The sequence below is a fragment of the Hydrogenophaga defluvii genome (assembly GCF_042665235.1).
GTDB lineage: Bacteria > Pseudomonadota > Gammaproteobacteria > Burkholderiales > Burkholderiaceae_C > Hydrogenophaga > Hydrogenophaga defluvii_A.
The window spans coordinates 1-54,028 of sequence record NZ_JBHTBZ010000003.1 but is presented as its reverse complement, the minus strand read 5'-3'; the positions used below and the strand labels follow the sequence as shown (position 1 = coordinate 54,028).

The following is a 54,028-nucleotide window of genomic DNA, read 5'->3' as shown; positions in this document are numbered from 1 at the left end:
AGTGCAGCAGCACGGCAACTCGGCTATAACGGGCAATCGGTTGAATGTCTGACATGGGCAACTCCCTCCAATCGTTGCTGCGGCGCAGCACAGTGGGGCGAGTCTAGAGATTCCATCGTCAAAGCTTTTCAATTGCCTTGTCGTTTTCATTCAAATTTTTTGAGGAACTTTGTCCCTCGAACATGACCACCTTGATCGCGACCTACCCCGCTCTGACTGCGCTGGCCGACACCTTGCGCGGCCTGCCACTGCACGAGGTGCCGGCCGGCACCACCCTGTTCCGTGAACACGAGGCCTGTGCCGGTTTTCCCTTGCTGCTGCAAGGCGAGGTGCGCGTGTCGCGCAACACCTCGCAGGGCCGGACCCTGGAGCTGTACCGCGTCGTGCCCGGTGAGTTGTGCTTGGTGTCCTCCTCGGCCTTGTTCGCACAAACGGCGCTGTCGGCGCAGGGCGTCACCACACGTGACACCCAACTGGCCCTGCTGCCCCCCGCAGCCTTCCGCCACGCCCTGGCCGACACGGCGTTCCGCGACTTCGTACTCGGCCTGTTTGCCGAACGCATGGCCGACCTCACCGCCTTGATCGAGGCAGTCGCTTTTCAGCGGCTGGACCAACGCCTGGCCGCCGCCCTGCTCGGCCACGGCAGCCCCATCAAAACCACCCACCAAGCCCTGGCCGACGAACTGGGCACCGTGCGTGAAATCGTCACCCGCTTGCTGCACCGCTTTGAGCGCGAAGGCTGGCTGGCGCTGTCGCGCGAGAGCATCGACGTACGCGACCCCACCGCCCTGCGGGCCTTGGCCAACGGCACCGCCAGCACTGCGTGACCTCGGTCACAGACAGACCGCAACGCCACGCGCACACTCGCCCCATTGTTCAACCACGGAGCGACTCACATGACCAAAAACGTTGGCGGCATCGACCGCACCCTGCGCATCGTCATCGGCCTGGCCCTCATCGCCGCCGCCGCCACCGGCACGGTGGGCCTGTGGGGCTACATCGGCCTGGTGCCGCTGGCCACCGGCCTCATGGGCTGGTGCCCGCCCTATGCGATGTTTGGCTTCAACACATGTTCTGTGAAGAAGGCCGACTGAACGCCTGCGCTGTCCTGGCAGCGACAGCGCGCGTGTAACTGGCTGGCGCACCATCGGCGTTTTTGACAACGCCCGGTGGTCGCCATGCACATCCCCTCATTGAAAGAACAGGTCAGCGCTGAAGAATGGGCGCTGCGTTGCGATCTGGCGGCCTGCTACCGCCTGGTGGCCGCCTACGGCTGGAGCGACCTGGTCTTCACCCACATCAGCGCCAAGCTGCCCGACAGCGTCACCGGCGGCGAGCACCAGTTCCTCATCAACCCCTACGGGCTGATGTTCGACGAGATCACAGCCAGCAGCCTGGTCAAGGTGGACATGGCCTGCAACAAGCTGCACGACTCCCCTTTCCCGGTCAACCCGGCCGGCTTCGTGATCCACAGCGCGGTGCACGAGGCCCGGCCTGAAGCGGTCTGTGTGCTGCACACCCACACCCGCGCTGGCGTGGGCGTGAGCGCGCAGAAGCACGGCATCCTGCCGCTGAGCCAGCAGTCCACCTTTGTGCTGGCCTCGCTGGCCTACCACGACTACGAAGGCGTGGCCTTCCGCCCCGACGAGAAACCGCGGCTGCAGGCCGACCTGGGGCAAGCCAACCACCTCGTCTTGCGCAACCATGGACTGCTGACCGTGGGCCGCAGCATCGCCGACGCCTTTTTGTCCATGTACATCCTGGAGAACACCTGCCGCATCCAGATCGATGCGCTGGCCGGTGGCAGCGAACTGGTGCACGTCGATCCCCGCATCATCAGCGACATGGGCGCGGTCATGAAAACCGCCACCGCCGGCCAGGGCGCGAACCTGGCCTGGCCGGCGCTGCTGCGCAAGCTGGAGCGGCTGGACCCGGGCTACAAGACGTGAGCCTGGATTCAGACCACAATTTTGGTCATAATTGCCGCATGGAACACCTTCTGGCCAGCGCCTCCGTCAGCATCAGCGAACTGAAAAAGAACCCCAGCGCCGTGATCGAAGCGGCCATGGGACAACCGGTGGCCGTGCTCAACCACAACAAGCCGGCCGCCTACCTGGTGCCGGTGGCGTCCTTTGAAGCCATGATGGAACACATCGACGATCAGGCCCTGGCCGAAATCGTCAAGTCGCGCCAAGACGAAGCCAGCGTGGCCGTGCGTCTGGACGATTTGTGACTGCTGTGTACGCGCTGGCCTTCAAGACCAGCGCGCTCAAGGAATGGCAGCGGCTGGACAAAGCCGTGCAGACCCAGTTCAAGAAGACGCTGGCCGAGCGCCTGCAGCAACCCCATGTGCCATCGGCCAAGCTGGCGGGTCTGCCCAACGCTTACAAAATCAAGCTGCGCGCCACGGGCTTTCGCCTCGTCTACGAGGTGAACGACCACACCGTCACGGTCACCGTGGTCGCCGTGGGCAAGCGGGAAGACAACGCCGTCTACCGCACCGCCCACACACGCCTGCGCTGAGACGCCCAGACTACAGCGGCGCCACCACCTCGTATCGGCTCTGTACAAACCCAAAAGGGTAGGCCTTTGTCGCCACGTGGGTCAGAGCCACATCGCGACCGGCATCCCCAAACAGGGGGCGGCCACGCCCCAACAACGTGGGTATGACGGTGATGGTCAGATCGCTCACACAACCCGCCGCCAGAAAGGCCTGAAACGTGAGGCCGCCGTCCACATACAGCCGCGTCCAGCCCAGAGCAGTTGCCTGGTCACACACCTCGGCCGGCGTGGCGCTGAGCAGCCTCACCGAAGGTGGCAGGCCCGTTGGCAAGGTCTGCAGCGTTCTGCTGAGCGCCCACACCGGTTTGTCGGCATAGGGCCACTCGGGAAAACCCAACACCTTCGCAAAGGTGTGTCGGCCCATCACCAGCGCATCCACCGACGCCATGAACGCGCCGTAGCCACAATCCTCGCCCGGTGGCACCCCAGCGTTGGCCTGGTCCAACCAATCCAGGCCCCCATCCTCGCGGGCAATAAAACCGTCGAGGCTGGTGGCAATGAATACAGAACAGTGAACCGCCACGCGTGGCTCAGCTCAGCACCACGCTGCTCAGGCGCCGGCGGTAGGTGGCCACGGTGGGGTCTTCGGGCGGGATCTGGCCTTCGGCCACCTTGGGCTTGGGCACGTCGATGATTTCCAGGATCGCCACGTAGGTCTTGCGCGCCAGGTCGCTGTTCCAGGCCTTGTCGCGCATCAGGATTTCGAGCAACTCGTCCATCGCGGCCGTCCAGCGCTGGGCGGCCATGTGGTGCTGGGCCAATTCATAACGGGCGTCAAAATCGCGTTTGTTGGCGGCGATGCGCGCGGCCAGCGCGGCGTCGGCCGGCTCGTAGGCGTTCTCCACCACGTCCAACGCGTTCATCCAGTGTTGCAGGGCTTCCAGCTTGCGCACCGCCATGGCCTTGGCGATCACGGGCGCGAAGGCCACCTTGGCGTCGTCGGTGCGGCCGGCCAGCAGCAGGGCCTTGATGAAATCGAAGCGCGCGTTGTCGTCGTCGGGCTTGTCGGCCACGGCCTGGGCCAGCGCGGCGATGGCGTCGTCGCTGCCGGGCGCGGCCACGGGCTCGGGCGCTGCGGCTTCTTCCACAACTTCGGGCGGCAGCTCGTCAGCGGGCGGCAAATGCTTGTCCAGGAAGGCCTTGACCTGGCTTTCGGGGAGCGCGCCCATGAAACCGTCCACAGGCTGGCCGCCCATCAACAACACACAGGTGGGGATGCTGCGGATGCCGAAAGCGCCCGCCAGTTGCTGCTCGTCATCGGAGTTGATCTTGACCAGCTTGAAGCGGCCGGCGTAGGCGGCTTCCACCTTTTCAAGGATGGGGCCGAGCGATTTGCAGGGCCCGCACCAGGGCGCCCAGAAATCGACCAGCACCGGCGTGGTCATGGAGGCCTCGATGACCTCGGCTTCAAAGTTTTGGATGGTGACGTCGATCATGGGCTATGGGCCTGCAAGCGGTGGGAATGCGGCCCATGTGGGGCCGAACCGTAAAATCCCAACTTTAACGGAGCAAGCATGGCGGACGTTCAAGTCGGGGTGGTGATGGGTTCCAGCAGCGACTGGGACACCATGCAACACGCGGTTCAGATTCTGGAGCAGTTTGGTGTGGCCTTTGAGGCCCGTGTGGTCTCGGCCCACCGCATGCCCGACGACATGTTCGCCTACGCCGAGGCCGCCACCGCGCGCGGGCTCACAGCCATCATCGCCGGTGCCGGCGGCGCCGCCCACCTGCCCGGCATGCTGGCGGCCAAAACCCCGGTGCCCGTGCTGGGCGTGCCCGTGGCCAGCAAACACCTGCAAGGCGTGGATTCGCTGCACAGCATCGTGCAAATGCCCAAGGGCGTGCCGGTGGCCACGTTTGCCATTGGTGCGGCCGGCGCGGCCAACGCCGCCCTGTTTGCGGTGGCCATGCTGGCCAACGGCAACCCCGCCCTGCGCGAGCAACTCATCGCCTTCCGCGCGGCACAAACCGAAGCCGCACGCGGCATGACACTCCCCCCGGCCGCCTGAACACCATGACCCTCAAGACCCTGCTCCCCGGCACCACGGGCGCCACTGGCCAGCAACTGACGCTGGGCGTGATGGGCGGCGGCCAGCTGGGCCGCATGTTCGTGCACGCCGCCCAGGCCATGGGCTACTTCACGGCGGTGCTCGACCCCGATCCCGCCAGTCCGGCTGGGCGCGTGGCGCACTGGCACATCCAGACCGGCTACAAGGACGAACAAGGCCTGGCGCAGTTGATGCAACGCTGCGACGCCATCACCACCGAATTCGAAAACGTGCCCGCGCCCGCGCTCATCACCCTGGGCGCCCACCGCCCGGTGGCCCCCGGCGCCCACGCCGTGGCCGTGGCGCAAGACCGCATCCAGGAAAAGGCCCACTTCGTGGCCAGCTTGCCCACCAGCGGCATCGGCCCGGCGCCTTACGCCGCCATCGAATCCGAGGCCTTGCTGGCCGCCGTGCCGGCCGACCTGCTGCCCGGCATCCTCAAGACCGCACGCCTAGGTTACGACGGCAAAGGCCAGATCCGCGTGAAAGACCGCGCCGAGCTGGCCACCGCCTGGGACCAGCTCAAACGCGTGCCCTGCGTGCTGGAAAAAATGCTGCCGCTCAAGGTCGAGTGTTCGGTGATCGTCGCGCGCGGTGCCAACGGCCAGGCGGTGAGCTACCCGGTGCAGCGCAACACCCACATCGACGGCATCCTGGCCGTGACCGAGGTGTATGAAGGCGCCCTGCCCGCCGCCCTCTGCGAGAAGGCCCGCGCCGCCACCATCGCCATCGCCCACCAGCTTCAGTACGTGGGCGTGTTGTGTGTGGAGTACTTCGTCATCGACGACGGCAGCGCCGACGGCGCCCTGGTGGTCAACGAAATGGCCCCGCGCCCGCACAACAGCGGCCACTACACACAAAACGCCTGCGACGTGTCGCAGTTCGAGCAACAGGTGCGCGCCATGGCCGGCCTGCCGCTGCGCGAGGTGCGCCAGCACAGCCCGGCCATCATGCTCAACATCCTGGGCGACCTGTGGTTCCCCGAGGGCGCCGACAAGACCGCGCGCTCGCCCGCCTGGGACCGCGTGCTGGCCTTGCCCGGCACCCACCTGCACCTCTACGGCAAGCTCGACGCCCGCCCTGGCCGCAAGATGGGCCACCTCAACATCACTGGCGCCACCGTGGCCGAGGTGAAAGCCACCGCCACTCAAGCAGCGGCGATGTTGGGCCTGCCCGCCCTGCCATGAGCACCCCGCTGGACGGCAGACAAGCCAGCGCCATCGCGCAGGCGGCGCAGGCCCTGGCCGATGGCCGCCTGCTCGGCCTGCCCACCGAAACCGTGTATGGCCTCGGCGCCGACGCCGACAACGCCAGCGCGGTGGCGCGCATCTTCAGCGCCAAAGGCCGCCCCAGCAACCACCCGCTGATCGTGCACGTGGCCGGTGCCACCGAGGCCGAATGGTGGCCAGCGGTGCAACACTACGCCACCGACGTGCCCGACTTCGCGCTGCGCCTCATGCGCGCCTTCTGGCCCGGCCCGCTCACCCTCATCCTGCCGCGACGTGAGGTGGTGGGGGCCGTGGCCGCCGGCGGGCAAAACTCCATCGGCCTGCGTTGCCCCTCGCACCCCGTGGCCCAGGCCGTGCTGCACGCCGCGCGGCCCCTCGGCGTGTGGGGCGTGGCCGCGCCCAGCGCCAACCGCTTCGGCCGGGTCAGCCCCACCACGGCGGCACACGTGGTGTCCGAGTTCGAGGGCGTGCTGAGCGACGCCGAACTGTGTGTGCTCGACGGCGGCCCCTGCGACGTGGGCATCGAATCCACCATCGTGGATGCCAGCCGGGGCCACCCCGTGCTGCTGCGCCCTGGCATGCTCACAGCCGCACACATCGAAGCCGTGTGTGGCCAGCCCCTGCGGGCCCGCGACGAACAAGCGCCCCGCGCTTCAGGCACCCTGGAATCCCACTACGCACCCCAGGCCAAGGTGCGGTTGATGGACGCCCAGCAGATCCAGAGCGCGTTGGACGTGCTCGGTGCCGACGCCCGCCACATCGCCGTCTACACCCGCAGTCGGGTGAACAGTGCCAGCAAACACCTGGTGCAACGCGCCATGCCCGACGACGCCGCTGCCTGCGCGCAGGAGCTGTTCGCCGTGCTGCGCGCTTTCGACGACGCCGGCGTCAAACTGATCTGGATCGAAACGCCCCCACCCGCGCCCGAATGGGACGGCGTGCGCGACCGCCTGCAACGCGCGGCAGCCTGATCAGGCGCCCGAGCGCTTGCCCCCAAAACGCAACCGCATCACCAGAATCGCCAAGGCCAGCGACAAGGTGACCGAGTTGGCTGCGATCAAAGGCCAGGCGCCCAGGGCAAAACCGTACACCAGCCACAAGGCCACGCCCAGGGTGAAGGCGCTGTACATGCCGAGCGAAATGCCGCCGACATCGCGCGTTTTGAACGTGAGCCAGGCCTGGGGCACAAAACTCAGGGTGGTGAGCGCGGCGGCGAGAAAACCGACCCATTCAATGAAGGCTGAGGACATCGCGGTGGATGGCGTTGCGGCGGTCAAATGTGGAGCGCCACTATACAAAACCGCCGCGCGCGACCAACACACACGACCGTCATGCGGGTGCGGTGGCGGCGCCCAGCGCCAAGGCCTCGAACGCGGGAGCGGCGCAGGCTTTGCCATACAAATAGCCCTGGTAGCGGTGGCAACCCAACGAGGCCAACATGCTGCTTTGAGCCTCGGTTTCCACGCCTTCGGCGATCACCTCCAGCTCCAGGCTGTGGCCCAGCGAGATGACCATGCGCGCAATCGCCTTGTCGCTGGGGTCGATCAGGATGTCGCGCACAAAGCTGCTGTCGATCTTGAGCTGGTCCAGCGGCAAACGCTTGAGGTAGCTCAGCGATGAGAAGCCGGTGCCAAAGTCGTCCAGCGCAAAACGGATGCCATCGAGCTGCAGCGCCACCATCTTGTCGGCAATGCCCTGGATGTCGGAGATCAGCACACTTTCGGTCAGCTCCAGTTTCAGGCGCCGGGGCTCGATGCCGTGCCGCCGCACCACGGTGCGCACCTGCTGCACAAAGTCCTCTTGCTGGATCTGCCGCGCGCTGATGTTGACCGCCACCGTGATGCGCTGCAGTTGGGGGTTTGCGGCCCAGGTGGCCAGTTGCCGGCACGCCTCGTCCAGCACCCAGGCGCCCAGCGGCAGGATCAGCCCGGACTCTTCGGCGATGGGAATGAACTCGGCTGGCGAGACGCGCCCACGCGCGGGATGTGACCAACGCACCAGCGCCTCGGCGCCCACGGTGTCGCCACGCCCGTTCACCTGCGCCTGGTAGTGCAGCTCCAGTTGGTGGTGTTCGATGGCGCTGCGCAGGTCGTGCTCCAACGCAGCGCGGCGCGCCACCTCGGCGTCCATGGCCGGGTCAAAAAAGCGCAGGCCGTTGCGCCCGTTGCCTTTGGCCTGGTACATGGCCAGGTCGGCCTGGCGCAGCACCTCCTCCGCCGTGTGGTGGTGGTCCATGAAGAGGGTGATGCCTATGCTGGGCGAACTGCGGCACTCCAGGCCTTTGATGTGGTAGGGCTCGCCAATGGTGGCCAGCAGTTTTTCGCCCACCAGGCGGGCGTGGTCGGCGGAGGTGTCGGCGCGGTCGGTGAGCGCGTCCAGCATCACCACAAACTCGTCGCCACCCAGGCGTGCCACCGTGTCGTTCTCGCGCACCTGGGCGGTGATGCGCTGGGCGACTTGCTGCAGCAGCAGGTCGCCGTAGTCGTGGCCCAGGGTGTCGTTGACGTTCTTGAAGCGGTCCAGATCGATGAACAACAGCGCGCCATACTGCCCCGACCGGTTGCTGCTGGCCAGCGCGTGGCCCAGGCGGTCCATCAGCATGCGGCGGTTGGCCAGGCCGGTGAGCGCATCAAAATAGGCCAACACCTTGATCTTGTCCTCGGCCTCCTTGCGGAAGGTGATGTCGGAGAGTGTGGACACGTAGTTGTCCAGGTGGCCGTCGGCATCGCGCACGGCGGTGATGGTCAGCCACTGCGGGTAGATCTGCCCGTTTTTGCGCCGGTTCCACACCTCGCCCTGCCACGCGTTGGTTTCGGTCAGGCTCTGGTACATGGCGGTGTAGAAGTCCTGCGTGTGGTGCCCCGAACTCAGCAGGCGCGGCGTCTGGCCCACGGCCTCGTCGGCGCTGTAGCCGGTGATGCGGGTGAAGGCTTTGTTGACCCGCAGAATCACATGCTGCGCGTCGGTGACCATCATGCCTTCCTGCGCTTCAAAGGCCGCCGCCGCCACCCGCATGTACTGCTCGGCCCGGCGTTGTTCGGTGGTGTCGTGCACCGTGGCCACCAGGCCCGCCACCTCGTCGTCGGGGCCTCGGTACAGGCGGGCGCTGAACAAGGTGTGCTTGACCTCGCCGGCCGCCAGCCGCATGTCCAAGGGCTGGCGGTGCACACTGCCGTGGTGAAACACCGCCGCCACCGTGAGCCGGGCGGCTTCTGGCAACACACACCAAGCCGCATACGCCTGCCCGATCAAGGCCTCCTTGGGCTGGCCCACAAAGCTCTCGAAGGCCTGGTTGCCATCGGTGATCAGCCCCTCACGGTCCAACACCACCAGCGGGTCCAGGCTGCCTTCGATCAGACCGCGCGCATAGCGCAAGGCCTGGGTCGCCTGCGCCTCGGCACGGCGGCGCTCATCCACCTCGCGCTGCAAGGCGGCATTGATGTCCTTGCGGGCGCTGATGTCGGCCCGGAGCCGGCGCTCGTTGCGCACGTTGACCCACACCACCACCGCTGCCAGACCCAACGCACACGCCGCCAGCGCAAACAACACCGACCCATACCGCAACAGGTGGCGGGTGTCGTTGAGTGTGGCGGTGCCCACAATCACGTAAAACGGCAGGCCGCTCACGCGCCGGTAGGCGTTGCTGCGCTCGATGCCGTCCAGCGCCGTGGCGGCGATGTATTCGCCCGCCTGCGGGTGGGCCCCGATGGCAGCCGCCAGTTCCCTGGACACGTTGCGGCTGCCGACCGCACCCTGGGTGTCCGGAAAACGGTGCACCAACGCCAGATCGGTGGTGCGCACCGTGGCCGCGCCCTGCGGGCCGAGCACCGGCGCCGACAGGATGCGCTCGAAAAAGGCGGTGCGGAAGTTGGCGTACACCACGCCGGCAAAACGCCCCTCCTTGTCCAGCAGCGGGCGGGCCAGCACCACAATCCACTGCGTGTGCTGGCGCCCCAGCAAAGGCCCATCCACCACGCGGCCCTGGCCGGGGTTGTCGCGCAGCCGGGTGAAAAAGCCACGGTCGGCGTAGCTCATGCGCTGGGCCGGCAACTCGTCGCTGCCGTAGCGCAGCACCCCGTTGCGGTCCAGGATGCGGATGGCAAACACCTCAGGCACATGCGCCGCCAGCAGCCGCAGCTGTGCGTTCACGTCGGACGGGGGCAGCGCCGTGGGCACACCCCCCGGACCGCGCCGCAGGTACAGCTGTTCGGTGCTCAGCAACACGCTGTCCACCTTGTCAAAGGCCGAGGCGATGGATTGGTCCAGCAGGGCCGCGATGTTTTGGGTGCTGGTGCTGGCACGCTCGCGCAACCGCTGCTGGTCGCGGTAGAGCGTGAAGCCGGCCAGGCCCAACACCACGGCGGCAACGGTCAACAAAAAGGCAGCTCGGTGAAGCCAATGGCTTCGGTGCGGCTGCCGCGCAGGCGGCTGGTCGCTCATGGGTAGGTTCGTGGGGATGCGGGATTGTCCCCGTGCCCCCACCGCACCCCTTGACCTAGGTCAAGCAATGTCAAGAAGGCGACGCATCACCCAACAAAGCCCGGTGCACAGCGGCCCAGCTGGCGCGGTCCGGCGCACACAGCAGGCCGCCGGTGGTGTGGGTGGGCCGGTACGGCGAACCATCAAAATGGGCGCTGTAGCCACCCGCCTCCTGGTGCAGCAGCCAACCGGCCGCGTGGTCCCACGGCATCAGCTTGTTGTAGAACAGCACGTCCACGTGGCCGGCGGCGGCCAGCCGGTATTCGTGGGCGGCACAGCGGAACCAGTTGGTGGTGGCCAGGCTGGACAGGCGTGCGTTGACCTGGGTGCGCAAGGGCTCCGGCACAAAGTTGGTGCTGACGATGCCGTGCATCTGCTTCACGGCTTGGGGGGCCGCCACGCGCAAGGGCGTGCGCTGCCCGTCGGGCGCCAGCAACCACGCGCCCTGGCCACGCAAGGCACAGGCGGTGGTCTGGCCCACCGGGTCGTGGATCACGCCAGCCACCACCTCGCCGCGCTGCACCACCGCCACCATCACGCCGAACAGCGGCAGGCCCGAGGCAAAGTTTTTGGTGCCGTCCAGTGGGTCCACCACGAACACCAGCGCGCTGCTGCCCAGCAGGTCCAGCAAGGCGGGGTCGCGCCCGGTGGCCTCCTCGCCCACCACGTCGGCCCCCGGGAAGGCCGCGCGCAAGCCGGCGGCAATCGCGCGTTCGGCCGCCTCGTCCGCCTCGGTCACCACGTCGAAGGCCGACGTCTTTTCGTGGATCTGGTCGCGCTGGAGGCGACCGAAGCGGCGCATTATCTCGGTCGCAGCCACCTCACGCAGCAAAGTGGCCACGGTAGCGAGTTGGGAAGCGTCAAAAAGGGGCGTCATGGCGAGGCAGCGAAGCGGCACACCATGATGCCGCAAGTTCACGGCGCGGAGGTCGCGAGATCAGTGTTCGAACACGATGCGCCCGCGTTGCACCTGGCCGTTCTCGAGGGCGGCATGGGCGGCAGCCGCTTCCGACAAGGGCACGCTGTGCGACACCAAAGGCCGGTAGAAACCCTCGCGCGCCGCGTGGGCCACGCCCCGGAGCGCCTCGGGCGCGTCGCTGACCACCGCTCGCACCACTTTCACGCCATGGGCTGCACCCCGGTCCTCAAAGGGCGCCGCGACCAGGTACACGATGGACCCCCCCGGGCGAAGCAGCGGGTAGGAACGGGCGTGGGTGTGGCCGCCCACGAAGTCGAACACCACATCGAGGCCACGCAGGTGGCCAAAGTCCTCGCGGTCGTAGGCGATCACCGCGTCGGCACCCTGGGCCAGGGTGTGGTCGAGGTGGTCGTGGCGACAGGTGGCCACGGTGTGCACCCCCAGGGCTCGCGCATGCTGCAGCACCAAGGCGCCCACAGCACCAGAGCCACCATGCACCAGCACCCGCATGCCCGGCTGCAGCGCGGCCGTGGTCACGGCGGCCCAGGCGCTCACGCCTGGCTGCAGCAAGGCCGCGCTTTGCGCCAGGGTCAGCGCTTCGGGGCGAGGCACCACGCGGGCCGCATCGCAGACGATGTGGCTGGCCGAGGTGCCGTCGTCCAACGGCGCCGCCAGCACACATACCGCGTCGCCCACCCGCCAGCCGAACACACCAGCGCCAATGGCCTCGACCACGCCCACCCCATCGCGACCCGGGATCTTGGGCAAGCTGAGCGCAAAGTGGCCGCGCAATGCGCCCGCGCGCAGCTTGACGTCGATTTGCGCCAGCGCCGACGCCAGCAAGCGCACGCGCAACTGGCCGGCAGCGGGTTCGGGTGTGTCGCGCTCGCCCACGCGCAACACGCTGGGCGGGCCGTAATCCTCGTACCAGACGGCCCGCATGGCGCTCACGCCGTGGCAGGCAACTGCAGCGCGCTCCAACGCTGGCTCAGCGCCTTGCCTTCGGCGTCGCGCAGGGCCGCTTCGCGCAACGAGGCCAGGGCGGCCGCAGCGCCTTCGCGGCCACGCAGCAGCTGTGCGGCTTGCATCAAGCGATCAAAACGGCTGCTGCCGCGCGCGTGGGTGTCGCTGTAGCCTTTGACGAGGCGGCGGCAGCGCAGCAACTCGGTGGCCAGGGCCAGGTCTTGCGGTGCGATGGCCAAGGCCGCGTCCAGCCATTGCTGGATGTGTTGCATCTCTTCGGCGTGGCGCAGGTTGCCCCGGCGCAAGCGGCGCAGGCCGGCCACCAAACGCAACTGCACGTGGCCGCGCAGGCTGAAGGCGCGGATGCGCCGGCCCTTGTCGAAGCGGGCCGCCAGCCAGCCGCTGAGACCCGCATGGGCCTGCACCCTGCGCGCCAGGCCCACGGGCAGCAGGCCCAGGATCTCAGGCAAACGAGGGTGGAAAAACTCCTCGGTGCCCACCACCTCGTCGGCACCTGCACCCACCTCGCGGCGCACGCGGGCCCAGCGTTCGGGCCGGGTCTTGAGGTCGGCCACGCGGATCACGTCGTCGTAGCTCATGGCCACCGCGATCCAGTGCGCGGCCTCGGCCACGGTGGTGGCATCGCCAAAGCGCACAAAGGCAGCCACGCGGTCCAGGTACTCCTGGCCATAGGCCACATCCTGATAATCCAGCACACGTGCCAGGCCTTCGCCCAGCATGTTCCAGGCGGGCGCAGGGAAGTCGGCGCGGATGCGATCGAGCAAGGGCTGCACGGCCGGGGCGGCGGCCCGATCGGGCAAGGCGCGGGCCGTGGTTTCCATGCCCGAGGCGGCCACCTTGGGCTGGGCGATGGGCTGGCGGGCCAGGTCGGCGGCAGCGCGCATGGCGGCCAGGCTGGTCTTGACCCCCACACCGTTGCGCTCCACCACGCCCTCAAAGGCGGATTGCGGGAAGGGCAGCGCACCGCTGCCGGCCAAGGCGCCAAACAGGCTGGCAGAGATGACGCTGCCATTCTTCACCGCCAGCGCCTGCATGTCGTCCAACACCAGCTGGCGGGCGTTGTCCTTGAGGAGCTGCGCCACCGGTTCGCTGTCGGCCAGGCCGTTACCGGGCGTGGTCTTTTCCAACACCGAATAGATGCGGTGGCTGCTGGCGATCAGGGTGGTGCGGTCGGGCGTGACCAGGCCACGCTGCACCGCGCGGCCGGCCTCCATCAGCTCGGCCGCAATGACCACGTCCACGTCGCCGGGCACGGCCATGAGGGCCAGCACCGGCTGGGCATCGGGGCGGGGTCTGTCCTGCTTGGACACCAGCTCGACGTAATAGATGGTGGCGCCGGTGCGTTGGGCGACGCCGGCCACCGAGGTGGCCTGGGCGGTCCAGCCCTCGTGTTCGGCCATGCCCACAATCCAGTCGACCAGCACGCCGCCGCCCTGCCCACCCAGGGCCAGGATGGCGATGTTGATAGAACGGGCTTTGCTCAGGCTCATGACAGGTTTTCCAGGGGGAACAGGGCGCGCTGAGCGCGGGCAGCGTGGGTGCGGCGGTGCCAACAGCCCAGCACCTTGTGGCGCAGGCCGTTCAACCAGCGGTCACCCCCGCTGGCGTTGTGCACCCGTTCGACCTTGTAGAACGACGGGCACAACACGGCCGAATCGGCCACCTCGCCGCAGTGGCCACAGGCCACGCAGGCTTCGTCCACGTGGGCCACCGGATCGGGCTTGAGGGCGTCACCACTGGGCGCCAGCGTGAGGCTGGGGCAGCCGGAGACGCGCATGCAGGCGTGGTCGCCCGAGCAGACGGCGGCGTCGACGCCAAAGCGCTCCTTCACCACCCGCTCGCCACCCTTGATGGCAGCGGCCACCTTGGGTTTCTCGCGGCGCTGGCGGTTGAGCATGCACTCGCTCTGCGCAATGATGACCTTGGGGCCGTCGTACTCGGTGGTCATGGCCTCGCTGATCGCATCACGCATGGCGTTCACGTCGTAGGTACGCGAGACAAAACGCACCCATTCCACGCCCACACCGCGCACCGCGTTCTCGATCGGGTGGCGGGTGCTGCGGTGCTCGTTGTCGGCGCGCGAGGACAGGATGTCCTGCCCGCCGGTGGCCGCCGAGTAGTTGTTGTCGATGATCAGGAACACGTTGTCGTGTTTGTTGAACACCGCGTTGCCGATGCCGGTGGCCAGGCCGTTGTGCCAGAAGCCGCCGTCGCCCATCATGGCAATCGCCCGCTTGGACGAGCCAAACAGCTTGCCGGCATTGAACGCCGAAGCGCTGGACGCGCCGAGGCCATAGCCCATGGTCGTCGCACCCATGTCAAAAGGCGCCTGGCTGGAGAACAGGTGGCAGCCGATGTCGGACGAAATGTGATGCTGGCCGTGCTCCTGCATGGCGAGCTTCAGCGACGAAAAGATGGGGCGCTCAGGGCAACCCACACACAGCCCAGGCGGGCGAGGCGGCAGCTGGATGTCGTTGCCGCTGCTGGGGATCACCGGTGCAGGCTTGGGAGAGGCCACGGGCACCGTCGGCATGCCCAGCGACACCGGCTTGGCGAACGCAGCCGGGTGGTGCTTCTCGACAAAACCACGGATGCCGCTGCGCAGCGCGGCCACGGTGTAGTCGCCGCCCATGGGCAGCAGGTCCTTGCCGTGGATGGCGGTGCCCACGCCATGGCGGCGCAGGATGGTGTTGAGGTGCTGCTCGTGGTAGTCCGGCTGGCCTTCCTCCACCACCAGCACGGCCTTCTTGCCCTGGCAGAAACGCAGCACCTCCTCTTCCACCAGCGGATAGGCCACGTTGAGCACGTACATCGGCAGGCGTGTCTCGCCCCACAGGTCACCGAGTTCGAGCAATTGCAGCGCGCGCTGCACGTTGTTGGTCAGGCCCCCCAGGGTGATGATGCCAAGGTGCTCGATGTCGCCATCGATGAATTCATTGAGCTGGTGTTCCTGGATGTACTTGACGGCCGCAGGCCAGCGGTTCTCGATCTTTTCCTTCTCGTGCAGGAAAGAGGCGGGCGGCAACACGATGCGGTTGACGTCGCGCACCGGTGCTTCCAGCGCCTCGTTGAGCGTGAACTTGGGGCGCTGGTTTTCTTTGGTGATGAAGCTGCCGTGCAGGTGGCAAGAACGGATGCGCAGCTGCAGCATCACCGGCGTGTTGGAGGCCTCGGACAGCGCGAAGCCATCGTGCACCGCCTTGACGATGGAGGGCAGGTGTGGGCGCGGATCAAGCAGCCACATTTGCGACTTCATGGCGAAGGCGTGGGTGCGCTCCTGCATGATGCTGGAGCCCTCGCCGTAGTCCTCGCCCACGATGATGAGCGAGCCGCCGGTGACGCCGCCCGAGGCCAGGTTGGCCAGCGCGTCCGAGGCCACGTTGGTGCCCACGGTGGACTTCCAGGTCACGGCCCCGCGCACTGGGTAACTCACCGACGCCGACAGCGCCGAGGCGGCCGCCGCCTCACTGGCGGCGGGCTCGAAATACACGCCGAGCTTTTCCAGAATGGGCTGGGCGTCGGCCAGCACGTCCATCAGGTGCGAGATGGGCGAGCCCTGGTAGCCCGTCACATAGCCCACGCCACATTCGAGCAAGGCCTTGGTCACGGCCAGGATGCCCTCGCCATGGAATTCGGTGCCGGCCGGCACCTCCAACTGCCGCACCTCGGCGGCAAACGAACGTTCTGCCATGTCGCTTCCTTGGGTGTGTTGAGGCGAGCGAGCGTCAGTCGACCTTGATGCCGCGCGACTTGACCACCGGGCCAAACAACGCGACCTCGGTCCGCACCAGCGCGGTGACGTCGGCCGGGCTCATGGGCACCGCGTCGGCGCCCAGGTCGGCAAACCGAGCCTTGATCGCCGGCAGCGCCAACAGGCGGTTGATCTCGCGGTTCATGCGAAGCACGTTGGCCTCGGGCATGCCGGCGGGGGCGTAGACCGCGAACGGGGCTTCCACATAGACCTTGCCAAAACCTTCTTCCTCCACCGTCGGCGCGCTTGGGAAATTCGGTGTGCGCTGGCGGCTGGACACCGCCAGCAGCTTGAGCTTGCCGGCCTTCACACTCTGGAACACCGTGCCCGGCGCAAAGGCGTAATCGATCTGGCCGGCCATCACGTCCTGGATCGCCGGGGCCGCACCCCGGTAGGGGATGTGGGTAGAGAAGATGCCGGTGGTCTGCTTGAACAGCTCGCCGGCGATGTGTGGCGTGGTGCCGTTGCCGGCCGAACCGTAGCTCAGCTTGCCCGGATTCGCCTTGGCATAGGCCACGAATTCCTTGAGGTTGTTGGCCGCCAGCGTGGGGCGGGTGATGAGGAACAGCTGGGTGTTGGCCAACAGTGCCACGTGTTGCAAGTCCTTGACCGGGTCGAAACCCATGCTCGGGAACATCAGCGGGTTCACCGATTCGATAGTGGTGACGTTGACCATGAAGGTGTGGCCGTCACCGCCGTTGCGCACGGTTTCCATGGCGGCCACGTTGCCGCTGGCACCGCCCCGGTTGTCGATCACCACCGGCTGGCCCAGGGCCTCGGTGAGTTGTGGCTGGAGCACGCGCGCCAACACGTCCGCCAGGCCACCCGCCGGAAACGCCACCACCAGCCGCACGGGTTTGGACGGCCAGGCGGCCGGCTGGGCATGGGCCCCGGTGGCCAACAGGCCCAAGGCGATGGAGGCCAGGGTGCGGCGGGTCAGGTGGGTGAACGGAAATTTCATGGTAGGCAGACAACAGAGGGTGAAACGGGACAACGACGGAAAGGATCAGGCAGCGACCAAGGCCAACACACGCAACGGGCTGCCCGAGCCGCCCTCGATCTTGAGCGGCGCGGCCAGGATGACGGCGCCGGTGGGCGGCAACTGGTCCAGGTTCTTCAAGCACTGCAGGCCGTACTTGTTGGCCCCGTGCATCAGGGTGTGGCAGGGGTAGGCCACCGGCCACGCGTAGGACTGACCGGCGTCGGTGTTGATGGTCTCCACACCAAAGCCCAGCACCTTGCGTTCGTTGATGAGCCACTCCACCGCCGCTTGTGTGGGGCCGGGCGTGTGGGCGCCGTCGTCCTTCATGTTGACGAAACTGGCCGGGTCGCTGATGCGCTTGCTCCAATCGGTGCGAAACAGCAGCCAGGCGCCGGCGGGGATGGTGCCGTGTTTCGCTTCCCAGGCCTGCAGGAATTCCACGGTGAGCAGCCAGTCGGCGTTGGCAGCCACTTCCGCGCTGGCGTCCACCACCACGGCGGGGGCCACAAACTTGGCCGGGTCAATGGTGTCCACCGTGTTCTGGGCGTGGTCCTTGCCGGTGACCCAGTGGGCCGGCGCGTCAAAGTGGGTGCCCGTGTGTTCGCCACACGAAAAGTTGTTCCAGTACCAGCCCGGACCCGCCTCGTCGTACTGCGAGATGCGCTCCTTCTTGAAAGCCCACACCTGGCCAAATTGCGGCGGCAGCTGCAGCGGCGGGAAAGACTCGGAGAGGGTCTGGGTGAGGTCGATCACGCGCAGCTTGCCGGTGGCGATGTCCTGCGCAAAGTCGGTCAAAGAAGCGGTCATGGTCATCCTTTCATGGCACAAAGTCGGTAGCTTGTGATGGTGCCGACGGGAACCGTGATGCGCTATCCCGAAACGGCGCGGCGCTGTCCGTTTTCCGCCGACTTCCGTGGGATGGCGTGGGCTCAGGCAGGCAAGCCCACCAGGAAGCCACCCACCACATCGGCGAACTGCTGTGGCATCTGTTCGGGCAGCGGCACCATGCCGCCCCCGATGTCCACACGCTGTGCGTGAGGTATGGCCTGGGCCAGGCGCGGCACGGCGGGGTAGGCGTGTGGATCGGCTGTGGCACCGATCAACAGCGTGGGGCAACGCACCAGGCCAATGCGGTCTTCCATGCGATAGCGGTTGACCGTGAGATGCCCTTGCGCCGCGCGGCCATCGGCACGCAGCGCGTCGGCCACAAAGCGTTCAAGCAGCGCCACATCGCCCTCCGGATAGAACGCTTGCCGGCCCCGCCACAGGTCCAGCAGGTGCCCCCCGTCGGCGCGGTGCGTCACCCCGTCCACCACCGCGTGTTGCCCGTGGCGCGCGCGACGCTCGGCGTCCACGTACGGGCACGACGACAACACCAGGGCACGCACACGCGTCGGTGAAGCAGCGGCCATTTCCATCGCGATCACCGCGCCCGTGTGGTGGCCCACCACCACAAACGCCGCGAATCCCAGGGCGTCCATCAGCGCCAACGCGGTGGCGGCCCAACGCGCGATGCTGGGGTCGCCATCGGCGAACGGCGGCGTGTCGCCGTAACCCACCGTGTCCATGGCGATGACGTCAAAGCCGCGCCCCAACAGCGGCAACACGTGTTCGTACTCGCGCCAGGAGCGGGGCGTTTGGTGCAGCAGCAACAAGGGCTGGCCTTGCCCACAACGGGCCACGTGCACCGGGCCCAACGCGGTCGTGATCGTGTGTTGTTTGATCGGGTTCATGACTGTGTTTTTTCCAACGTTTTTTGCACCGTGTCGAGACATCTTCGCACCGAAGCGGTGATTTCGTGCACCGAATCCGCGCTAGGGAAAACCATGAAAATGAATTGATTTACTTTTGAAGTGTTGTGCTCCAGAATACATCCGAAATCATTGGAATGGAACCACCGCCATGTCGTCTTCCATCGAAGTTCGGGTCGCCGAAGCCGAAGCGCTCAACCCGCTGATCCGGCGACTGCGCCTGCAAGCGCAGGCAGGGCAGGCGCTGCCCGCGTTCAAGGCAGGCGCCCATGTGCGGGTGCAGGTGTCGCTGCCCGGTGAGCAGCAGGATTGGCGCCACTATTCGCTCATCAACCCCCTGCCGGACGCAGGCGCCACCAGCGCGCCCACGCACTACGACATCGCCGTGCGCCGCGAAGATGAAGGCCGTGGCGGTTCGCGCTTCATGCACGGGCTGCAGGTGGGTGACCGCCTGGTGATCGAGCCGCCCAAAAACGACTTCCCGCTGCACGGTGGCGACGCACCGGTGCTGTTGGTGGCCGGTGGCATTGGTGTGACGCCCTTGCTGAGCATGGCGGCCGAACTGCGCGCCGCACAACGGCCGGTGCGCATGGTGTACGCCGGACGCAGCCGGTCGTTGCTGGCCTTCTTGCCCGCCTTGCAAGCACTGCTGGGCGATTCCCTGCGCGTGCACGCCGACGACGAGGCCGGCACGCCGCTGGACATCGCTGCGTTGCTCGACGGCTGCGCCAGCGACGAGCAGGTCTACATGTGTGGCCCCAAACCCATGCTGGACGCGGTGCTGGCCGCCGCCCACGCGCGTGGTTGGCCACCGGGGCGCGTGCACTTTGAACTCTTCACCGCCGCCGTGCCCGAGGCCGGCGACCAGGCCTTCGACGTGGTGCTGGCGCAAAGTGGTGTGACCCACCGCGTGGACGCCGACCAGTCCATCCTCGACTGCCTGATCGAACACGGCTGCGACCCATTGTTCGACTGCAAGCGCGGCGAATGTGGCGTGTGTGCGGTGCCGGTGATCGAAGGCGACATCGACCACCGCGACTACGTGTTGAGCGCGTCCGAAAAAGCGGCCGGCAACGTCATCCAGATCTGCATCTCGCGCGCCCGGGGGCCGCGCCTGGTGCTCGACCTTTGATCCCCAACCCTCCGAAGGAACCGTCCATGATTTCCAAACTGCTCGCGCGTGTCCTGCTGGCCGTGATGCCCTTGTCGGCCATGGCTTTTGACAACAACAAACCCATCGAGTGGGTGGTCGGTTACGCTGCCGGGGGCGGCTCCGATGTGGTGGCCCGCATGCTGGCCGATGCCATGGGCAAATCGATCAACCACACCGTCATCGTCACCAACAAACCCGGTGCCGGCTCCAACATCGCGGCCGACTACGTGGCCAAATCACGCGATGTGGACAACACGGTGTTCACCGCCGACTCGGCCGTGCTGGGCGCCAACCCCTTTCTGTTCAGCAAGCTCAACTACAGCGCCGAAAAAGACTTTGCCCCCGTGGGCATGATCGCCCGCTTCCCACTGGTGCTGGTGGTCAACCCCAGCGCGCCGCCCAAGAACCTCAAGGAGTTTCTGGCCTGGATAAAAAGCGACCCCAAACTGGCCGCCTACGGCAGCCCAGGCGCGGGCAGCCCGCACCACCTGGTGACCGAGTACTTCCGCACCCAGATCGGCACGCCGCTGACCCACATCGCTTACCGTGGCGCCGCGCCCGCCATGGCCGACGTGGTGGGCGGTCAACTGCCCTTCATGTTTGTGGACACCTCCAGCGGTGGCGCCTTTCTCACCTCCGGCAAGGTGCGCCCCATTGGCGTGGCCAGCCTGCAGCGCCTGAAGTCCATGCCCGAGATTCCGACCCTCGCCGAACAAGGCCTGAAGGACTTTGAAGCCTACGCCTGGCAGGCCCTGGTGGTGCCCACCGCCGCCAGCGCTGCTTCGGTGCAAAAGCTCAACAAACACCTCAACGACGCGCTCAACTCCACCGAGGTCAAAGCCCGCATGCAGGTGCTGGGCATCGAGCCCATGCCCACCACCGCCGCCCAAGCCGCCAGCTTCGCCGCCAAAGAGCGCGAGCGCTGGGGCAAGGTGATCCGCGAAGCCAACATCAAGCTCGACTGAACACGCAAGCAGAGGAGACTGGCATGGCCAAGTACCACAAGCACCCGCAAGCGGTTGCGGCCCTGGTGCGCGAAACCGAGGTGCACAAGGACTGCTACATCGACGACGAGATCTTCGATCTGGAGATGGCGCACCTCTTCGCCAACACCTGGGTCTATGTGGGCCACGCCAGCCAGGTGCCCAAGGCGGGCGACTTCTACACCACCACCGTGGGCACCCAGCCCGTGGTGATGGTGCGCCACACCGACCAGAGCGTGCGCGTGCTCTACAACCGCTGCCCACACAAAGGTGTGCAAGTGGCCCCCGATGGCTGTGGCAACACCGGCAAATTTTTCCGCTGCCCCTACCACGCCTGGACCTTCCGCACCGACGGCAAGCTGCTGTCCATCCCGCTGAAAAAAGGCTACGACAACACCGGCCTGGAGAGCTGTGAAGCCTCACATGGCATGGTGCCCGTCGGCGCGGTGCAGGTGTACCGTGACTTCGTGTTCTGCCGCCTCAACCCCGAGGGCATTGGCTTCGATGAATTCTTCGGCGAGTCGCTCAGCACGCTGGACAACATGGTTGACCGCTCGCCCGAAGGCAAGCTGGAGGTGGCCGGTGGCGTGATGCGCTACATGCACCACTGCAACTGGAAGATGCTGGTGGACAACCAGACCGACACCTGCCACCCCATGGTGGCGCACGAGTCGTCGGCCGGCACCGCCGTACAGGTCTGGAACAACGCGCCACCTGGCACGCCCAAGCCCATGGCGGTGGAGCTGTTCGCGCCCTTCGTGAGTCCCTACGAGTTCTTCGAGAACATGGGCATACGCGTGTGGGACAACGGCCACGGCCACACCGGTGTGAGCGACTCCATCCACGCCGACTACTCGGCCGTGCCCGGCTACATGGAGCAGATGGTGGCCGCCTACGGCGAAGAACGCGCCCAAGCCATCCTGGGCGACGTGCGGCACAACACCGTCTACTTCCCCAACATCATGGTCAAGGGCCCCATCCAGACCCTGCGCCTGTTCAAACCCATCGCGGCAGACAAAACGCTGGTGGAGAGTTGGACCTTCCGCCTCGTGGGCGCGCCCGACCTGCTGCTGGAACGCACCCTCATGTACAACCGCCTTATCAACGCGCCCACCTCGGTGGTGGGGCACGATGACCTGGAAATGTACGAACGCGCCCAGACCGCGCTGCACTCGCGCGGCTCGCAATGGATCAACGTGGCCCGCCTGTACGACCCGGCCGAGGTGAACCAGACCAACGTCGTCACCAACGGCACCAACGAAATGCAGATGCGCAGCCAGATGCGCGCCTGGGTCAAGTTCATGACCGCCAGCATGCCCACGGAGGCCGCCCAATGAGCACGCCCACGAACCAGCAACTCATCGACTTCGTGGTGGCCGAGGCCAGCCTGCTCGACGAACTGCGCTTCGACGACTGGCTGGCCTTGTTCACCGAAGACGGTCGCTACTGGATGCCCCTGGCCCACGGCCAGACCGACCCGCGCCTGCACGCCTCGCTGATGTTTGAGGACAAGCTGCTGCTCAAGGTGCGCATCGAACGCCTGCACGGCGCGCGCACCTTCTCGCAGCAGCCCACCAGCCGCTGCCACCACCTGCTGCAGCAACCCGTGGTCACCGCGCGCGACGACACGGCCGGCCTCTACACCTGCCGCACCGCCTTCCACTACGTCGAAAGCCGGCGCGACACCCAGACCCTCTACGCCGGCTGGGCCACCCACACCCTGGTGTGGCAAGGCGGCACCCTGCGCATCCAGCTCAAACGCGTGGACCTGGTCAACTGCGACGCCGCCTTCGGCAACATCCAGCTTTTCATGTGACCCCGCCGCAGACCCCGATCTGCGTTTTACGGACACCGGTGGTCGCAAACCGGATTGAGCCGCCGCCGGCCCTGGCGGACACTTCAACCTGCCAACTCGCACACCCGACCGCCATGGACCTGCTGACCACCTTCGCCCAAGATTTCGCGCCCGAGCGGCGCACCGTGCCCGAGCTGCTGCGCCGCCAGGCCCAGCGCCACGGCGACCGCCCGCTGTTTGTGGCCGGCGAGGTGCGCTGGAGTTTTGCCCAGGCCCTGGACCAGGCCCAGGCCTACGGCGCCGTGCTGCAGCGCGCCGGCCTGCGCACCGGCGACCGCGTGGCCCTGCTGTGTTCCAACCGCGCCGAGTTCATGCAGGTGCTGCTGGGCTGCGCCTGGATCGGCGCGGTGGCCGTGCCCATCAACACCGCCTCGCGCGGCGCGCAGCTGCGCCACATCCTCACCAACTCCGGCGCGCGCCTGCTGGTCACCGAGGCCGACGGCTTGCAGGTGGTGCAGGCGCTGGACCAGCAAGAGGGCGGGCCACTGCCCCTGGAAACCATCTGGGTGCTGGACCAGGCCATAGCCACCGACACGCGTTGCCAACCCTACCCCAGCACGCCCGGCACGGAGCGCGCCGACCCCGCCCCCGTGCGCCCTGGCGACACCCTGGCCATCCTCTACACCTCGGGCACCACGGGTTTGTCCAAGGGCGTGTGCTGCCCCCACGCGCAGTTCTTCTGGTGGGGCGCCCACACCGCCACCCTGCTCGGCCTGGTCGAAGGCGACGTGTTGCTGACCACCTTGCCCCTGTTCCACACCAACGCCATGAACGCGTTTTTCCAGGCACTGATGCGGGGCGCCACGCTGGTGGTGGAAAAACGGTTCTCGGCCTCGGCCTTCTGGTCCTCGCTGGTGCGTCACCAGGCCACCGTCACCTACGTGCTGGGCGCCATGGTGCCCATCCTGCTGTCCAAAGACGCCACGCCCGACGACAAGGCCCACCGCGTGCGCATCGCCCTGGCGCCCGGCGTGCCGCCGCAGTTCCACGCCGACTTCACCACCCATTTTGGCCTGGCCTTGCTCGATGGCTACGGCTCCACCGAAACCAACTTCGTCATCGGCGCCGACATCAGCGAACAACGCCCCGGCACCATGGGCAAGGTGCGCCCTGGCTTTGATGCGCGCGTGGTGGACGACGACGACAACGAAGTGCCTGCCGGCACCCCCGGCGAGCTGATGCTGCGCGCCAGCGAGCCCTACGCCTTTGCCACCGGCTACTTCGGCATGCCCGAAAAAACGGTGGAGGCCTGGCGCAACCTGTGGTTCCACACCGGTGACCGCGTGGTGCGCGACGCCGACGGCTACTTCACCTTCATGGACCGGCTCAAAGACGCCATCCGCCGCCGTGGCGAGAACATCTCGTCCTACGAAGTCGAACAGGTGTTGCTCAGCCACCCGGCGGTGGAGGTGGCAGCGGTGTTCCCGGTCAAGAGCGAGATGGCGGAAGACGAGGTCATGACCACCATCGTGCTGCGCGAAGGCGCCACGCTGGGCGAGATCGAACTCATGCAGTTTTGCGAACCGCGCCTGTCCTACTTTGCGGTGCCACGCTACGTGGAATTCCTGCCGCAATTGCCCGCCACCGAAAACGGCAAGATCCAGAAGTTCAAGCTGCGCGAACGCGGCGTGACACCCCAGACCTGGGACCGCGAGGCGGCCGGCTACCAGCTCAAGCGCTGACCACAACCCCTGTGACCCCACGACCCCGGAGCGACCCCATGAAAGCCAAACGCGCCCTGTTGCTGATGTTGTGTGCCGCCTGCCTGCCACTGGCGGCCGTGGCGCAAGCCAGCTACCCCAGCAAACCCATCCGGATCATCGTGCCCTTCCCGCCCGGTGGTGGCACCGACACCGTGGCCCGCGCCGTGGCCGCGCGCCTGACGGAAAGCTGGAAACAGCCCGTGGTCGTGGACAACAAGCCCGGTGGCAATACCCTGATCGGTGCCGAAGCCGCCGCCAAGGCCGCGCCCGATGGCCACACCCTGTTTGTCGCCATCGATTCCACGCTGGCCATGAACCCCTCGCTTTATGCCAAGCTGCCTTACGACCCGGTGACCAGCTTCGCGCCCGTGACCCTGGCCATCCACATGCCCATGGTGCTGGCCGTGCACCCCAGCGTGAAGGCACAAAACGTGAAGGAGCTGCTGGCCCTGGCCAAACAGGAAGGTGGCAAGCTGGCCTACGCCCACGGCGCGCTGCCGGCCCAGGTGGCGGGCGAAAGTTTCAAGGCCAGCAGCGGTGCCGACCTGCTGGCCGTCCCCTACAAAGGCGGCGCACCGGCCATGACCGACACCATCGGCGGCACCGTGCCCGTCATCTTCGACGCGCTGGGCCCCGCCATGGCCCACATCAAGGGCAACAAGGTGCGCGCCCTGGCCGTCACCAGCGCCGCGCGCAGCCCGCTGTTGCCTGACGTGCCCACGTTGGCCGAAGCCGGTGTGCCCGGTGTCGATCTGGTCACCTGGATCGGCTTCCTCACCCCGGCCGGCGTGGACAAGGCCATCATCACCAAGCTCAACCAGGAGATCGTGCGCATCCTGCAGCTGCGCGAGGTGCGCGAGCAACTGTCCGCCATGGGCATGACCGTGGTGGCCGGCACGCCGGAGCAGTTTGCCCAGACCATCCAGAACGACACCGTCAAGTTCTCGCGCATCATCAAGAGCGCAGGCATCCGGATCGAGTGATTTCACGCATGGCGCATTTCCACACACGCAAAGGCTACGAAGGTGTTGCGGTGGCCGTCCCGGTCACCGTGCCTTACGAACGTTATTCCACGCGCGGCGCACACTGGTTCCTGGGCCAGGCACTGCACGCGCTGCTGCAGCAATCGGGGCTGGAGAAGGCGCAGATCGATGGCCTGACCGTCAGCAGCTTTTCGCTCGTACCCGACACCGCCGTGGGCGTGACCCAACACCTGGGCCTGTCGCCGCGCTGGCTGGACCACATCCCCACCGGTGGCGCCTCGGGCGTGATGGCGCTGCGCCGCGCCGCCCGCGCCGTGCAGTGTGGCGACGCCAACATCGTGGCCTGCCTGGCCGGCGACACCAACCACGTCGATTCCTTCCGCCAGACGTTGGGCGCCTTCAGCGACTTCGCGCGTGACGCCACCTACCCCTACGGTGCCGGTGGGCCGAACTCGATGTTCGCCTTCATCACCGACCACTACATGCGCCAGTACGGCGCCACCCGCGCCGACTTCGGCCGCATCGCGGTGGACCAACGCAGCAACGCGCTCAAGAACCCCAACGCCCTGTTCAAGAAGCCGCTGACGCTGGACGAATACCTCCAGGCCAAAGCCATTTCCAACCCCATCCACCTGTTCGACTGCGTCATGCCCTGTGCCGGCGCCGAAGCCTTCCTGGTGATGAGCGAGGCCAAAGCGCGCGAGCTGGGCCTGCCCCACGCACTGCTTCGCGGCGCCATCGAGCGCCACAACGCCTACGCCGACGACCCGGTGATGGTGCGCGGCGGCTGGCGTGTGGACCGCGACGAGCTCTACGCCATGGCCGGCGCCCAGCCCGCCGACATCGACCTGATCCAGACCTACGACGACTACCCGGTCATCGTGATGATGCAGTTTGAAGACCTGGGCTTTTGCGACAAGGGCGAAGGCCCGGCCTTTGTGCGCGAGCGCCGCATGACCCACGACGGCGACTTCCCCAACAACACCAGCGGTGGCCAGCTCTCGGCCGGACAAGCCGGCGCGGCCGGTGGTTTCCTGGGCCTCACCGAAACCCTGCGGCAGCTCACCGGCCAGGCCGGCGAACGCGCGGTGGCAGATGCCCAACTTGGTCTCGTCGGTGGCTTCGGCATGGTCACCTACGACCGTTGCCTGTGCACGGGCGCGGTCATCCTGGGGAAATCCGCATGAGCATCCCAATGATGAAACCCCCGCGCAAAAACCCCGTCCTGCGCACCCAGCAAATGAACCTGCCGCCCAGTGCGCGCGGCCGCGTGGCCCTGGGCCTGGCGGCAGGTGCCGCCGAGGGCCGGTTCGATCTGCAGGTGTGCGGGTGCTGCGGCGCGGTGCAGTACCCGCCGCGCGAAGCCTGCCACCGCTGTGTGTCGGACGACCTGCGCTGGCAACCACAAAGTGGTGCCGGCCAGCTGCTGGCCACCACCTCGCTGGACCACAGCAACGACCTCTACTTCCGCGAACGCCTGCCCTGGCCACTGGGCATGGTGCAGTTGGACGCCGGCCCCAGTGTGATGGTGCACCTGCATAGCGAGGTCGGGCCTGCGCCCTGCCGCGTGCGGGTGGGCGTGCGCCTGGACCGTGCCGGCCAGGCCGTATTGATCGGCTTCCCCGAGAAAGCGAGCGAAAGCATGGAGCAAGACAAGATGCTGCGCGAAATGGGCAGCGACCCGCAACACCGCAAGGTGCTGGTCACCGACGGCAAAAGCGCCGTGGGCCAGGCGGTGGTCAAGGCCTTGGTGAAAGCCGGCGCCGACATCGTGTGGGTGGGCCATGCCGAGCCCTGGAAAAAGTTGCCCGGCCTGCCCGAGATCGCGGCCTTGCCGCAGGTCACGCTGGTGCCGCTGGACCTGACCGACGAACGTTCGGTGCGCGAGCTGGCCGGCGAGATCGGCGGCAAGGTGGACATCGTCGTCAACACCGCCGAGTACCACCGTGCCTTTGGCATCTCGGCCCGGCGTGGCACCGACGTGGCCAAAGCCGAGATGGAGGTCAACTACTTCGGTTTGCTGCGCCTGGCCCAGGCCTTCGGACCGGCACTCAAGGGCCGATCGGCCGACGGCGTGACCCACGCCACCGCCTGGGTCAACCTGCTGTCCATCTTCGCCTTGAGCAACTTCCCCGCGCAGGGCACCTTTTCGGCGTCCAAGGCGGCGGCGCTGTCGCTGTCGCAGAACCTGCGTGCCGAGATGCGCCCGGCCGGCATCCGCGTCATCAACGTCTTCCCCGGCCCCATCGACGAGGAATGGAACCAGAACCTTCCGCCGCCCAAGGTGGCGCCTTCGGCCTTGGCCAACGCCATCGTCAAGGCCTTGCGCGATGGGGTGGAAGACGTCTACCCCGGCGACGTGGCGCAGGAGTGGCTGCAGCGCTGGCGCGACAACCCCAAGGTCCTCGAACGCGAACTGGCCGCAGGAGGCATGTGACATGAACACAACCCACACCACCGGCCTGCTCGGCAGCCTGGCCCTGGCCCTGATGACGGGCCGCATCCGCATCGTGGACCTGACGCAGACGCTCAGCCCCGATTTCCCCGCCATCGCGCTGCCGCCCGAAATGGGCCAGTGCCAGCCCTTCCGCATCGAGCAGGTCTCGGCCTACGACGAACGCGGTCCGGGCTGGTACTGGAACAACTTCTCGTGTGGCGAACACACGGGCACGCACTTCGACGCGCCCATCCACTGGATCTCGGGCCGCGACCTGCCCAACAACTCGGTGGACACCATCCCGGCCCAGCACTTCATGGCGCCGGCCTGCGTGATCGACTGCAGCGCCCAAAGCGCGGCCGACCCCGACTACCTGATGACCGTGGCCGACATCGAAGCCTTCGAGGCCGCGCACGGCCGCATCCCAGCAGGCGCCTGGGTGTTGATGCGCACCGACTGGTCGGCCCGCTGGTCCAAGGCACGCGACGGCGAGGCTTACCAAAACTTCGACGAAACCGGCCAGCACACGCCCGGCCCCAGCACCGAGGCCGTGCGTTTCCTGGTGGAGGAACGCGACGTGTTGGGCTTTGGCTCGGAGGCCATCGGCACCGACGCCGGCCAGGGCTACCACCTGCGCCCGCCCTACCCCTGCCACTCGCTGATGCACGGCGCCGGCAAATACGGCCTGCAGTGCCTGACCAACCTCGACCAGTTGCCGCCCACCGGCGCGCTGGTGGTGGCGGCGCCGTTGAAGATTGAAAACGGCAGCGGCAGCCCGCTGCGGGTGATGGCACTGGTGGAGGAAAACAAATGATGGCGTCCCAACCCAACAAAATCGCGGCTGTCACTGGTGGCAGCGCCGGCATCGGCAAGGTGATCTGCGAACAGTTGCTTGAACAGGGCTACGAGGTGATTTCGCTGTCGCGCCGCAGCGCCGACATCCAGCATCCCAAACTGCACAACATCGAGGTCGATCTGACCGACCGCGCGGCCACCGCCGAAGCCGTGGCCGCGATGGTGAAACAACACGAGGTGACGACCGTGGTGCACAACGCCGGCGTGATCCGCGCCGCGCTGTTGCCCGAGGTGAAACTGAGCGACCTCGACGCCCTGGTGGACCTGCACCTGGGCTGCGCCATCCAGATGGTGCAGGCCGCGCTGCCGACCATGCGCGCAAGGCATTTCGGCCGTGTGGTGCTGCTGTCCTCGCGCGCCGCGCTGGGCCTGCAAACCCGCACCAGCTACTCGGCCACCAAGGCCGGCATGCTGGGCATGGCACGCACCTGGGCGCTGGAGCTCGCGCCCGAGGGCATCACCGTCAACGTGGTGGCACCCGGCCCCATCCGCACCGACATGTTCTACGACGTGGTGCAGCAGGGCAGCGACAAGGAAAAGGCCCTGGCCGCTTCGGTGCCGGTGCGCCGCCTGGGCGAATCGGCCGACGTGGCACGCGCCGTCACGTTCTTCGCCGACCCCGCCAACAGCTTCGTCACCGGGCAGGTGCTGTACGTGTGTGGCGGCACCAGCGTGGGCAGCCTGGCCCTGTAAAGCGCCAGCAGGCGCTCAGGCGCTGCCGCGGTGCAGCTCGATGATGCGCCGCAGGGTCACCTTCAGGCTCTCGGCGCGTTTGAGGCCAAAGGGCTGCAACACGCGGTGTTCGTGTTCCTTGGCCTGTTCCATCAAATCGGCCACGATGGTGCGGCCTTGGGGCGTGATGCGGACCATGGTGACCCGCCGGTCGGTGTCGTGGGGATAGCGCTGCACCAGCCCCTTGGCTTCCATGCGGTCCAGCAGGCGTGTGACCGTGGGTTGTTTGCTCACCGTGATGTCGGCCAACCCGCCAATGCTCAAGCCGGGCTTGCTGGCCAAGGTCGCCAGGATGCGCCACTCGGTGACGGAAAACCCGGCCAACTGCACCACCTCGTGGAACTCACTGGAAATGAGTTTGCTGGCCTGGGCCAGCAAGGCCGGCAGGTAGTCGTCCACAAAAGGCAGCGAATCGAGCTCTTCGGGCAGGGGGTCAACCATGGGGGCAGCGCCTGCGACCGGCGCCAGGCCAACAAAACGGGAAAGACGGCATGGGCAATGATAGCCCGGCTGCCCGCCCCCGCCTTTCAATCGGCAGGCAAAGCGTCCAGCGATTTCGCCAGGCCACCGAGCAAGCGGTGCAGCATCTGGCGATCCGGTTCGGTCACACCGGCCAGCAAGGCGTCCACCCACTGCCGGTGGGCCACGGCCATGCGCTCAAAAGTGGCCAGCCCCTGTGGCGTGATGCGCACGATGTGGGACCGGCGGTCGTTGACATCGACCTCACGCGTGACGAAACCCTCGGCCAGCAACTGGTCGGTGAGACCGGTGATGTTGCCGCCCGTCACCATCAAGCGGCGCGACAAGGCCTTCATGCGCAAACCCTCGGGGTAGGGCTGCAGTTGGGCCAGGTAGTCGAAGCGCGCCAGGCTGGTGCCGAAGTTGCGGCGCAGTCGCTGGCCCAACGCCTGCTCCAGGCGGTGGGTGCACCCCAGCAGGCGCAGCCACAGACGCACCGCCTGCCGTTCATCGGTGCCAGAGAGGGCGCCGCCATCAAACAGGGCGTCGGAAGGGGATTCGGTGAGTGAACTCAGTTCCATGGTATTGGCCACGCCCCAGCACTGGAATGAAACTTGCGTCGTGCAAGGTCTGCGCTGTGCAAAAGGGCATGGAGCAGTGTGTGTCAGGCGCCGCCTGCCCACAATCCACTTTCCGCTTCGCAGCATCCGATTTACGCGATGAAACCTGCTGACAGACCTGGGATTTCCCCATCATTGTTTAGTTCTAAAACAGTTAGCATGAATGGATCGGTGCCCTGCGCCCCCCGCGTTGCGACAGTCCGACCGGTACACCGACCAAGGCCTTATGCACACGAGCAGCGAGTCCCACCTTCTTGACCGTTTTCCCCTGTTCCGCTCGCGCTCGGCCGACGAGGCCAGCGCGTTGATGGGCAACGTGTTCTCGCCCCACCGCCTGGCCATGCGCGGACAAACCTGCGATTTGCAGTTGCGGCACAACCGGGTGCGGCTGAGCCAGCTCGGCATCAATGTGCTCACCTACGGGGCCGAAGTCGAGATCGATCCGGGTGAACGCGGCGACTTCTACATGCTGCTCTTGCCCTTGCAAGGCCAGGCCATCACCGAATGCACCGGCCGCAGCGCCACCCTCGATGCCGGCACCATGGGCGTGTTGCACCCCCGCCAACTCACCCGCATGAACTGGAGCCCCGACTGCGAGATGGTGCTGCTGGAAGTGCCGCGCCGGGTACTGGAAGACGTGGTGGGCCAAGCCCCACACACCGAAGACGGTGGCCTCACCCTGGCCTTGCCGCGGGCCACACCTTCGGTGGCGGCGTGGTGGCAATCGGTGCTGGACATGACCCACAGCCTGCACCACTTTGGCGACCAGTGGCTGGCACAGCCGGGCATGCAGCAGGCCATGGAAGGTTTTCTGGTGGCCGGCCTGCGCATGTTGTTCAACGAGCCCGAGCGCCTGCCGGTGGCCACGTTGCCCTTGTCTGCCAACAGCCACCGGGCACTGTCGCGGGCCATCGACTACATCCAGGCCCATGCCAGCGACCGCCTCACCGTGGCCGACATCGCCAACGCCGCGTGCGTGAGCCCGCGCACCCTGGAGGCGGCTTTCCGCCGCCGCTACGACCAGTCGCCATTGGCCTATGTGCGTGGCGTGCAGCTGGACCGCGTGCACGACAGCCTGCGCAAGGCCCACCTGACACAACGTGGCGTGCAGGTCACCGACATTGCGATGGAAAACGGCTTCACCCACATGGGCCGTTTTGCCGGCTACTACAAAAAGCGCTTCGGCAACACGCCCACACAAACGCTCAAAGGCGGCTGAGTTTCCTCAGGGGAACAGCTGGATCATGGGCAGCCGGCTGTGCGCGTTGACCAGGTTCACGCGCTTGAGCGCGATGCGCAAGCCCTCAGGCGTCTCGCGCAAACGGTGCACACAGTGGCCGTGCAACACCACCATCTCTTCGCCCCGACTTTCCGCGTAGGTGAAAGGCGTGTGCAGTGTGTGCACACCGGCATCGGAAGACAGCAGGCGCGGCGTTTGCAACACGTGCTGGCACTGACTGCGTTGCTGTTGTGAATGGGCGCGGTCGCCGCGCAGCCTGGCCACGCGCAGGCGCAACAACAAAGGGCTTTCGTCCGCGATGGCGTTGTGGCGCTCGTCTTCGGTTTGTGCCTGGCCCTTGAGCGGCACCCAGTAGCGGCCGTCGTCGGCAAACAGCGCCAACCAGGCCTCGTAATCGGCCGAGTCGATCAGACGGGCCTCGTCGTAAATGAAGTCTTGCAGCATGGCCAACATGGCAAACCTCAAGCGATGCGGCGGGTCATGTGCGCTGCCCAGGCCCGGTATTGGTTGCGGATCAGCAGCTCGCTGCTGCCGTTGGTGTCCATGGGCAGCGTGTCCAGCTCGGCCGCGTTGAAATCGCGGTGCAGGCTGACCCAATCGTTGGGGCCTGAGCGCAGGCCCTGCTGCTGCTGCTCAAAGAGATGGATGTCGTCATGTGCCACGATGGACATGGGCGAAAACACCAGGCGGCTGTAGTTGAGCGCGCGGTCAAACAGCAGGTCGGGCCCGCCCACGGTGCGGAAGTTCCAGGCCTCGATCACCGTGCGGTCCACCGCCACCGGGCGGATCACGCGGATGGTCTGGGGCGAGCCCTTGACCGCCAGGCTGGGGTAAAGCACCACGTTCTGTGGCGAGTGTTCCAGAATGGCCTTGGCGCGCTCCTCCCCATGGGCGACGGACAGCGCCTTCACGTAGTCGCCCAGTTCGCCGTAGCCAGAGTGCACGCTGGCCCGCGTGCCCGAGATGCTGTGGCCGTGGGGCAGCACACGCCCGCCCATGCCCTCAAAAAAGGCGTAGGGCTGACCAAAGGGCAGGATCTGTTCGATGGCGAGCGGCTTGGGCACGCTAGGGTCGGTCTCGGTCCACTGCGACTGCGCCGCGCGCACCGCCGACTCGTGGGTGCTGACCGGATGCACCGTGTCGTTGATGTTCTCCAGATAGAACTTCCAGTTGCAGTGGATGGTGTTGCGCAGCACACCGCCTTCGATCACCAGCTCACCACTGGGCGAACGGTCCACCATCTGGTTCAGCGCGGCCACGGCCTCGCCGAAGTAGTCCTCGAAACTCGGGCCTTCGGGGTTGACGCGGACGAAGATGAAACCCCGGTACACCTTCAGGCCGCTGACCGGTGCCAGCCCTTGCCCGTTGGCGGACTCGCACATGCCCGTGCCTTCGTACCCGGCGCGCAGCGGGTACGACGCGAGCGCGCCATCCAACCGGTAACTCCACGCGTGGTAGGGGCAACGCAAAAAACGCGCGCCCAGTTGGCCCGATTCGGCGGTGTACAGCCGCACACCCTTGTGCGCGCAGCGGTTGTGCAGGGCCCGCACGGCGCCCTCGTTGTCACGCAGGATCAACAGCGACTGGCCGGCAATGTCCACCGTGATGTAGTCCAGCGCGTTGGGTATCTGGCTCACATGGCCGGCGTATTGCCACGTGTTGCCAAAAAACTCGCGCTGCTCCAAAGCGAACAGTTCGGGGCTGAGGTACAGGTCCTTGTGGACCTGGTCCGCACGGACCAGGTCACGGATGGACGCCGCGGACAAGGGCGAGCTCATCGGTCCAGTGCCTTATTTCGGCGCCATCAGGTTGCGCAGGGTCTGCCCATACGTGGGGCTGGTGCGCACGATACCGTCCCAGGCCGCGTCCGATGCGGTCTTGAGGAAAACAGCCGCCTGGGCCGGGTCGAGCTTGACCGTCTGAATACCGGCAGCCTCCTGCTTTTTCAGTTCGGCGGGCACGTCGCGGGCAGCGTCCTCGGCGTTCAGGCTTTCCAGCCAGGCGCCTTGTTTTTCCATGAAAGCGCGTTGCGCCGGGGTGAGCTTTTTCCAGGCGTTGGCGCTGAAAACCACACCCAATTCGATGGTGTAGAAGCCGGGGTCCAGGCGGTACTTGGTCTTTTCCTGCCAGCCCAAATCGAAGATGCCCAGCAGCGGCCAACCATAGCCGTCGACCACACCACGCTCGAGGGCGGTGTACACGTCACCGGGTGGGATGGTGGCGACGGTGGCGCCCAGCTTCTGGAAGAAATCGCGGTAGATGGGCGCGATGCGCAACTTCAGGCCGTTGAGGTCGGCCTTGTCGATCTTCTTGTTGGTGTAGATGTGGTACGGGATGTTTTCGCCGGTACGGGCGAAGTAGTACAGGCCTTTGTCCTGGTAGGCCTTGTTGAGTTGTTCCAGGCCGCCGTTTTTGCGCAGCTCGGCCATGGTCATGTGGGTGTAGTTCAGTGCCAGGCCTTCGGGCACCAGGCTGGCGGTGAAAGACGCCGAGGTGTTGGCCAGATCGACCACACCGTTGCGCAAGGCAGCGCCCTGGTCAAAGGTGGGAATGGCCTTGGGACCACCGATGTAGTTGATCTGCACCACACCTTTGCCTTCGTCGTTCACCTTCTTGATGAAACGCTCGAAGTTCTTGGCGAAGTAGGTGCCCTCCTGGAAGGCGTTGACGGCCTTGAGCGTGACCTCCTGGGCCGAGGCAGAAACAGAGGCGGCCAGGCCCAGGGTCAGGGCAACGGCCGTGCACAGGCTGCGGCGGGAAAGACGGGCGTTCATGGAAAGCACTCCTTGGGGAGGGGGGTTGAAAAAGCGTTGAGCAAACTCAGCGGGACATGGCCGCAGGCAACCAGGTGGCAAGGGCCGGAAAATAAAACACCAGCACCAGCACCAGCAGGCCAAAACCCACGTAAGGCAACACGGCACGGTAGATGTCCAGCGTGGTGACAGAGGCCGGCGCCACGCTGCGCATGGTGAAGAGCAAAGTGCCAAAGGGCGGTGTGAGCAAACCCAGCTGCATGCAGATCATGAACAGGATGCCGAACCACACCGGGTCGATGCCGTACTGCTGCACGATGGGCATGAAAAACGGCAGCGTGATCAACATGATGGCCACCTGATCAAGGAAGCAGCCCAGCACCAAGAGGATGAGCATCATCACCACGATGACCGTGCCGGCGCTGAAACCTTGGCCCTGGATGAGATTGACCATGCCGTTGGTGGCACCGGTGAAGACCAGGATCTGCGAAAACGTGGTGGCCCCAAAAATGATGAACAAAATCATGCCCGACACCGCCGCCGTGCCCAGCAGGGCTTGCGCCAGGTTCTTGAGCGTGAGCGAGCGGTACAGCGCACACACCGCCACGGTGGCCAGTGCGCCTATCGCGGCGGACTCGGTGGGGGTGGCCCAGCCCCGGGTCATGGCCAGAATGACAACGAGGAAGATGCCCACCAACGGCGACACATAGACCACCACCGGACGCCAACGCTGCCAGCCGCGCAAGCGCTGGGTTTCGAACGACGGCGCCATCTCCGGGTGACGCCATGCCTTGAAGATGATGTAGCCCACGAACAGCACCGACAACATGATGCCGGGCACCACACCGCCCATCAACAAGCCACTGACCGAGATGCTGGCCAGGCTGCCGAACAACACCGTGATGGCCGAAGGTGGGATCAATGCGTCCACCCCCCCAATGGCCATGATGGGCCCCACCCCCATGTGGGGGTGGTAACCCCGCGCCAACATCTGTGGCAACAACACGCTGCCCAACAAGGCGGTGGTGGCCACCGTTGAGCCTGAAATGGCCGAAAACACCGTGCCGGCCACCACCGCAATCACGGCCAGTCGACCGGGCACACGCGAGATGAGGCCGTCAAACGCGTCGATCGCTTTCATGGCCACGCCGGTGTGCAAGAGCAGTTCGCCCATCAGCAAAAAAAACGGGATGGGCGTGAGGGAAAAATTGGTGATGGCGCTCATGCCTGAGCGCGCCAGTTGCGGCAGCCCGTCCATGCCACCCAGGTACACCAGACCACCAGCGATGTTGATGGTGATGAAGGCAAAGGCGACCGGGATGCCGCTGAGCAGCAGCAGCGATAGCGCGCCAAAAATCAGCAAAGTGAGTTGCCACCAGATCATGCGTTGGCTCCAGTGGGTCGGTCAGTCGGCGCCCGCCAGGGCGCTGCGCAGGCACTCGATGGCTATGAGCAGGAACAGCGGCGGCACCGCCGCCATCACCCACCATTCCGGAAACACCAGGCTTTTCATCACCAGCGCGCCCGATGTGTACGTGTCCAGCGCCAGCAGGGTCGAGGCGTACACCAGCACAGCGGTCACCCCAGCGGCCAGCCACATGGTGAAGCGGTACAACACATTGCGTTGGCCAGAGGCCATGCGTTCGACCAGCAAATCCAGCTTGACGTGCCCTTTTTGTGCCACCAGCCACGGCGCCACCAGGAGGGTGGACAAGGGCAGCGAATACTCGATCACATCCGACGCCCAGCCCAGCCCACGCCAGCCCAGGTTGCGAAACAGCACCTCGGCGGTGATCAGCAAAATGTCGACAGCCAGCACCACGCCAGCGAGCATGGCCAATGCCTTGAGAAACTGAAACCAGAGCTTCTTGAACATGGGGGCAAAAAATGTGAAAAAACGCGCCGCAATTGCAGCGGTTCAGATCATGGCCGCCACCGAACGGGTCGGATATCCACTTTCCGACCAGCATGTATCCCATTTCCGCAGATCAGCCGCGCGTGAATTGCCCAGCGCTCACGGTGTGAAGCTGCACAGGCCGTAAACTGACGGCCATGTCACTCCACATCACCGTCTATTCCAAATCGGCCTGCCCGCAGTGCGAGTCGGCCAAGATGCTGCTCAAGACCAAGTCGCTGGATTTCGAAGAAATCAAGATCGACGACGAAGCCGAACGCCTGGCCTTCTACGCCAAGTGTGGCCCGTCGGTGCGCCAGATGCCACAAATTTTCATCAACGACCAGCGTGTGGGTGGTTTGGCGGGTCTGCAGGCCGCATTGGCTCAGCTGGGTCGCTGAATCGCCTAAACAAAAAAACCTGCCTGACGCGGCGTGCGGCAGGCAGGTTTTTTTTCGACCAAACGCTCAGCGTGGCTCGGGCAACTCGATCTTGACCTCCAACACCTCCAGGTTGTCCTGGCGTTCCAGGTGCACCTTGATGTCGTCGGGGTTGATCTTGATGTATTTGCTGATCACGGCCACCAGGTCACGCTGCAGTTGCGGCAGGTAGTCGGGCTCCGCCGCGCTGCGGCCGCTGCGCTCGTGGGCCAGGATGATCTGCAAGCGTTCCTTGGCGACACTGGCGGTCTTCTTCTTTTCGCCCAACAAGAAAGACAGGAAAGACATGCCGCTCACCTCCCGCCGAACAGACGTTTGAGCAAGCCCACCTTCTGCGCTTCAACAAAACGCAGCGGCTTGTCCTCACCCAGGAAACGGGCGATCACGTCCTTGTAGGCCTCGGACACGTCCGACCCCTTGAGATGGACCGCGGGTGTGCCCTGGTTGGACGCCTGCAGCACGCTTTCGCTTTCGGGAATCACACCGATCAACTTGATGCGCAGGATGTCCTGGATGTCCTCCAGCGACAGCATCTGCCCATCCAGCACGCGGTTGGGGTTGTAGCGCGTGATCAGCAGGTGTTCCTTGATCGGCTCCTTGCCTTCGATGGCGCGTTTGGTCTTGCTGCCCAGCATGCCCAGGATGCGGTCGGAGTCGCGCACCGAGGACACCTCGGGGTTGGTCACCACCAGGGCCTCGTCGGCAAAGTGCATGGCCAACAAGGCACCGGTTTCGATGCCGGCGGGCGAATCACACACGATGTACTCAAAGCCCATGTCGACCAGGTCGTTGAGGATTTTTTCCACGCCTTCCTTGGTCAAGGCGTCCTTGTCGCGCGTCTGGCTGGCCGCCAGCACAAACAGGTTGTCGCACTGCTTGTCCTTGATCAGCGCCTGGTGCAGATTGGCTTCACCCTGGATCACATTGACCAGGTCGTACACCACCCGCCGTTCGCAACCCATGATGAGATCGAGGTTGCGCAAGCCAACGTCGAAATCGATCACGGCGGTCTTGTGGCCGGCCAGGGCCAGGCCAGACGAAAAACTGGCGCTGGTGGTCGTTTTGCCCACCCCGCCCTTGCCGGAAGTCACCACCACTATCTTGGCCATGTGTGAATCACTCTCAAAAATGTCAGGGTTTGATGGCATCCATCACCAGCTTGTCGCCGTCGGGGCCTGAAAACAGGCGCACCTGGGTGGGCTTGCCCAGCACCTCGTCGGGCCAGGGCACTTCGCTGGTGCGGTAGATGCCGGCGATGGACACCAATTCGGGCTCCATGGCCAAGGCAAAAATGCGTGCTTCGGTGTTGCCACGGGCGCCTGCGATGGCTTTGCCCCGCAAGGGCGCATAGACGTGGATGTGGCCGTCGGCAATGACCTCGGCGCCAGGGTTGACCATGGCCAACACCACCAGATCGCGGCCACGGGCGTACACCTGCTGGCCTGAGCGCAGCGGTTTGTCGATCACCAAGGCAGACGGGGCCACTGCAGGTGGCTCAACCGGCGTGGGTGCCGGTGCCGCAGCCACGCTGGGCGACGGTGTCGGTGTGATAGCCGTTGTCTTGGCAGGCAACACCTCGTCTGTCACCACCAAACCCGCCTGCTCGGCAAGTTGCGCGTGGACCGCTCCACCACCCCGCACCGCCACCGGCCGCAGCCGCAGCGAGCGTGCCGCCTGCAACAGCGCCTCAAACGCCATGGGCGTGGGGTCGGTGCTGTGCCCGCTGTCGATGTGGGAAAAATCGATCAGCAGTGCGTCGTTGTCGAAAAAGTCGGGCACGTCGGCGTACTGGGCCGCCAATTCATCGGCCACCTGGTCCAGCCGATCAGTTTTGACGCGCAGCGCCACCAGCGGCAGCTGGGCACTTTTGATGTCAAACAAGGTGGGCGCGTTGGCAGCCAGGGCAACGGTCATGCGGGGTGAACCAGGCGATCGGGGGGAACAAGCGGCAAATCTTACCAGCCGGTGCACCTGGGCCCGCTTCCAGCGGTCTGCCGAAGCAAAAGGGTGTGTCCTGACTTCTTATCTAGGACTTCTATATCAAATTCGTAGTCGTAGTAGAGGCAAGCAAAAACAGTGGACAAGCGCACTTTTCATATTGAAATCAATGGCTTGCAAATGGGACAAGCTTGTGTGGCCAGGCCTGTTGCGTGGGCACGCGATTGGGGACAAGTCGCTGGTTTTCCACTGGCCTGTGAATAACATGCACTTTGTTATTCTTTTATCCACAACGTTGTGGACAGTCTGCGATCGGTGGTGTGTGGCGTGTATCCGACAAACGGTGGGCGAACGGCCACACACCGGCCATGACAAACGCAAAAAAACCCAGTCGGTTTCCCGACTGGGTTGTGTGCTGGGCTGAGGGGGTCGGTGGCGTCAGCCGCCGTGGCGCATGCCACCGTGCCGGTGTTCGCCGTGCATGCCACGTTCGCCGCGGTGTTTGCCACCCATGCCCATCCCGGCCATGGGTGCCTGGCTGTCAAACACCTTTTGTTGTTCGGCATCCAATGCGGCGTACAAGGAACGGGTGGCGTCCATGGCCTGGCTCATGTGCGCGTCACGCTCGGCTTTTTTGGCCTGCATCTGGTCCAGGCGCTGAGGGGTGGTCAGTTTGGCCCAGGCTTCGCGGTCGGGTGGTGTGGCGCGCTGCGGCCGCTGGTGGGCGCTGACGTAGCGCTCCCAGGCGGCTTCCTGGGCGGGTGTCAGCTTGAGCGCGGCCTTGAGCTGGGTCTGCCGCTCCGCCATGCGTTTGACCATCTGTTCGTGGCGTGGGCCGTCGGCTTTGTGCTGACCTTGGGCCATGGCGGGTGCGCCGGCCAACAAGGCCAGCGCGGCGGTGGCGGCCAACAGAGATTTGGTGGGGAATTTCATCTTCAGACTCCTTGCGGTGATGGGATGGCTGCAGTCTGAAGCGCCCGTGTAAGGGCTTGTTGGTGAAGAGAGCCCTGTTGTGTAAAGAAGTGTCGATGTTCAGCGAAGCCCGGCCAGATCGTCGAGGATGGGGCAGTCCGGCCGGTCGTCCCCATGGCAGCAAGTGGTCAGGTGCACGAGGCTGCGTTCCATGGCCTGCAGTTGGGCAATGCGTGTTTGCAGGGCCAACACGTGGCGCTGCGCCACCTGTTTGACTTTGGCGCTGGAGCGTTCCCGGTCCAGCCACAGGCCCACCAGTTCGGCGATGTCCGCCATCGAGAAACCCAAGTCCCGCGCCCGCTTGATGAACTGCAAGGTGTGCACATCGTTGCGGGTGTAGAGCCGGTAGCCGCTGTCGGTGCGCGCCACCGTGCCCAGCAGCCCGAGGCCTTCGTAGTGCCGCAACATCTTGGCCGAAATGCCAGACAGCTGGGCAGCTTCGCCGATGTTGACCGGCCAAGCCGTGGGCACGGGGGCGTCCGATCGTCTCATGGCGCGACCGCGTAGCCCTCTTCGGCAATGGACGCGGCAATCTTGTCGCGTGGCTGGTCGCTGCTCACTTCCACCAGGTTGTGGCTGCGGTCGATGACCACCTGCGCCTGGGGATCCAATGCCAAGATGGCCTGCTTGACGCTTTTCTCGCAGTGGCCACAAGTCATGCCGGTGACGGTGAAGGTTTGTTTCATGGGATGTCCTTGGGTGTGTGGAATGAGGCTTCAGTGTGAAGCTTGACACCGGGGCAAGGTCAAGCGTGATTGTGGAGACCTCGGCGCCCCAGGTGTTTGACACGGATCAATCAACCCAAAAAAGGGCTTGACCCTGACACGGTGGAAAGCTTCACACTGCACCCATGAACACCACCACCCTCCCCAACAACGGCACCCCCGAGCCGGAACAGTGCGAGCTTGACCTGGGCATTGGCGGCATGACCTGTGCCTCTTGTGTCTCCCGCGTCGAGCGTGCGCTGAAAAAGCTGCCCGGGGTGGAGGAAGCCACGGTCAACCTGGCCACCGAAACCGCGCGGGTGCGTTGGTCGGCAGCGGCCGACACGGGAACCTCAGACCAGCTCACCATGGCCGCACGCATCCAGCGTGCGGTGCGCGATGCGGGCTACGAACCCCGGCCCATCGAATCACCGAATGCAGATCAGGTGCGCCGCTTCTTCGGTGTGCCAGCAGACGCCTGGCCCGTGTTGCTGGGCGTGTTGTTGTCAGCACCGCTGGCCCTGCCCATGGTGGGCGACCTGTTCAGCCAACACTGGATGTTGCCGGCCTGGGCACAGTTCCTGCTGGCCACGCCGGTGCAGTTTGTGCTGGGTGCGCGTTTCTACAACGCCGGCTGGCATGCGCTCAAGGCGCGCACAGGCAACATGGAACTGCTGGTGGCCATCGGCACCACGGCAGGCTGGGCGCTCAGCACCTGGCTGTGGTGGCGTGCAGAACCGGGTGAGATGGTGCACCTGTACTTCGAAGGTTCGGCCGTGGTCATCACCCTGGTGTTGTTGGGCAAGTGGCTCGAGGCCCGCGCCAAGCGCCAGACCACCGAAGCCATCCGTGCCTTGCAGGCCCTGCGGCCCGACGTGGCCCACCTATTGCCCGACGGGATCAAACGCACCGAAGTCACCGACGTCCCGGTGGCCGAATTGCTGCCCGGCGACCTGTTGCAAGTGCGCCCTGGCGAGCGTTTTCCGGCCGATGCCGAGGTGGCCGAGGGTGAAACCCAGGCCAACGAATCCATGCTCACCGGCGAACCCATGCCGGTGCACAAACGCCCCGGCGACAGCGTGACCGGTGGCAGCCTGAACGGTGAGGGCGCTGTGGTCATCCGCGTGCGGGCCGTGGGCGCGCAGAGCGTGCTCAACCACATCATCGCGCTGGTGCAGGACGCCCAGGCCACCAAGGCCCCCGTGCAGCGCCTGGTGGACCAGGTGGCGGCGGTGTTTGTGCCTGTGGTGCTGGTCATCGCATTGATCACGTTCCTGGCCTGGTGGTGGCAAGGTGCCCTGCCGGAAGAAGCCCTCATCCACGCGGTGGCCGTGCTGGTCATTGCCTGCCCGTGTGCGCTGGGCCTGGCCACGCCCGCCGCCATCATGGCCGGCACCGGCGTGGCCGCCCAACACGGCATCCTGATCAAGGACGCCCAGGCGCTGGAGATCGCCCACCGCGTCAAGGTGGTGGCCTTTGACAAGACCGGCACCCTCACACGCGGCCAGCCGCAGTTGTTGCAGCTCTTGCCCGCCCCTGGGGTGGACGCCGATCAAGCCCTGGCGCTGGCGGCCGGTTTGCAGGCCCAGAGCGAACACCCCTTGGCCCATGCCGTGGTGAGTGCCTTGCGCGAGCAGCCCGCGCTGGTGGCCCTGGCCGCCACCGACGTGCGTGCCGTGCCCGGCCGTGGCACCGAGGGCATGACCCAAGGCCAAGCTGTGCGTGTGGGCAGCCTGCGCTGGATGGACGAACTGGGCCTGGCGCTGGGCGATCTGGCGCCGGCGGCCCAGCGCCTGCAGAACGAAGGTGCCACGGTGTCGGCACTGGCGTGGGGTGAGCGGGTGTACGCCTTGCTGGCCTTTGGTGATGAACCCAAGCCCGGCGCGCGCGAGGCCATCGAAACCTTGCATGCACGTGGCATCCGCACGGTGATGATTTCGGGCGACAACCGGGGTGCTGCTGAAGCGATGGCTCGGCGCCTCGGCCTGAGGCCTGAGCAGGGCGAGGTGATGGCCGAGGTGTTGCCGGGCGACAAGGCCAGGCAGGTGCAACAACTGAAGGCCGAGGGCCACACAGTGGCCATGGTGGGCGATGGTGTGAACGATGCGCCCGCCCTGGCGGCGGCCGACGTGGGCATGGCCATGGGCGGCCAAGGCGAAGGTGGCCAGGGCGGCTCCGACGTGGCCATGCACGCGGCAGGCATCACCCTCATGCGTGGCGATCCGCGTCTGGTGGCGGCAGCCCTGGACGTGTCGCACCGCACGGTGATGAAGATCCGGCAAAACCTGTTCTGGGCCTTTGCCTACAACGTGGCGGGTATCCCGCTGGCGGCGTTGGGTTACCTCAGCCCGGTGGTGGCTGGTGCGGCCATGGCGCTGAGTTCGGTCAGCGTGTTGGGCAATGCGTTGTTGCTCAAGCGCTGGCGCCCACCCACCTGAACTTGACCTGCGTCAATGACAAAAATGGCTGTGGCGGCGATGCTCAGTGTTACCACAATGAGGAGACCCGCGCCATGAAATTCGAAACCCTCCGCATCATCCGCGACGAACACACGGCGTTGTCGGCCATGCTGCAGTCCTTGCTGGCCCTGGTGCGCCAAGGCCCGGGCGACGCGCCTGAACGGTTCTTCGATGTGGTGCGCGCCATGCTGTTCTACATCGACGAATTTCCCGAAAAACAGCACCACCCCAAGGAATCTAACCTGCTGTTCCCGCGCGTGGCGCGGGTGGCGCCACACACCATGGCCACCATCGAGCAGTTGGAGCGCGACCACATGCAGGGCGAAACGGCGGTGCGTGATCTGCAGCACAAACTGCTGGCCTGGGAGCTGCTGGGCGAAAGCCGGCGCAAAACCTTTGTGGACGACGTCGAGCGCTACATCGGCTTCTACCTGGAGCACATGCGGCTGGAAGAAACCGTCATTCTTCCCGAGGCCGAAGCCCATCTCAGTGAAGAAGACCGCCGCGAGCTGGACGCCGCGTTCTCCCGCCATGTCGATCCGTTGGTGAGCATGCACAAGAACGTTGGCCATGAGGCACCCGCCCATGATCCGGCATTCGACCGGTTGTTCACCCGCATCGTGATGCGCGCGCCCGCGCCTATTGGCCTGGGCTGAGCGTCACACACAAAGCGTCGAAGGCCGCAAGCAGGCGATCCACATCCGCCACCTGGGTTGAAGGGGACAGCAGCATCATGCTGTGGAAGGGTGTGAGCAACACGCCCCGGTTGAGCATGAACAGGTGGGTGAAACTTTCCAGCTCGGGCTGGGCGTGGTCCACCACGTCCTGCGCGTCGCGCGGCGTGTGGGGCATGAACTGCAATTCCATCCGCGCGCCCAGGCGCGTCACCGTCCAGGGCAGGCCGTGTGTGGCGATGTGGTGGCTCAGCCCTTGTTCCAGCCGCCCTGCCAGATCCAGCATGTGGCCGTAGCTCGCCTCGGTGTGCAAGTGCGTCAGCGCGGCCCGCAGCGCCGCCAGCGTGAGCGCGTTGCCGGCCAGCGTGGTGCCAATGCCGCTGTGGCCTTCGGGCGCGGCGTTCTTGGCCGCTCGCATGCGCTCGGCCACCTCGGCGGTGAAGCCGTAGAGTGCACACGGCAGGCCACCGGCCACCGCTTTGCCGGCCACAAAAAAATCCGGTGCCAGACCGTGGGCTTTGGCGTAGCCGCCGCGTGCGGTGGACAGGGTGTGGGTCTCGTCCATCACCAGCAGGGTCCCAAAACGCTGGCACAAGGCCTGTGCGGCTTCCCAGAACCCGGGTGCGGGCGGTACCAGGCCGCAGTTGGTCAAGGCCGGCTCGGCCAGCAGGCAGGCCACCTGGCCATCGCTCAGCGCGGCTTCCAGCGCGGCCAGGTCGTTGAAGGGCACCACCCGCGTGAAGGCGTGGTGGTTGTGCACCTGGCCCAGCACCGAGGGCCGCCGCAACGTGGCGCCGCTGCTGGGGTCGCGGTCCACCAGCGTGTCGTCCACCGCACCGTGGTAGCAACCGTCGAACACCAGCAGCTGGGGTCGTTGGGTGATGGCACGCGCCCAGCGCAGCACAAAGCGGTTGGCGTCGCTGGCCGTCAATGCCATTTGCCACATGGGCAGGCCAAAAGTCTCGGCCAACAGGGTGCCGACCTCCGGCGTGTGTTCGGCCGGCAGCATGCAGGTCAGGCCGCGTGCCGCCTGCTCGGCCAAGGCCTGGGCCAATGGCGCCGGGCTGTGGCCGAACATCGCGCCCGTGTCGCCCAGGCAAAAATCCGCGTAGTTCAGATCATCCGCACAGCTGAGCGTGACGCCCCGAGCCTCGCGCACGAACAGGGTGGCGGGTGTGGGCCAGTCGCGCATCCAGTGCAGGGGCACACCGAACAGGAAATGGTGTTGTGCGGCACGTGCCAGCGCCAGCGAGCGCGGGTGCTGGTCAAGGAAACGCTGGCGCTCGGCGGCCAGCAAGGCAGGCAGGTTGGGTGGCGTGGTCATGGCAACGCAATGTAAGCCTGGGTGCGTGCACCGCTGGTGCCAATGGCCAGTGGTTGGTCACGACGGGCGCAAAGTGGAACCATGGCATGGCGGTGGTCAACCGCGTTTTTGCTCCGCTGTCTCCCGCAAGCTGCTGCGAAACGCCAGCTTGCGCACGATGGCCGAAAACGCCCGGGTGGAGGCCACCTCGCGCGCAGTGGGCGACCACAACATGCCCGGTGTGCGCACGGGCGTGGGGCTTTCCAGGCGCACCACCACCAGGCCGGCGTGGGCGGGCACCACGTTGGCGGCCACGATGGAGGCCAGCCCGGTTTTGGCCACCAGTTCCATCATGGGCGCGAGGGTGTTGATTTCGGCCATCACCTGGGGCTCGGCGCCACACGCGCGGAAACATTCGTCCAGCATCTGGCGGGTGGCAAAACTGCCGGGCAGCAGGGCCATGGGCAGGTGGTTCAGCTCCACCATGCGCACCCGTTTGCGCCGCGCCAGGGCGTGGCCCTGGGCCACGATGAGCACCATCTCCTCGTTGTAGAGCGGCTCGAACTGCAGGCCCTCCGGAGCGCTGGGGCGGTAGGCCACACCCAGGTCCAGCGTGCCTTGCCGCAAGCGGGCCGCGATCTGGTCGGCCGGCAGTTCCTCCGCCACCACCTTCACGCGTGGGTGTTTTTGCTGGAAGGCAGCGATGCAGTCGGGGATGAAGCCGAGGTTGAAGGTGTGGGTGGCACCGATGTGCAGCTCGCCCGCCATGTCCGAGCCGTCACGCCGCAGCGCGCCCAGGCCGAGGTCGATTTCCTGCAGCGCGCGTGTGGCGTGGTGCAGGAATTCGTCGCCGGCTTCGGTGAGCGCCACGCGCTTGCCCACGCGGTCGAACAGCGGCCGGCCCAGCTCGTCTTCCAGCTGCTTGATCTGGTGTGACAAGGTGGATTGGGTGACATGCAGCCGCTCGGCCGCGCGGGTGAAGTTGAGCGAGCCCGCCAGGGCAATGAAGTAGCGCAGGTGCCGCAGTTCCACGTGGGGTTCCCTTCCATCATCGACACCATCGATGGTATCCATGAAAAACCATCATTGTTAAAAATCGTTGGCGCTCGCTACAGTCCGCTCCCAACAGCCCACCCCACCGGGTGGACACACGACAGGAGACAACGCGGTGCACAAAGTCCTCAGCGGCATCAAGGTGCTGGAGCAAGGTACGTTCATCACCGGCCCGGCGGCCGGCATGTTTTTGGCCGACCTCGGTGCCGAGGTCATCAAGATCGAACAACCGGGCAGCGGCGACCCTTTCCGCGCCTTCCGGGGCGGGCTCTACAGCACCCACTTCCAGACCTACAACCGCAACAAGCGCAGCGTCACGCTCAACCCCAAGCTGCCCGAAGACGCGGCGGTGTTCGACGAGCTGGTGAAGGACGCCGACGTTTACATCCAGAACTTCCGCCCCGGCGCGGCCGACCGCCTGGGCGCGGGCGAAGCCAAGCTGCGTGGCCTGAACCCGCGCCTGGTGTACTGCGCCATCAGCGGCTTTGGCCAAACCGGCCCGGCCGCCGGCCGCCCCGCCTACGACACCGTGGCCCAGGCCGCCAGCGGCTTTTTGAAGCTGCTGGTCAACCCGGCCAACCCGCGTGTGGTGGGCCCGGCCGTGGCCGATGCCATGACCGGCTTTTACGCGGCCTATGGCATCCTGGGGGCGTTGGTGGAGCGCGGCCGCACCGGTGTGGGCCGCAAGGTCGAGGTGTCGATGCTGGAGGCCATGTGCCACTTCAACCTCGACGCCTTCACCCACTACTTCTCGCAGAGCGAGATCATGGGCCCCTTCAGCCGGCCCAGCGTGTCGCAGTCCTACGTGCTCGAATGTGGCGACGGCAGGTGGATCGCGCTGCACATGTCCTCGCCTGAAAAGTTCTGGCAGGGCCTGGCCAACGCCATCGAACGGCCCACGCTGTTTGAAGACCCGCGTTTTGCCAGCCGCGAAGGCCGCATCCAGCACCAGGAAGACCTGATCGCGCTGCTGGGAGGCCTGTTCCGCCAGCACGACCGCGCCACCTGGTGCGCGCGCCTGGAAGCGCAGGACGTGCCCCACGCTCCCATGTACGACACGCAGGAAGCCATGGCCGACCCGCAGGCGCGCCACCTGCAACTGGAGGTGAGCGCGCCCCACCCCGAAGGCGGCACCTGGCGCACCGTGCGTTCGCCTGTGAGCTTTGACGGCGAGCGCGCGCTGGAGGTGACCGCGCCGCCCGTGCTGGGGGCCGACAACGACGCCATCCTCGAACCCATACGCCGCCGCTTGCGCGGCGCCTGACACCCACCAGAACAAAAGGAGACAAGACCATGACCCCGATGACCGAAGACGACCTGACCCGCGCCGTGCTCGACCGCCTGGCCACCGCCAAAGAACCGCGTTTTGCCGAGATCATGGCCGCGCTGATCAAGCACCTGCACGCCTTCATCCGCGAGGTGGATTTGAAGCCCGACGAGTGGATGGCCGGCATCCAGTTCCTTACCGCCGTGGGCCAGGCCTGTGACGACAAACGCCAGGAGTTCATCCTGCTGTCCGACACGCTGGGCGCGTCCATGATGGTGGTGATGCTGGACCAGTTGCGCGCCGCTGCCAAAGCCCAAGCCGCCGCCCACAGCGCCACGCCCGCCACCGAAGCCACCGTGCAAGGCCCCTACTACTGGGAAGGTGCGCCCGTGTTGCCCTGCGGCGCGAACATCGCGCCCGGTGTCAAGGGCGAGCCCACCTTTTACAGCGGCCGCGTCACCAACACCCAGGGCCAGCCCATCGCAGGCGCCACGCTGGACATCTGGAGCGGCGACGGCGAAGGCAACTACGACATGCAGCTGCCCGGTGACGAGATGGCCGCCCGCGCGCGCATCCAGACCGATGCCCAGGGCCGCTACTGGTTCTGGTCGATCAAGCCCACCTACTACCCGGTGCCGGTGGACGGTCCGGTGGGCCGCATGCTCGACGGCATGGGCCGCCACCCCAACCGCCCCGGCCACATCCACATGATGGTCTACGCCCCCGGCCACGTGAAGCTCACCACCCACCTCTTCGTGGCCAACAGCCCCTACATCGACTCCGATGCCGTCTTCGGCGTGCGCCCCAGCCTGATCGTGGACTTTGAACAGCACCCTGCAGGCCAGGCCCCCGACGGCAGCCAGCAGGCCCAGCCCTACTGGTCGGCGCACTACGACTTCCGCCTCGACACCCAAGCCGCCTGAAAGCAGAGCCCCATGAAAATCGGCAAATCCACCGTTCCCCACACGGCCATCTGCACGTCCGACGAAAACACCATCGTCGTGCGCGGCCTCAACCTCTGCGACGACCTGATCGGTCACTTCTCCTTCGCGGATTACTTCTTCCTCCTGCTCACCGGCAACAAGCCCGATGCCGCGTGCAGCGCCGTGCTCAACGCCACCCTGGTGGCCATTGCCGAGCACGGTTTTGTGCCCAGCGTGCAGGCCAGCCGCATGACCTACGCCGCCGCGCCCGACGCGCTGCAAGGCGCGGTGGCCGCCGGCATCCTAGGCTGCGGTTCGGTCATCCTGGGGGCCTCCGAAACGGCGGGCAAACTGTTTGCGGATGTGGCCGCGCGGGTGGATGGCGGCGTGTCGCTGGATGACGCGGCCCACGCCGTCATCAGCGAACTCAAAGCCAGCCGCAGCCCCATCCCCGGCTATGGCCACCCGCTGCACAAAGCGCGCGATCCGCGTGTGGATCGCCTGATGGCGGTGGCCACGCAGGCCGGTGCCAACCTGCGCTACGTGGAGATTGCGCAGGCCATCGAGCGCGTGATCCCTGGCATCACGGGCAAGGACCTGCGCATGAACGTGTCGGCCGCCATCCCGGCGGTGTTGATGGGCGTGGGCTTCCCGGTGGGTTCGCTGCGGGGGGTCCCCATCCTGGCGCGCACCGCCGGCCTCATCGCCCACCTGGCCGAAGAGGCCGAGACACCGGCCGGGTTTGCGTTGTCGTACCAGGCCACCCGCGAGCTGCAATACGACGGTGTGCTGCCCGACGGCCTGAACCTGAACGCGCACTGAACAACCATGAGCACCACCGAGTTGCACCCTGTGGAGGCGCTGGATGACGCGGCGCTGGCGCGCCTCTTCACCGACGCCCGCACCCACGCGGCATTTGGTCCTGCGCCACTGCCCACGGCCATGCTGCAGCGGCTATACCAACTCGCCAGCCTGGGCCCCACCTCGCAAAACTGCCAGCCCGCGCGGTTTGTGTTCGTCGCCACCGAGGCCGGGCGCGAGCGCCTGCTGCCTCATGTGGCGGCTGGCAACGTGCCCAAGGTCCAGTCGGCGCCGGTGACCGTGATCGTGGCGCGCGACACGCGTTTTTATGAACACATGCCCACCCTGTGGCATGTGGCCGAGGCGCGCGCGAACTTTGAGCGCCAGCCTGCCCTGGCTCGCGAAACAGCGGTGCGCAATGCCAGTCTCAGCGGCGCCTACCTGCTCATGGCCGCGCGCGCCCTGGGTCTGGCCTGCGGCCCCATGAGCGGTTTTGATGCCGCAGGCGTGAACCGCAGCTTTTTTCCCGATGGACGTTGGGAAGTGGACTTTCTGATCAACCTGGGCTGGCCTGTGGGCCCGGCCCCACGCGCGCGCGGACCGCGGCTCGCGTTCGAACAGGCCTGTGTGCTGGCCTGACACAGCGGCGATTTTCATTTTTCATCAACAAGCGAAACCCCCTCGCAACCGGAGACTTCACATGACCATCCGACGCCACGTGCTGGCCGCACTCACCCTGGCCACCCTCGCTGGCTTCTCGCACGCGCAAGAAGCCAATTGGCCCAACCGCCCCATCAAGATCGTGGTGGGCTTTGCGGCCGGCACCCCGCCCGACATCTTTGCGCGCCTGTACGGCGACTACGCGTCCAAGAAGTTGGGCGTGCCCGTGGTCATCGACAACAAGCCTGGCGCGGCCGGCAACCTGGCCACCGACACCGTGGCCAAGGCACCGGCGGACGGCTACACCTTCCTCTACAACCTGTCCACCGCCTTCACCATCAACCCCTTCATCTACAGCAAGCTGCCGTTTGACCCTCAGAAGGACCTGGTGCCGGTGGCCACCACCATGCGCCAGGGCCTGGTGCTGATCACCAAGCCCAACATGGAGGCCAAGTCGGTGAAAGACCTGGTGGCCGCCGCCAAGGCCAAGCCCGGTGCCATCTCGCACGCGTCCTACGGCGCGGGCAGCCCCTCGCACCTGATCGTGGAGTGGTTCAAGGAGGAGACGGGCACCGACATGGTTCACGTGCCCTACCGCGCCAGCCCGGTGCCTGATGTGATGGGCGGCCAGGTCGACACGGTGATGGAGCCCATTGCCACGGCGTTCCCGCTGATTAAGGACGGCAAGGTGCAGGCCTTGGCCTACTCGGGACCGGCGCGTTTTGCCGCCCTGCCCAACGTGCCCACGCTGTCGGAGACAGTGCCCAACCTGACCATGATGTCCTGGCACGGCATCTGGACGTCGGCCGCCACGCCGGCGGCGATTGTCGACCGCATGAACGCCGTGTTTGTGGAAGGCAGCAAGGATGCCGACGTGTCCAAGCGCATCCGCGACCTCAACAGCGAGCCCCTGGGCGCATCGCGCACCGAAATGGCCAACATGATTCGCCGCGATGCCGATATTTACGGCCGCATCGTCAAGGCGAAGAACATCAAGATCGACTGAGCGCCTGACGCAGGCCGGTGTGCCATGGGGCGGTTCTAGAATGAACCGAATGAACACTGGCCTGCCGCCCGATCCGTCGGAATTCACCCTGCGCGCGCCCCAACCGGGCGACATGGGGCAAATCGTCAGTGGCCAGGCCCGCCTGTACGCGCAGGAGTACGGGTGGGACTGGACCTTCGAAGCGCTGGTGGCCGAGATCACCGCGCAGTTCATCCGCAACTTCCAGCCTGGCCACGAGCGTTGCTGGGTGGCCGAACGCGACGGCCAGGTGGTGGGCTCGGTGTTTGTGGTGCGCCAGGATGCCGAGACCGCCAAGCTGCGCATGTTGTACGTGGACCGCAGTGCACGTGGCCTGGGGTTGGGCCGCCACCTGGTGGCGCACGCGCTGGCGTTTGCGCGCGGCGCCAACTACCGCCGCATGGAATTGTGGACCAACGACGTGCTGGTGTCGGCCCGCCGCATCTACGAGGCCGAAGGGTTTCGGCTCGTTGAGGAAGACCACCATCACAGTTTTGGCAAAGACCTGGTCGGACAGGTGTGGTCGCTCGACTGGTGAGCGCCTGAGCGCGCCAGTGGCCGCTTGACACCGCCCACAATTGGCACCGCCCGTAAGGTGTGCATTGCGCTACCTTCAGGCGCCACTTCCTCCCCACCGGATTTCACAAGGACAACACCATGGCCATGGGTCAATTTGCCTACGCCAACAACAGCAACCGCTTCCTGGCCTGCGAGCCGCTGGCCGATCAGCCCTTCGCCATCGCGGGCGTGCCCTTTGATGGCGTGGTGACCAACCGGCCTGGCGCGCGTTTTGGCCCCCAGGCCATCCGCGCGGCCAGCCTGATGTTGTGTGACGGCATCCACCCGCACTTCAATGTGTCGCCGTTGGACCATCTGGGAGACGCGTTGGACATGCGCCTGCCCAACGCCTCGCCCCTGCTCGAGGTGCGCCGCCACATCGAAGCCCAGGCCGCCGCGCTGATGGCGCGCCACCACTGCGTGTTCCTGGGCGGCGACCACTCCATCACCCTGTCGCTGTTGCGCGCCGCACAGGCGAAATATGGGAATGGTGAGCCCCTGGCCGTGGTGCACTTTGATGCCCACTGCGACACCTGGAGCGACCACTTCGGCGAGCCTTCGGGACACGGCACCTGGACCTACGAGGCCCTCCAAGAGGGCCTGGCCAGCCCGGCACACACGGTGCAGATCGGCATACGCTCCAGCGGCGAACGCGCCGCGCGCGAGTACGTGGCCGACCAGGGCGGCCTGATCTACAACGCCCGCCAGTTGCGTGGCAAAGATGGCGAGGGCCTGGCCGGCATGGTGACCGCCATCCGCGAGCGCATCGGCCAGCGGCCCTTTTACCTCACGCTGGACATCGACTGCCTGGACCCGGCCTTCGCGCCGGGCACCGGCACGCCCGAGCCCGGTGGCATGACCAGCTCGCAGGTGCTGACCTTCATCGAAGAACTGGCCGACCTCAACTGGGTGGGCATGGACTGCGTGGAAGTGGCCCCGGCCTACGACCACGCCGAACTCACCACCAACGCCGCTGCCACCTTCGTGTGGACCTACCTGGCCAGCCAGGTGGCCAAGCGCCAGCACGGCGGTCAGCACCGAGGAGGCTGAGCCGTGTTCAAGACCTCGCTGCTGCGTTCTGACACCCAGCTCAACCAGCTCAGCTACTACGAGGCCAGCGTGTCGCGGCCCGCGCCAGAGTCGCCCTTGTTGGGTTCGGTCACCGCCGACGTGCTGGTGGTGGGCGGCGGTTTCGCCGGGTTGTCCACCGCGTTGGAGCTGGCCCAGCGTGGCCGGCGCGTGGTGCTGCTGGAGGCCGACCGCATCGGTTCGGGGGCCAGCGGCCGCACCGGCGGGCAGTTCATCGTGGGCTACGCCAGCGGCCAGGGCGAGTTCGAAAGCCAGCTCGGCCGCGCCGACGCCAAACGCGCCTGGGACATGTCGCTCGAAGCGATCGCGCTGATCGACCGCCGCATCGCCGAGCATCAGATCGACTGCGACGCCGTCAAAGGCTACCTCTACGTGGCCGACTCGGCGCGCAAGGCGCGCGCCCTGCTGGGCGATCTGGAAATGCAGCAGCGCGACTACGGCCTGGTGTGCGACGTGGCCACGGGCGCTGACGTCAAGCGCCTGATCGACAGCCCCATCTACCAGGCGGCGGGTTACGAAGCCATCTCCGGCCACCTGCACCCGCTCAAGTACGCGCTGGGCCTGGCCCGCGCCGCGCGTGAAGCGGGTGTGGTCATCCACGAGGGTTCACCCGTCACCGCACTGGAACAAGACGCCAGCGGCGTGACCGCGCGCACCGCACAAGGCAAAGTCAAGGCGGCTTTCGCCGTGCTGGCCGGCAACTGCATGCTGCCCGAACACGGCCCCGACGTGGCGCCACAAATCCACCCGCGCATCATGCCTGTGGGCACCTACATCATCGGTACCGCGCCGCTGAGCGAGGCCCAGTGCCGCCAGCTCATCCCCAGCAATGCGGCGGTGTGCGACAACAACTTCGTGCTCGATTACTTCCGCTTCAGTGCCGAACGCCGCATGCTGTTCGGCGGCCGCGTGAGCTACACCACCAAAACGCCGGCCGGCCTCAAGGCCGTGATGCAGCAACGCCTGGCCAAGGTCTTCCCCGCCCTGGCCGACGTGCCCATCGAATACGTGTGGGGCGGCTTTGTGGACATCAGCATGAACCGCGCCCCCGACTTCGGCCGCGTGGGCGATAAGGTGTATTACCTGCAGGGTTTCAGCGGCCACGGCGTGGCCCTCACCGGCCTGGCCGGCCAGCTGGTGGCCGACGCCATTGCCGGGCAGTCAGAACGTTTTGATGTGTTTGCTCGGCTCAGGCACCACCACTTCCCTGGTGGCCCGCTGCTGCGCACGCCGACGTTGGCGTTGGGGATGTGGTGGCATCGGATGAAAGACGCTGTCGTTTGAACTTCAGAGCGCCGCAAGTTGGGGTGCCGGCGTCTAGGTGTCGTCCGGTTCAGATGGCGGCCACCACCGCCCGTGCCACCATGGGGCCGTACCGTTCAATGGCGGCCAGCGGCGCGTAGCCGTACCCCATCACCAGACCGCGCAGGTCTTCGCGGTGCAGGCAGTACGCCGACAGCGGGCGCACGGTCAGGCCTTTTTGGCCGAGGCGTTGCGCCAGGGCCTGGTCGTCCACCCGGTCGGGCAGCCGCAGGCACAGGTGCAGGCCTTGTTCGGCGCCGCCCACGTACACGCCCGCCTTGGGGTCTTGCAGGCAGGGGGCCAGGGCCTTGACCAGCGCGGCGCGGCGCTCGGCGTAGGTTTGCCGCGCGCGGCGCAGGGCGCTGCTGAAGTGGCCCATCTCGATGAACTCGGCCAGCGCGGCTTGCAGGGGGTCTCCTCGTTTTCAGTGCAATAAGTGACGGTACGCAAAGCTAGCACTGGCGCGGGGGTGGTCTGGGTAGACCGTTG

Annotated in this window: 58 protein-coding genes (1 of these 58 cut by a window edge); 30 read left to right on the top strand and 28 right to left on the bottom strand. The window is 66.2% G+C overall.

What is annotated here, in order from left to right; all coding sequences use genetic code 11:
• Positions 1-55, bottom strand: the 5' end (the start) of a protein-coding gene (locus tag ACFQU0_RS00320; RefSeq protein WP_382197683.1) for a cytochrome b. It extends 506 nt beyond the left edge of the window; 55 of the gene's 561 nt are visible here — the first part of the coding sequence; its start codon is at positions 53-55; its stop codon lies beyond the left edge, outside the window.
• A gap of 127 nt (positions 56-182) precedes the next feature.
• Between ACFQU0_RS00320 and ACFQU0_RS00315 the strand changes: the two genes are divergently transcribed.
• The 5 genes from ACFQU0_RS00315 to ACFQU0_RS00295 all read left to right on the top strand — a co-directional run bounded on the left by ACFQU0_RS00315 (position 183) and on the right by ACFQU0_RS00295 (position 2,523).
• Entirely contained in the window at positions 183-827 is a 645-nt protein-coding gene (locus ACFQU0_RS00315) for a Crp/Fnr family transcriptional regulator (protein ID WP_382197680.1), read from the top strand.
• Between the two features lie 69 nt (positions 828-896).
• Positions 897-1,094 (top strand): YgaP family membrane protein, encoded by a 198-nt coding sequence (locus tag ACFQU0_RS00310; RefSeq protein ID WP_382197678.1) that lies wholly within the window; start codon positions 897-899, stop codon positions 1,092-1,094.
• An 84-nt stretch (positions 1,095-1,178) separates the two neighbouring features.
• Positions 1,179-1,949 carry a class II aldolase/adducin family protein gene (locus ACFQU0_RS00305; RefSeq protein ID WP_382197675.1) on the top strand — a complete coding sequence of 257 codons (771 nt, stop codon included), beginning with the start codon at positions 1,179-1,181 and terminating at the stop codon, positions 1,947-1,949.
• A 38-nt stretch (positions 1,950-1,987) separates the two neighbouring features.
• Positions 1,988-2,233 carry a type II toxin-antitoxin system Phd/YefM family antitoxin gene (locus tag ACFQU0_RS00300; RefSeq protein ID WP_382197672.1) on the top strand — a complete coding sequence of 82 codons (246 nt, stop codon included), beginning with the start codon at positions 1,988-1,990 and terminating at the stop codon, positions 2,231-2,233.
• Complete coding sequence (locus ACFQU0_RS00295; protein WP_382197669.1) at positions 2,230-2,523, top strand: type II toxin-antitoxin system RelE family toxin; 294 nt, start codon at positions 2,230-2,232, stop codon at positions 2,521-2,523. The genes ACFQU0_RS00300 and ACFQU0_RS00295 overlap by 4 nt, the downstream gene beginning before the upstream one ends.
• 10 nt (positions 2,524-2,533) lie before the next feature.
• Here the strand turns inward: ACFQU0_RS00295 and ACFQU0_RS00290 are convergent, their stop codons facing one another.
• Positions 2,534-3,085 carry a dihydrofolate reductase family protein gene (locus ACFQU0_RS00290; RefSeq protein WP_382197666.1) on the bottom strand — a complete coding sequence of 184 codons (552 nt, stop codon included), beginning with the start codon at positions 3,083-3,085 and terminating at the stop codon, positions 2,534-2,536.
• A 7-nt stretch (positions 3,086-3,092) separates the two neighbouring features.
• Positions 3,093-3,998 carry a thioredoxin gene (trxA, locus tag ACFQU0_RS00285; protein WP_382197663.1) on the bottom strand — a complete coding sequence of 302 codons (906 nt, stop codon included), beginning with the start codon at positions 3,996-3,998 and terminating at the stop codon, positions 3,093-3,095.
• A 78-nt stretch (positions 3,999-4,076) separates the two neighbouring features.
• On the opposite strand from trxA, the gene purE reads away from it, so the two are divergent.
• From purE to ACFQU0_RS00270, 3 genes are read left to right on the top strand one after another with little or no spacing between them, the layout of a single operon-like run.
• Positions 4,077-4,571, top strand: a complete 495-nt coding sequence (purE, locus tag ACFQU0_RS00280; protein WP_382197660.1) for a 5-(carboxyamino)imidazole ribonucleotide mutase — start codon at positions 4,077-4,079, stop codon at positions 4,569-4,571.
• A 5-nt stretch (positions 4,572-4,576) separates the two neighbouring features.
• Positions 4,577-5,797, top strand: coding sequence for a 5-(carboxyamino)imidazole ribonucleotide synthase (locus tag ACFQU0_RS00275; protein ID WP_382197657.1), 1,221 nt, complete (start codon positions 4,577-4,579; stop codon positions 5,795-5,797).
• Positions 5,794-6,810 carry an L-threonylcarbamoyladenylate synthase gene (locus tag ACFQU0_RS00270; protein WP_382197653.1) on the top strand — a complete coding sequence of 339 codons (1,017 nt, stop codon included), beginning with the start codon at positions 5,794-5,796 and terminating at the stop codon, positions 6,808-6,810. The genes ACFQU0_RS00275 and ACFQU0_RS00270 overlap by 4 nt, the downstream gene beginning before the upstream one ends.
• Here ACFQU0_RS00270 and ACFQU0_RS00265 read toward each other — a convergent pair whose 3' ends face one another.
• The 9 genes from ACFQU0_RS00265 to ACFQU0_RS00225 form a co-directional block, all read right to left on the bottom strand.
• Positions 6,811-7,089, bottom strand: a complete 279-nt coding sequence (locus tag ACFQU0_RS00265; protein ID WP_382197647.1) for a SemiSWEET transporter — start codon at positions 7,087-7,089, stop codon at positions 6,811-6,813. It abuts the gene before it with no gap.
• Positions 7,090-7,168: 79 nt separating this feature from the next.
• A complete protein-coding gene (locus ACFQU0_RS00260) occupies positions 7,169-10,216 on the bottom strand; it encodes a bifunctional diguanylate cyclase/phosphodiesterase (RefSeq protein WP_382197644.1) in 3,048 nt (1,015 codons plus the stop codon).
• Positions 10,217-10,349: 133 nt separating this feature from the next.
• The gene (locus ACFQU0_RS00255) at positions 10,350-11,195 is read right to left on the bottom strand and encodes an inositol monophosphatase family protein (protein WP_382197641.1); all 846 of its coding nucleotides are present in this window, start codon (positions 11,193-11,195) and stop codon (positions 10,350-10,352) included.
• Between the two features lie 60 nt (positions 11,196-11,255).
• Positions 11,256-12,179 carry an NADP-dependent oxidoreductase gene (locus ACFQU0_RS00250; protein ID WP_382197836.1) on the bottom strand — a complete coding sequence of 308 codons (924 nt, stop codon included), beginning with the start codon at positions 12,177-12,179 and terminating at the stop codon, positions 11,256-11,258.
• Positions 12,180-12,184: 5 nt separating this feature from the next.
• Positions 12,185-13,711 carry an indolepyruvate oxidoreductase subunit beta family protein gene (locus ACFQU0_RS00245; RefSeq protein ID WP_382197638.1) on the bottom strand — a complete coding sequence of 509 codons (1,527 nt, stop codon included), beginning with the start codon at positions 13,709-13,711 and terminating at the stop codon, positions 12,185-12,187.
• Positions 13,708-15,912, bottom strand: a complete 2,205-nt coding sequence (locus ACFQU0_RS00240) for a thiamine pyrophosphate-dependent enzyme (RefSeq protein ID WP_382197635.1) — start codon at positions 15,910-15,912, stop codon at positions 13,708-13,710. Before ACFQU0_RS00240 ends, ACFQU0_RS00245 begins: the two co-directional genes overlap by 4 nt.
• Positions 15,913-15,946: 34 nt before the next feature.
• Entirely contained in the window at positions 15,947-16,933 is a 987-nt protein-coding gene (locus ACFQU0_RS00235) for a Bug family tripartite tricarboxylate transporter substrate binding protein (protein ID WP_382197633.1), read from the bottom strand.
• Between the two features lie 45 nt (positions 16,934-16,978).
• Positions 16,979-17,761 (bottom strand): cyclase family protein, encoded by a 783-nt coding sequence (locus tag ACFQU0_RS00230; protein ID WP_382197630.1) that lies wholly within the window; start codon positions 17,759-17,761, stop codon positions 16,979-16,981.
• 122 nt (positions 17,762-17,883) lie between these two features.
• A complete protein-coding gene (locus ACFQU0_RS00225; protein ID WP_382197627.1) occupies positions 17,884-18,687 on the bottom strand; it encodes an alpha/beta fold hydrolase in 804 nt (267 codons plus the stop codon).
• Positions 18,688-18,856: 169 nt separating this feature from the next.
• On the opposite strand from ACFQU0_RS00225, the gene ACFQU0_RS00220 reads away from it, so the two are divergent.
• The 10 genes from ACFQU0_RS00220 to ACFQU0_RS00175 all read left to right on the top strand — a co-directional run bounded on the left by ACFQU0_RS00220 (position 18,857) and on the right by ACFQU0_RS00175 (position 29,367).
• The gene (locus ACFQU0_RS00220; protein WP_382197624.1) at positions 18,857-19,837 is read left to right on the top strand and encodes a PDR/VanB family oxidoreductase; all 981 of its coding nucleotides are present in this window, start codon (positions 18,857-18,859) and stop codon (positions 19,835-19,837) included.
• A 26-nt stretch (positions 19,838-19,863) separates the two neighbouring features.
• Complete coding sequence (locus ACFQU0_RS00215) at positions 19,864-20,823, top strand: Bug family tripartite tricarboxylate transporter substrate binding protein (protein ID WP_382197621.1); 960 nt, start codon at positions 19,864-19,866, stop codon at positions 20,821-20,823.
• A gap of 23 nt (positions 20,824-20,846) precedes the next feature.
• Positions 20,847-22,178, top strand: a complete 1,332-nt coding sequence (locus ACFQU0_RS00210) for an aromatic ring-hydroxylating dioxygenase subunit alpha (RefSeq protein WP_382197618.1) — start codon at positions 20,847-20,849, stop codon at positions 22,176-22,178.
• On the top strand, positions 22,175-22,657 hold the full coding sequence (locus ACFQU0_RS00205; protein WP_382197615.1) for an aromatic-ring-hydroxylating dioxygenase subunit beta: 483 nt from the start codon (positions 22,175-22,177) through the stop codon (positions 22,655-22,657). The genes ACFQU0_RS00210 and ACFQU0_RS00205 overlap by 4 nt, the downstream gene beginning before the upstream one ends.
• 113 nt (positions 22,658-22,770) lie before the next feature.
• Complete coding sequence (locus ACFQU0_RS00200; protein WP_382197612.1) at positions 22,771-24,378, top strand: ATP-dependent acyl-CoA ligase; 1,608 nt, start codon at positions 22,771-22,773, stop codon at positions 24,376-24,378.
• Positions 24,379-24,416: 38 nt separating this feature from the next.
• Complete coding sequence (locus tag ACFQU0_RS00195) at positions 24,417-25,382, top strand: Bug family tripartite tricarboxylate transporter substrate binding protein (protein WP_382197609.1); 966 nt, start codon at positions 24,417-24,419, stop codon at positions 25,380-25,382.
• Positions 25,383-25,390: 8 nt separating this feature from the next.
• On the top strand, positions 25,391-26,569 hold the full coding sequence (locus ACFQU0_RS00190) for a thiolase family protein (RefSeq protein WP_382197606.1): 1,179 nt from the start codon (positions 25,391-25,393) through the stop codon (positions 26,567-26,569).
• The gene (locus ACFQU0_RS00185) at positions 26,566-27,819 is read left to right on the top strand and encodes an SDR family NAD(P)-dependent oxidoreductase (protein ID WP_382197604.1); all 1,254 of its coding nucleotides are present in this window, start codon (positions 26,566-26,568) and stop codon (positions 27,817-27,819) included. The genes ACFQU0_RS00190 and ACFQU0_RS00185 overlap by 4 nt, the downstream gene beginning before the upstream one ends.
• A gap of 1 nt (position 27,820) precedes the next feature.
• Complete coding sequence (locus ACFQU0_RS00180) at positions 27,821-28,633, top strand: cyclase family protein (protein ID WP_382197601.1); 813 nt, start codon at positions 27,821-27,823, stop codon at positions 28,631-28,633.
• The gene (locus ACFQU0_RS00175) at positions 28,633-29,367 is read left to right on the top strand and encodes an SDR family oxidoreductase (protein WP_382197834.1); all 735 of its coding nucleotides are present in this window, start codon (positions 28,633-28,635) and stop codon (positions 29,365-29,367) included. The genes ACFQU0_RS00180 and ACFQU0_RS00175 overlap by 1 nt, the downstream gene beginning before the upstream one ends.
• Before the next feature lie 15 nt (positions 29,368-29,382).
• On the opposite strand, the gene ACFQU0_RS00170 is transcribed toward ACFQU0_RS00175, so the two are convergent.
• Positions 29,383-29,847: a MarR family winged helix-turn-helix transcriptional regulator gene (locus ACFQU0_RS00170; protein WP_382197598.1), complete on the bottom strand. Its 465-nt coding sequence runs from the start codon at positions 29,845-29,847 to the stop codon at positions 29,383-29,385.
• A gap of 86 nt (positions 29,848-29,933) precedes the next feature.
• Positions 29,934-30,446, bottom strand: coding sequence for a MarR family winged helix-turn-helix transcriptional regulator (locus ACFQU0_RS00165; protein ID WP_382197595.1), 513 nt, complete (start codon positions 30,444-30,446; stop codon positions 29,934-29,936).
• Between the two features lie 265 nt (positions 30,447-30,711).
• Here ACFQU0_RS00165 and ACFQU0_RS00160 point away from each other — a divergent pair, with 265 nt between their 5' ends.
• Positions 30,712-31,704, top strand: a complete 993-nt coding sequence (locus ACFQU0_RS00160; RefSeq protein WP_382197592.1) for an AraC family transcriptional regulator — start codon at positions 30,712-30,714, stop codon at positions 31,702-31,704.
• Between the two features lie 6 nt (positions 31,705-31,710).
• On the opposite strand, the gene ACFQU0_RS00155 is transcribed toward ACFQU0_RS00160, so the two are convergent.
• From ACFQU0_RS00155 to ACFQU0_RS00135, 5 genes are read right to left on the bottom strand one after another with little or no spacing between them, the layout of a single operon-like run.
• The gene (locus ACFQU0_RS00155) at positions 31,711-32,178 is read right to left on the bottom strand and encodes an aromatic-ring-hydroxylating dioxygenase subunit beta (protein WP_382197590.1); all 468 of its coding nucleotides are present in this window, start codon (positions 32,176-32,178) and stop codon (positions 31,711-31,713) included.
• 8 nt (positions 32,179-32,186) lie between these two features.
• Positions 32,187-33,503, bottom strand: coding sequence for an aromatic ring-hydroxylating oxygenase subunit alpha (locus tag ACFQU0_RS00150; RefSeq protein WP_382197587.1), 1,317 nt, complete (start codon positions 33,501-33,503; stop codon positions 32,187-32,189).
• 12 nt (positions 33,504-33,515) lie between these two features.
• Positions 33,516-34,499, bottom strand: a complete 984-nt coding sequence (gene dctP / locus ACFQU0_RS00145) for a TRAP transporter substrate-binding protein DctP (RefSeq protein ID WP_382197584.1) — start codon at positions 34,497-34,499, stop codon at positions 33,516-33,518.
• A 46-nt stretch (positions 34,500-34,545) separates the two neighbouring features.
• Positions 34,546-35,862, bottom strand: coding sequence for a TRAP transporter large permease (locus ACFQU0_RS00140; RefSeq protein WP_382197581.1), 1,317 nt, complete (start codon positions 35,860-35,862; stop codon positions 34,546-34,548).
• 21 nt (positions 35,863-35,883) lie between these two features.
• Positions 35,884-36,354, bottom strand: a complete 471-nt coding sequence (locus tag ACFQU0_RS00135; RefSeq protein WP_382197578.1) for a TRAP transporter small permease — start codon at positions 36,352-36,354, stop codon at positions 35,884-35,886.
• 176 nt (positions 36,355-36,530) lie between these two features.
• On the opposite strand from ACFQU0_RS00135, the gene ACFQU0_RS00130 reads away from it, so the two are divergent.
• Positions 36,531-36,773: a glutaredoxin family protein gene (locus ACFQU0_RS00130; protein WP_382197575.1), complete on the top strand. Its 243-nt coding sequence runs from the start codon at positions 36,531-36,533 to the stop codon at positions 36,771-36,773.
• A gap of 66 nt (positions 36,774-36,839) precedes the next feature.
• On the opposite strand, the gene minE is transcribed toward ACFQU0_RS00130, so the two are convergent.
• The 6 genes from minE to ACFQU0_RS00100 all read right to left on the bottom strand — a co-directional run bounded on the left by minE (position 36,840) and on the right by ACFQU0_RS00100 (position 40,408).
• Positions 36,840-37,100, bottom strand: coding sequence for a cell division topological specificity factor MinE (minE, locus tag ACFQU0_RS00125; protein WP_382197572.1), 261 nt, complete (start codon positions 37,098-37,100; stop codon positions 36,840-36,842).
• 5 nt (positions 37,101-37,105) lie between these two features.
• On the bottom strand, positions 37,106-37,921 hold the full coding sequence (minD, locus tag ACFQU0_RS00120) for a septum site-determining protein MinD (RefSeq protein WP_382197569.1): 816 nt from the start codon (positions 37,919-37,921) through the stop codon (positions 37,106-37,108).
• A 22-nt stretch (positions 37,922-37,943) separates the two neighbouring features.
• The gene (minC, locus tag ACFQU0_RS00115) at positions 37,944-38,726 is read right to left on the bottom strand and encodes a septum site-determining protein MinC (protein ID WP_382197566.1); all 783 of its coding nucleotides are present in this window, start codon (positions 38,724-38,726) and stop codon (positions 37,944-37,946) included.
• Positions 38,727-39,188: 462 nt separating this feature from the next.
• Positions 39,189-39,683: a Spy/CpxP family protein refolding chaperone gene (locus tag ACFQU0_RS00110; RefSeq protein WP_382197563.1), complete on the bottom strand. Its 495-nt coding sequence runs from the start codon at positions 39,681-39,683 to the stop codon at positions 39,189-39,191.
• Positions 39,684-39,782: 99 nt separating this feature from the next.
• On the bottom strand, positions 39,783-40,214 hold the full coding sequence (gene cueR, locus ACFQU0_RS00105) for a Cu(I)-responsive transcriptional regulator (RefSeq protein WP_382197560.1): 432 nt from the start codon (positions 40,212-40,214) through the stop codon (positions 39,783-39,785).
• Positions 40,211-40,408 carry a heavy-metal-associated domain-containing protein gene (locus tag ACFQU0_RS00100; RefSeq protein WP_382197558.1) on the bottom strand — a complete coding sequence of 66 codons (198 nt, stop codon included), beginning with the start codon at positions 40,406-40,408 and terminating at the stop codon, positions 40,211-40,213. The genes cueR and ACFQU0_RS00100 overlap by 4 nt, the downstream gene beginning before the upstream one ends.
• A gap of 164 nt (positions 40,409-40,572) precedes the next feature.
• On the opposite strand from ACFQU0_RS00100, the gene ACFQU0_RS00095 reads away from it, so the two are divergent.
• Entirely contained in the window at positions 40,573-42,864 is a 2,292-nt protein-coding gene (locus ACFQU0_RS00095; RefSeq protein ID WP_382197555.1) for a heavy metal translocating P-type ATPase, read from the top strand.
• A 74-nt stretch (positions 42,865-42,938) separates the two neighbouring features.
• Complete coding sequence (locus tag ACFQU0_RS00090) at positions 42,939-43,541, top strand: hemerythrin domain-containing protein (protein ID WP_382197552.1); 603 nt, start codon at positions 42,939-42,941, stop codon at positions 43,539-43,541.
• Here the strand turns inward: ACFQU0_RS00090 and ACFQU0_RS00085 are convergent.
• Together ACFQU0_RS00085 and ACFQU0_RS00080 are read right to left on the bottom strand one after the other, a co-directional pair.
• Positions 43,525-44,883: a transaminase gene (locus tag ACFQU0_RS00085; protein ID WP_382197550.1), complete on the bottom strand. Its 1,359-nt coding sequence runs from the start codon at positions 44,881-44,883 to the stop codon at positions 43,525-43,527. The two genes, ACFQU0_RS00090 and ACFQU0_RS00085, sit on opposite strands and share 17 nt — an antisense overlap.
• Positions 44,884-44,979: 96 nt before the next feature.
• Complete coding sequence (locus ACFQU0_RS00080) at positions 44,980-45,894, bottom strand: LysR substrate-binding domain-containing protein (protein WP_382197831.1); 915 nt, start codon at positions 45,892-45,894, stop codon at positions 44,980-44,982.
• 136 nt (positions 45,895-46,030) lie between these two features.
• Between ACFQU0_RS00080 and ACFQU0_RS00075 the strand changes: the two genes are divergently transcribed.
• From ACFQU0_RS00075 to ACFQU0_RS00040, 8 genes are all read left to right on the top strand, one after another.
• Positions 46,031-47,179, top strand: coding sequence for a CaiB/BaiF CoA transferase family protein (locus ACFQU0_RS00075; RefSeq protein ID WP_382197547.1), 1,149 nt, complete (start codon positions 46,031-46,033; stop codon positions 47,177-47,179).
• Between the two features lie 29 nt (positions 47,180-47,208).
• The gene (locus ACFQU0_RS00070) at positions 47,209-48,105 is read left to right on the top strand and encodes a dioxygenase family protein (RefSeq protein WP_382197544.1); all 897 of its coding nucleotides are present in this window, start codon (positions 47,209-47,211) and stop codon (positions 48,103-48,105) included.
• Positions 48,106-48,117: 12 nt separating this feature from the next.
• Complete coding sequence (locus ACFQU0_RS00065) at positions 48,118-48,927, top strand: citryl-CoA lyase (protein WP_382197541.1); 810 nt, start codon at positions 48,118-48,120, stop codon at positions 48,925-48,927.
• 6 nt (positions 48,928-48,933) lie between these two features.
• Positions 48,934-49,545: a malonic semialdehyde reductase gene (locus ACFQU0_RS00060; RefSeq protein WP_382197538.1), complete on the top strand. Its 612-nt coding sequence runs from the start codon at positions 48,934-48,936 to the stop codon at positions 49,543-49,545.
• Positions 49,546-49,606: 61 nt separating this feature from the next.
• Positions 49,607-50,572: a Bug family tripartite tricarboxylate transporter substrate binding protein gene (locus tag ACFQU0_RS00055; protein ID WP_382197535.1), complete on the top strand. Its 966-nt coding sequence runs from the start codon at positions 49,607-49,609 to the stop codon at positions 50,570-50,572.
• A gap of 49 nt (positions 50,573-50,621) precedes the next feature.
• Complete coding sequence (locus tag ACFQU0_RS00050) at positions 50,622-51,128, top strand: GNAT family N-acetyltransferase (protein WP_382197533.1); 507 nt, start codon at positions 50,622-50,624, stop codon at positions 51,126-51,128.
• Positions 51,129-51,247: 119 nt separating this feature from the next.
• The gene (gene speB, locus ACFQU0_RS00045) at positions 51,248-52,198 is read left to right on the top strand and encodes an agmatinase (RefSeq protein WP_382197530.1); all 951 of its coding nucleotides are present in this window, start codon (positions 51,248-51,250) and stop codon (positions 52,196-52,198) included.
• A gap of 3 nt (positions 52,199-52,201) precedes the next feature.
• The gene (locus ACFQU0_RS00040; RefSeq protein ID WP_382197527.1) at positions 52,202-53,521 is read left to right on the top strand and encodes an NAD(P)/FAD-dependent oxidoreductase; all 1,320 of its coding nucleotides are present in this window, start codon (positions 52,202-52,204) and stop codon (positions 53,519-53,521) included.
• Between the two features lie 49 nt (positions 53,522-53,570).
• Here ACFQU0_RS00040 and ACFQU0_RS00035 read toward each other — a convergent pair whose 3' ends face one another.
• Positions 53,571-53,918, bottom strand: coding sequence for an aminotransferase-like domain-containing protein (locus ACFQU0_RS00035; protein WP_382197524.1), 348 nt, complete (start codon positions 53,916-53,918; stop codon positions 53,571-53,573).
• Positions 53,919-54,028: the final 110 nt, after the last annotated feature.

What these genes read in the sequence shown, in the direction of transcription:
- ACFQU0_RS00060 (WP_382197538.1), top strand. Translation starts at nt 48,934, where the DNA reads ATGAGCACCACCGAGTTGCACCCTGTGGAGGCGCTGGATGACGCGGCG.
- ACFQU0_RS00155 (WP_382197590.1), bottom strand. Translation starts at nt 32,178, where the DNA reads ATGTTGGCCATGCTGCAAGACTTCATTTACGACGAGGCCCGTCTGATC.
- ACFQU0_RS00210 (WP_382197618.1), top strand. Translation starts at nt 20,847, where the DNA reads ATGGCCAAGTACCACAAGCACCCGCAAGCGGTTGCGGCCCTGGTGCGC.
- ACFQU0_RS00085 (WP_382197550.1), bottom strand. Translation starts at nt 44,883, where the DNA reads ATGACCACGCCACCCAACCTGCCTGCCTTGCTGGCCGCCGAGCGCCAG.
- ACFQU0_RS00055 (WP_382197535.1), top strand. Translation starts at nt 49,607, where the DNA reads ATGACCATCCGACGCCACGTGCTGGCCGCACTCACCCTGGCCACCCTC.
- ACFQU0_RS00175 (WP_382197834.1), top strand. Translation starts at nt 28,633, where the DNA reads ATGGCGTCCCAACCCAACAAAATCGCGGCTGTCACTGGTGGCAGCGCC.
- ACFQU0_RS00265 (WP_382197647.1), bottom strand. Translation starts at nt 7,089, where the DNA reads ATGTCCTCAGCCTTCATTGAATGGGTCGGTTTTCTCGCCGCCGCGCTC.
- ACFQU0_RS00200 (WP_382197612.1), top strand. Translation starts at nt 22,771, where the DNA reads ATGGACCTGCTGACCACCTTCGCCCAAGATTTCGCGCCCGAGCGGCGC.
- ACFQU0_RS00250 (WP_382197836.1), bottom strand. Translation starts at nt 12,179, where the DNA reads ATGCGGGCCGTCTGGTACGAGGATTACGGCCCGCCCAGCGTGTTGCGC.
- ACFQU0_RS00255 (WP_382197641.1), bottom strand. Translation starts at nt 11,195, where the DNA reads ATGACGCCCCTTTTTGACGCTTCCCAACTCGCTACCGTGGCCACTTTG.
- ACFQU0_RS00305 (WP_382197675.1), top strand. Translation starts at nt 1,179, where the DNA reads ATGCACATCCCCTCATTGAAAGAACAGGTCAGCGCTGAAGAATGGGCG.
- minD (WP_382197569.1), bottom strand. Translation starts at nt 37,921, where the DNA reads ATGGCCAAGATAGTGGTGGTGACTTCCGGCAAGGGCGGGGTGGGCAAA.
- ACFQU0_RS00095 (WP_382197555.1), top strand. Translation starts at nt 40,573, where the DNA reads ATGAACACCACCACCCTCCCCAACAACGGCACCCCCGAGCCGGAACAG.
- ACFQU0_RS00240 (WP_382197635.1), bottom strand. Translation starts at nt 15,912, where the DNA reads ATGGCAGAACGTTCGTTTGCCGCCGAGGTGCGGCAGTTGGAGGTGCCG.
- ACFQU0_RS00310 (WP_382197678.1), top strand. Translation starts at nt 897, where the DNA reads ATGACCAAAAACGTTGGCGGCATCGACCGCACCCTGCGCATCGTCATC.
- ACFQU0_RS00110 (WP_382197563.1), bottom strand. Translation starts at nt 39,683, where the DNA reads ATGAAATTCCCCACCAAATCTCTGTTGGCCGCCACCGCCGCGCTGGCC.
- ACFQU0_RS00215 (WP_382197621.1), top strand. Translation starts at nt 19,864, where the DNA reads ATGATTTCCAAACTGCTCGCGCGTGTCCTGCTGGCCGTGATGCCCTTG.
- ACFQU0_RS00100 (WP_382197558.1), bottom strand. Translation starts at nt 40,408, where the DNA reads ATGAAACAAACCTTCACCGTCACCGGCATGACTTGTGGCCACTGCGAG.
- ACFQU0_RS00135 (WP_382197578.1), bottom strand. Translation starts at nt 36,354, where the DNA reads ATGTTCAAGAAGCTCTGGTTTCAGTTTCTCAAGGCATTGGCCATGCTC.
- ACFQU0_RS00065 (WP_382197541.1), top strand. Translation starts at nt 48,118, where the DNA reads ATGAAAATCGGCAAATCCACCGTTCCCCACACGGCCATCTGCACGTCC.
- dctP (WP_382197584.1), bottom strand. Translation starts at nt 34,499, where the DNA reads ATGAACGCCCGTCTTTCCCGCCGCAGCCTGTGCACGGCCGTTGCCCTG.
- ACFQU0_RS00170 (WP_382197598.1), bottom strand. Translation starts at nt 29,847, where the DNA reads ATGGTTGACCCCCTGCCCGAAGAGCTCGATTCGCTGCCTTTTGTGGAC.
- ACFQU0_RS00195 (WP_382197609.1), top strand. Translation starts at nt 24,417, where the DNA reads ATGAAAGCCAAACGCGCCCTGTTGCTGATGTTGTGTGCCGCCTGCCTG.
- ACFQU0_RS00315 (WP_382197680.1), top strand. Translation starts at nt 183, where the DNA reads ATGACCACCTTGATCGCGACCTACCCCGCTCTGACTGCGCTGGCCGAC.
- ACFQU0_RS00230 (WP_382197630.1), bottom strand. Translation starts at nt 17,761, where the DNA reads ATGACCGCTTCTTTGACCGACTTTGCGCAGGACATCGCCACCGGCAAG.
- cueR (WP_382197560.1), bottom strand. Translation starts at nt 40,214, where the DNA reads ATGAGACGATCGGACGCCCCCGTGCCCACGGCTTGGCCGGTCAACATC.
- ACFQU0_RS00220 (WP_382197624.1), top strand. Translation starts at nt 18,857, where the DNA reads ATGTCGTCTTCCATCGAAGTTCGGGTCGCCGAAGCCGAAGCGCTCAAC.
- minC (WP_382197566.1), bottom strand. Translation starts at nt 38,726, where the DNA reads ATGACCGTTGCCCTGGCTGCCAACGCGCCCACCTTGTTTGACATCAAA.
- ACFQU0_RS00185 (WP_382197604.1), top strand. Translation starts at nt 26,566, where the DNA reads ATGAGCATCCCAATGATGAAACCCCCGCGCAAAAACCCCGTCCTGCGC.
- ACFQU0_RS00275 (WP_382197657.1), top strand. Translation starts at nt 4,577, where the DNA reads ATGACCCTCAAGACCCTGCTCCCCGGCACCACGGGCGCCACTGGCCAG.
- ACFQU0_RS00205 (WP_382197615.1), top strand. Translation starts at nt 22,175, where the DNA reads ATGAGCACGCCCACGAACCAGCAACTCATCGACTTCGTGGTGGCCGAG.
- purE (WP_382197660.1), top strand. Translation starts at nt 4,077, where the DNA reads ATGGCGGACGTTCAAGTCGGGGTGGTGATGGGTTCCAGCAGCGACTGG.
- speB (WP_382197530.1), top strand. Translation starts at nt 51,248, where the DNA reads ATGGCCATGGGTCAATTTGCCTACGCCAACAACAGCAACCGCTTCCTG.
- ACFQU0_RS00180 (WP_382197601.1), top strand. Translation starts at nt 27,821, where the DNA reads ATGAACACAACCCACACCACCGGCCTGCTCGGCAGCCTGGCCCTGGCC.
- ACFQU0_RS00070 (WP_382197544.1), top strand. Translation starts at nt 47,209, where the DNA reads ATGACCCCGATGACCGAAGACGACCTGACCCGCGCCGTGCTCGACCGC.
- ACFQU0_RS00130 (WP_382197575.1), top strand. Translation starts at nt 36,531, where the DNA reads ATGTCACTCCACATCACCGTCTATTCCAAATCGGCCTGCCCGCAGTGC.
- ACFQU0_RS00150 (WP_382197587.1), bottom strand. Translation starts at nt 33,503, where the DNA reads ATGAGCTCGCCCTTGTCCGCGGCGTCCATCCGTGACCTGGTCCGTGCG.
- ACFQU0_RS00225 (WP_382197627.1), bottom strand. Translation starts at nt 18,687, where the DNA reads ATGAACCCGATCAAACAACACACGATCACGACCGCGTTGGGCCCGGTG.
- ACFQU0_RS00140 (WP_382197581.1), bottom strand. Translation starts at nt 35,862, where the DNA reads ATGATCTGGTGGCAACTCACTTTGCTGATTTTTGGCGCGCTATCGCTG.
- ACFQU0_RS00245 (WP_382197638.1), bottom strand. Translation starts at nt 13,711, where the DNA reads ATGAGCCTGAGCAAAGCCCGTTCTATCAACATCGCCATCCTGGCCCTG.
- ACFQU0_RS00165 (WP_382197595.1), bottom strand. Translation starts at nt 30,446, where the DNA reads ATGGAACTGAGTTCACTCACCGAATCCCCTTCCGACGCCCTGTTTGAT.
- ACFQU0_RS00050 (WP_382197533.1), top strand. Translation starts at nt 50,622, where the DNA reads ATGAACACTGGCCTGCCGCCCGATCCGTCGGAATTCACCCTGCGCGCG.
- minE (WP_382197572.1), bottom strand. Translation starts at nt 37,100, where the DNA reads ATGTCTTTCCTGTCTTTCTTGTTGGGCGAAAAGAAGAAGACCGCCAGT.
- trxA (WP_382197663.1), bottom strand. Translation starts at nt 3,998, where the DNA reads ATGATCGACGTCACCATCCAAAACTTTGAAGCCGAGGTCATCGAGGCC.
- ACFQU0_RS00090 (WP_382197552.1), top strand. Translation starts at nt 42,939, where the DNA reads ATGAAATTCGAAACCCTCCGCATCATCCGCGACGAACACACGGCGTTG.
- ACFQU0_RS00190 (WP_382197606.1), top strand. Translation starts at nt 25,391, where the DNA reads ATGGCGCATTTCCACACACGCAAAGGCTACGAAGGTGTTGCGGTGGCC.
- ACFQU0_RS00160 (WP_382197592.1), top strand. Translation starts at nt 30,712, where the DNA reads ATGCACACGAGCAGCGAGTCCCACCTTCTTGACCGTTTTCCCCTGTTC.
- ACFQU0_RS00035 (WP_382197524.1), bottom strand. Translation starts at nt 53,918, where the DNA reads ATGGGCCACTTCAGCAGCGCCCTGCGCCGCGCGCGGCAAACCTACGCC.
- ACFQU0_RS00270 (WP_382197653.1), top strand. Translation starts at nt 5,794, where the DNA reads ATGAGCACCCCGCTGGACGGCAGACAAGCCAGCGCCATCGCGCAGGCG.
- ACFQU0_RS00300 (WP_382197672.1), top strand. Translation starts at nt 1,988, where the DNA reads ATGGAACACCTTCTGGCCAGCGCCTCCGTCAGCATCAGCGAACTGAAA.
- ACFQU0_RS00235 (WP_382197633.1), bottom strand. Translation starts at nt 16,933, where the DNA reads ATGAAATTTCCGTTCACCCACCTGACCCGCCGCACCCTGGCCTCCATC.